A 54802-nucleotide genomic window follows, 5' to 3' on the forward strand; every position below is an offset into this window, starting at 1 on the left:
TCGCCTTGCGGGCCAGGTCCTGGTTGCCCGACTTGGCCGGCACCGCGAGGTCGGACCCACCGAGGAGCACCGGGGCGGGGCCGCCGTCGCTGCCCGGGAGGGCGAACACGCCCACCTGGTCGGCGAGCTCGGGGCAGCCGGTCTTGGGGTCGGTCAGCAGGCCCATCACCCAGCTGGGGGTCGACATCATGCCGACCTCGCCGGCGCAGAACGGCGTCTGCGGGTCGGCCTCGTTGCCGTCCTTGGGCGCGCCCGAGGCCTCCGCGAACAGCTTCTGCGCGGTCTCGAGACCGGCCACCGACTCCGGCGAGCTGAGCGCCCCGGCCCATTCGCCGCCGTCCTCGACGGCGAGCTCGCCGCCGGCGTCCCAGACGAACGCCGCGCCGTTGCGCCAGTCCTGGCCGGGGAACCAGAAGCCGGAGAAGTTCGCAGGGTCGGGGTTGGCCTGCTTGAGCTTGACCGCCGTGTCGACGAACTCGTCCAGCGTCGTGGGTACGGTGACGCCCGCCTTGTCGAAGAGGTCCTTGCGGTAGAAGACGTACTTCGCGCCGGCGTAGTAGGGCACCGCGTAGGTGCTGCCGTCGACGGTGGCGCCCTCGACGAAGCCGGGCAGCAGGTCGTCGCCGCCGAGGTCGTCGAGGTCGTCGGTGAGGTCGGAGAAGGCGCCGGCGCTGGTGAACGTCGGGGCCTGGGTGTTGCCGATCTCGACCACGTCGGGGGTCTCGGACTCGCTGCTCAGCGCGGTCGTGAGCTTCTCGACCAGCCCGTCCCACTCCTGCTGTTCGATGGTCAGCGTGGAGCCGGGGTTCTCCTCCTCGAAGGTCTCCTTCAGCCACTCGCGGGCGGCGTCGGGCGTGTCGGCGCCGTTGAGCCAGACCCGGATGTCGGCCTTGTCGGGGCCTCCGTCTGCGGACGACCCGTCGCCCTCGTCGTCGCCGCAGGCGGCCAGTGCCGTCAGGGCGAGCGCGGTCAGGGCCGCTCCCGCCAGTGTCCTCTTGATGCGCACCGCGATCTTCCTCTCGAGCGTTCCCGGTTGGGACTGGGATGGGTCCAGGTACGGCGCGGGGCCGGGGCCTGGCCGACGACGCGCCCTGTCCGCGCGTCGTACGTCGTGGTGGGGGCTCACGAGACCCCCAGCTGGCCGGTGAGGACCAGCACGGCCGCACCGACGAGGACGACGTCCTCGCCGAGGGCCGACGTGCGGACCACCAGGTCCTCGGAGCTGACCGGCATCGTGCGCTCGCGGACCACCCGGTCCGCGGCCGCGCGCAGCGGCCCGTCGAGCAGGTCGGCGGGGCCGCTGAGCACGACCTCGCGCAGGTTGAGGGTGCCGACCACCGGGGCGAGCACGGTGCCGAGCTGCTCCCCGGCGCGGGCCAGCACGTCGCCGTCCGCCGGCTCCGCGGCCAGCCGGCGGCGCAGGTGGGGCGCGGCGAGCACGGTCTCGAGGCAGCCGGTGCGGCCGCAGGCGCAGCGGTCGCCGCCGGGGTCGACCACGACGTGCCCGATCTCGCCCGCGGCGCCGCGGTGGCCGTGGAGCAGCGAGCCCTCCAGCACCAGCCCCGCACCGACACCGGTGCCGACCCGCAGCAGCATCAGGCCGCCGTCGCCGGCGGCGCCGAAGGTGTGCTCGCCGAGCACGGCGGTGTTGGCGTCGTTGGCGACCGTGACCGGGCAGCCGAGCGCCTCGGCCAGCACGGTCGAGAGCGGGGTGTCGTGCCAGCCCAGGTTGGGGGCGTCGATGACGGTGCCGTCGGCGCCGACGACGCCGGGGCTGCCGACACCGACGCCGAGCACCGGCCGGTCGGTGCGGGCGATCAGCTCCGCGGCCAGACCGCGCACCAGGTCGACGGCGTCCGCGCCCCGGGCGCCGCCGACGGCGACCTCGTGGCGGGCCTGCACCTCGCCGAGGAGGTTGAGCACCGCGCCGGTCATCCGGTCGTCGGCGGAGAGGTCGAGGCCGACCACGTGCACGGAGTCGGCGGCCAGCCCGACCAGCGTCGGCGGCTTGCCGACCCGGCTGCCGGCGGGGGCGCCGAGCTCCTCGACCAGTCCGGTGGTCACCAGCTCCCCGACCAGATCGGAGACGGTGACCCGGGTCAGCCCGGTGGTCCGGGCCAGGTCGGCCCGGCTGGCCGGCCCCTCGCGGAACAGCTGCTGGAGGAGCAGCGACCGGTGGTGGCGCCGGGTGTCCTCCTGGAGCAGCTTGCCGCGCGGGCGGAGCTGCCGGCCGACGGGGGACGTGGTGGTCACGTTTGTTAGTTCAGCGCACTTACATATTCGTCGTCAAGGGGTCGGGGACGATTCGTGTGACTCGGAGCACGTCGGGCGCGCGATAGTCCGTGACGTTCGGGCCCCCGCGGCGCGGTAGTCCGTGACGTTTCGGCCCTTGCCGGACCCAAAGGTCACGGACTACCGGACCTCAGCGGCCGTCGTGCACGATCCGCCCGTCGACGACCGTGAGCGCGACCGTGGTGCCGCGCAGGGTGGCGGCCTGCTCGGCGGTGGTGGCGCCGACCAGCGGGTCGTGGTCGAGGAGGGCGAGGTCGGCGGGGGCACCCGGTACGACGCCCGGGTGGCCGTCGACGGAGGCTGCGAGCGCCTCCTGCGGGGTGAGCGCCTGGTCGGCGTGCCACGGCTCGCGGTCGTCGGCGCTGCGGTGGACGGCGGCGGCCATCGCCAGCCACGGGTCGAGCGGCGAGACCGGAGCATCCGAGCCGAGCACCAGGTCGACGCCGTCGTCGAGCATCCAGCGGAACGCGAAGCTCCGCCCGCCCCGGTCGGGCCAGACCGCCTCGCTGAGGTCGCGGTCGTCGAGGAGGTGGGCCGGCTGCACGCTGGCCCGGACCCCCAGCCGCGCCATCGTGCGCACGTCGTCGCGCCCCACCAGCTGGGCGTGCTCGATGCTGCCGCGTGCCCCCGTGCGCTCGTACGTCGCCAGCGCCTGGGCCACCGCCGCGTCCCCGATCGCGTGCGTGCTCACCGCGAGCCCGTGCCGGGTCGCGGTCTCGAGCAGCGCGGTCAGCTCCTCGCCGCTGAGGTTGGGCAGGCCGTGGGTGGCCGGCTCGCCGGCGTAGGGCTCGCAGCACCAGGCGGTGCGGGTGTTGAGCGAGCCGTCGCTGATGATCTTCAGCGGCCCCATCGTGAGCCGGGGGTCGCCCTGCGCGAGCGGGTCCCCGGTGCGCAGCCCGGCCGAGAGCACGTGGTCGAGGGTGTTCTCGTAGGTCGCGTAGCGGACCCGCAGCACGTCGCAGCGCTGGCTCCAGCGCTCCGGCCACGCGCCCGGACCGGCGCCGAACTCGAAGTCCACCACCCCCACCACGCCCCGCGCCGCCGCCTCCTCGAGGCTGGCCCGGTAGGCGGCGGCCGAGGTGCCGTCCTCGCCGAGGGCGTCGCCCAGCCGGGGGTACGCCGCGAACCAGGCCGTCTCGCGCACCACGTCGTCGGTGGCGGGCAGCTCGAGGGCGTGCAGCGCCGGGGTGTTGAGCCACGCGTGGTGGCCGTCGCCGGCGATCAGCACCACCGGCACCGTCGTGGTGAGCGCGTCGAGGTCGCTCGTGCGCGGCTGCTCGTGCCAGCCGGCGGGCCGGTGGCCCCAGCCGACGACCGGGCGGCCGGGCTGGTCGTCGAGGCGACGTCGTACGGCGGCGGTCGCCTCGGCCACCGACGTGGTGCCGCCCAGGTCGAGGCGCTGCCGGGCCAGCGTCCACTGGCCGAGGTGGACGTGCTGGTCCCACAGGCCCGGCACCAGCCAACGGCCGCCCGCCTCGACGGTCTCGACCGGCCCTCGTCCGACCGGGCCGGCATCGACCGGCAGCCGCAGCCCGATCCGGGTCACGACGCCGTCCTCGACCAGCACGTCGACCGGCTCGGTCGGCACGCCGGAGCGGCCGTGGAGGGGCACGATGCGCACCTCGCGCAGCAGCAGCCCCGTCATGCGGAGAAGGGTAGGAGGTCAGCCCCTCCGCACCCACGGCGACCAGCGCGGCTTGGCCCGGCCGGGCGCGTGGTCGTCGTAGCCGTGCTCCTGGCCGGAGGTCAGCTTGACCCGCACCTTGCGGGGATTGCCCAGGCAGGAGCGTGGGATGGAGATCCGGTGGCCGGCCTTGCCGCCGGCCGAGCCGAGCGCCTTGCTGCGCGCGCCCTTGCACCGGATCTCGGTGATCCCGTTCATCCGGTAGAGCGTGACGTACGGCGGCAGGTCGTCGTCGTAGGCATCGACGCCGAAGAAGACCTGGAGCTCGGGCCCGGGCCGCCCGGGCCGGGTGTCGAGCCGGGCCTCGTAGAGGTCGGGTGGGTAGGTCGCGGGGTTGAGCCGGACCACGACGGAGAAGCGCTGACGGGTGTGCTCGAGCACCACCCGGGTGATGTCGCCCCAGTCCGACGAGCTGGGCGGCCCGGGCTCGTAGTCGGCGCCGCTGTAGCTGTCGCCGCGGGGGTCGGTGACGACCTCGGTCTCGGCCGAGGCTCCGGCGGGCGCCAGGAGGGCGAGGGTGGTGGCTGCGGCGAGGGCCGCTGCGGTCTTCTTCACCGGCGCAATGTAGCTGCGCAAGAACGGTCGTGCGGGACCGATGAGGAAAGAAGTTCGATCCGGTCTGTCGTACCGACGCGGTCCTGTTCGTGGAGAGGGCAGAGACCGGCCCCGATCCCAGGAGTCATCCCATGTCCGACCGCAGCCGCTGGCTGGCCCTCTACGTCCTCTGCCTGGGCGACCTGATGATCGTGCTCGACTCGAGCATCGTGAACGTCGCCCTGCCCTCGATCCAGACCGACCTCGGCTTCTCGCAGGCGGCGCTGGCGTGGGTGGTCAACGCCTACCTGCTCACCTTCGGCGGCTGCCTGCTGCTGAGCGGCCGGCTCGGCGACCTGCTGGGCAGCAAGCGGGTCTTCCTCGGCGGGGTGGTGTCGTTCACTATCGCCTCGGTGGCCTGCGGGCTCGCGCCGTCGGCCGAGCTGCTCGTCGTCGGGCGGGCCGTCCAGGGCATCGGCGGCGCCGCGGTGTCCGCGGTCGCGCTGTCGCTGATCATGGGGCTGTTCACCGACCCCGCCGAGCGGGCGAAGGCGATGGGCTTCTTCGGCTTCGTGATGTCCGGGGGTGGTGCGGTCGGCGTGCTGCTCGGCGGCGTGCTGACCGGGCTGTTCTCGTGGCACTGGATCTTCCTGGTCAACGTGCCGGTGGGCGTCGCCGTGTGGTTCGCCGCCCGTCGGGCGCTGCCCGCCGACGACGTCGTCCCGGGCTCGACCCGCCTCGACGTCCCCGGCGCGGTGCTGGTGACCGCGGCGCTGATGGTCTCGGTCTACGCGATCGTCGGCGGCAACGACGCCGGCTGGACCTCCGCGCGCACCCTCGGCCTGCTCGGCACCGGCGTCGTGCTGCTCGCCGCGTTCGTGGTGCGCGAGGCGCGGGTGGCCGAGCCGCTGGTGCCGCTGCGGCTCTTCGCGCTGCGCAACGTCTCGGTCTCGCAGGTGGTCGGCGTGCTGTGGTCGGCGGCGATGTTCGCGTGGTTCTTCCTCTCCGCGCTGCACCTCCAGCAGGTGCTGGGCTACGACGCGCTCGAGGTCGGCCTCGCGTTCGTGCCGACCAGCGTGGTGATGGCGTTCTGCTCCCTCAAGGTCTCCGACCGGCTGGTGATGCGGTTCGGCATCCGGCCGCCGATGGTCGCCGGCCTGACCCTGGCCGCGGCCGGGCTGGCGGTCTTCGCCGACGCCCCGCCCACCGGCGGCTACGTCAGCCACGTGCTGCCCTCGATGGTGCTGCTCGGCATCGGTGCCGGCATCGCGTTCAACCCCGTGCTGCTCGCCGCCATGGGTGACGTCGAGCCGCACGAGTCCGGACTCGCCTCCGGGGTGGTCAACACCTCGTTCATGATGGGCGGCGCCCTGGGCCTGGCCGTGCTGGTCGCGATCTCCGACTCGCGCACCCACGCCCTGGCCGCCTCCGGGTCGTCGGCCGTCGAGGCGCTGCACGGCGGGCTCCAGGTCGCGTTCGCCGCCGGTGCGGTGGCGGCCCTGCTCGCCGCGGCCGTCGGCGGCGCGCTGCTGCGACCCCGGCCGATGGGCGACCCCGACGCCGTGTCGTCCGGCGAGGTCGCGGCCGTGCACTGAGACCCGCATAGGGTCTCCACGTGGACCGACGGGTGGACCGACGGGTGGACCGACGCGTGGACCGACGCTGGCTGCTCGTGCTGCCGGTGGCCGCGCTGGCCGCCGGCGGCGGCTGGTGGGCGGGCTCGGCCCAGGACGGCGGCGCCGGCACCAGCCGCGCCGCCGCCCCGGTGACCGCCTCGCCGTCGTACCCCGGCGCGAGCGAGGACGTCGACCCGGCCACCGCCGACGGGCTCCCGCTCACCACGGTCTTCCCCTCGCTCGACCCCGCCGCCTGCGCCGAGCGCGGCGACATCCTGGTGGTGGGCAAGACCGAGGTGTGGGAGTGCAAGACCCCCGAGCTGCTGGTGCGCTACACGCGCTGGGAGGACGGGTTCGACCGGTTCGGCTACTACGACGAGGCCAACCGCGGCTTCGCCTCCACCGAGTGGCTGGTCGACGGCGTGCTGGCCGGCCGCACCTGGGAGTCGACCGACCGCACCGTCCCGCGCCAGGAGCAGTGGTCGGCGACCTACCGCGACTGGCCGTTCTCGGTCAGCGTGGAGGCGACCGGCGACGCCGTCCGCGACGCCGGCGTGGCCGCGGTCGAGGCCCTCGCCCCGGGCGAGCTGGCCACGCTGGCGCCGTAGGGTCGCACCGATGACCCCGTCCGTCCCGCGCCGCCGCACCGTCGTGCTGGCGGCGGTCGCGGCGGTGCTGGCCGGCGGTCTCGGCTACCTGGTCGGCTGGGTCGCCGACGCCCCCACCTCGCTCGGCGGCGTCGCCCCCGTGCCGGCCACCAGCCCCTCGGTGCCGGCCGGTCGGGTCGAGGTCTCGCCCGACCCCGCCGACCCGCCCCTGGCCCCCGGCCTCCCGCTCCGGCTCGACACCGTCGGCAGCAGCTTCCCGGTGGAGCTCCAGGTGCCGGAGCGCTGGCAGCGCACCACCAGCGACGAGGTGGAGTGGAAGTGGAAGCCGCCCGGCCTCCCCGAGAACACCTACTTCCTGCGCGTCGGCCTGGTCAGCAGCCAGCGGCTCACGCTCGCCGCCGCCGTGCAGCGCCGGCTGGACCTGCTCCGCGCCGACGTCGACGAGCTCGTGGTCGAGGAGCGCACCGGGGACTCGCTCCGGATCACCTACGTCACCGGCGGCCACCGCCGCCTCGCCCTCGAGCGGTGGCTCTCCGTCGACGGCTCCGACGCCGCGCAGGTCACGGTCGCCGTCATCGGCCGCGAGGTCGACCGGGCCGGCCTCACCGACCTGATGGCCCGGATCAGCGCCAGCACCGCCCGCGCGCGCTGACCGCTGGTTGAGGAAGTTGCGCTAGCAACTGTCTCGAAACCCCCGCCGGCCGAACGCCCTCCCGTCCCCACCGGAGGGCGCTCGGCTCACCGGGTCTCGAGACAGGACTTCGTCCTTCCTCGACCAACGGTGGCCCAACGCTGGTTGAGGAAGTTGCGCTAGCAACGGTCTCGAAACCCCGCCGGCCGAACGCCCTCCGTCCCCACCGGAGGGCTCTCGGCTCACCGGGTCTCGAGACAGGACTTCGTCCTTCCTCGACCAGCGGGGAGCGCGGGTCAGCGGAGGCCGTGGGTGTCGATGCTGTCGAGGACGTCGTTGGCGGTGGCACGGTCGGCGGAGCGGATCTGCACCCAGAGCAGGCGGCTGGCGGTGACCTGGACGACCCTCTCGACCGTCACGCCGCCGGGGCAGTCGGTGTGGACGACGGTGACGGCGTCACCCTGGCTGGTGGCGGCGTCGTCGCGGGGCTCGGCGTCGGAGCACTCGGGGTGCTGGGGGAGGTCGTCGGGCAGGCGGGTGCCGGGGAGCAGGCCGAGGAAGACGCCCTCGCCGTCGGCGGCGGTGTCGGTCCAGGAGCGGTCGGTGCCGACCGAGAGGCCGGGCAGCTCCTCGTCGTCGAGCTCCCAGCCGTCGCGGGACACGGCGCCGTCCCAGGCCCGCGGCACCGTCACCGACAGCACGCCGTCGGCGTCGGTGACGGTGACGTCGCCGCCGAGGTGGCGCTGGCCGAGGTAGCCGGCGACGCCCGCGGCGGCCACGAGCAGGAGCGCCGCCGCGCCCCGGGCCAGCGGCACCCGCCGGGGCGGCGGAGCTCCGGGCGCCGGAGAGGGCGCGGTGGGGAGCGCGGTGGGGTTGCCACCGGCCCGGGTGCGGTCGGGGTCGAGCGGCTGCAGCCCCCCGCCGCGGCTGCCCAGCCCATCGGCCAGCCCATCGGCCAGCGCATCGGCCAGCGCATCGGCGTACGCCGACACGTCGGGGAACCGGTCCTCGCGGTCGACCGCGAGCCCGCGCCGCACGACCGCGTCGACCGCGGCACCGTGGCTGGTGGTCAGCGACGGGGGCGTGCCGGGCTCGGCGGCGGCGGCCAGGTCAAGGTGCTGGTACGGCGCGCGGCCGGCCAGCAGGCGGAAGGTGAGCACGGCCAGGGAGTACTGGTCGGCGCGTGCGTCGAGCGGCTCGGCGCGCGCCTGCTCGGGAGCGACGTACGACGGGGTGCCGGCCACCATCGTCAGCCGCGACGAGACGTCGAGCGCCTTGCCGAGGCCCAGGTCGCCCAGCATCACCCGCACGCCGGCGCCGTCGTCGCCGTGGTCGATGGAGCGGAACAGCACGTTGGCAGGCTTGACGTCGCGGTGCAGGATCCCCTTGCCGTGCAGGGCCTTGAGCCCCGCAGCGACCTGGCCCACGACGTCGAGCGCCTCGTCGGCGGTGAGCCCCTCCACCTCGAGCCGGTCGGCGAGGGTGCCCTGGTCTGCGTAGGACATCACCAGGTAGGGGCGGCCGTCCTCGAGCTCGCCGGCGTCGTAGACCGAGACCACGTGGGGCGACTCGACCCGGCGCAGGTAGCGCCCCTCCTCGAGGAACCGCTGGCGGACGTGGTGGTCCTCGGTCCAGTTGTCGGCGAGCACCTTGACCGCCACGGGGGAGTCGAGGTGCTCGTCGTAGGCGAGCCACACCGTGGCGAAGGCGCCCGACCCGATGCGCCGCCGCACCGCGTAGCGACCGAGACGGTGGGGCATCGACACGCGCTCATCATGGCAAAGGACCCCGAGACCGGTCGGGTGCGGCTCAGGGTCGGCTCAGGGGTGCGGGCAGGGTCGAGGTGGGCGGCTTCCCCGATGTGCGCGGGCGGCCGCCGGCACGAGGGTGGTGCCCATGATCACCGTCGAGTCACTCACCAAGAAGTACGGCGGCTTCACGGCCGTCGACGACGTCAGCTTCACCGCGGCGTCCGGCCGGGTCACCGGCTTCCTCGGCCCCAACGGCGCCGGCAAGTCCACCAGCATGCGGATCATCGTGGGGCTGACCCCCGCGACCTCCGGCCACGCCACCGTCTGCGGCCGGCGCTACGCCGAGCTGCCCAACCCGGGCCTGGAGGTCGGCGTGCTGCTCGACGCCTCGGCCCAGCACGCCGGGCGCACCGGCCGCGAGATCCTCACCGTGGCCGCCCGCACCATGGGCCTCCCGGCCCGCCGGGTCGACGAGATGCTCGACCGGGTCAGCCTGACCCCCGACGAGGCGGCGCGCCGGGTGCGCGACTACTCCCTCGGCATGCGGCAGCGTCTCGGCATCGCCACCGCGCTGCTGGGCGACCCGGAGGTGCTGATCCTCGACGAGCCCGCCAACGGGCTCGACCCGGCCGGCATCCGCTGGATGCGCGACCTGCTGCGCGACTACGCCGACCAGGGCGCCACCGTGCTGCTCTCCTCCCACCTGCTGCACGAGATCGAGGTCGTCGCCGACGACCTGGTCGTGATCGGCAACGGGCGGATCGTCGCGCAGGGCACCAAGGCCGAGCTGCTGGCCGCCGCCGGAACCCTGGTCCGCAGCCCCGAGCTGCCGGCCCTGGCGACGGCGCTCACCGACGCCGGCCTGGCCGTCACCGCCACCGGCTCGGGCGGCGCCTCCGCGGCGCTGCGCGTCGACGCCGAGCCCGACGTCGTCGGCCGGGTCGCCCTCGCCGCCGGCGTACCCCTCACCGAGCTGCGCGCCGCCGACGGCGCCGGGCTGGAGGAGATGTTCCTCGAGCTCACCGCCGAGACCCAGCGCGAGACCGTCACCGAAGGAGCAGCGGCATGACCGCCACCGACCTGTCCCCCACCACCGCCGCCACCGCCGTACGGCGACCGGCCCGCCCGGCGCCCGCGCCGATCCCGTTCGCGCGGATCGTGGGGGTCGAGCTGCGCAAGTCGTTCGACACCCGCGCCGGCTTCTGGCTGCTCGCCAGCGTCGTCATCACCGCGACGCTGGCCACCGGCGCCACGATGCTGTGGGCGCCGGACTCGGCGCTCACCTACGAGGGCTTCGCCTCGGCGATCGGCTTCCCGATGGCGGTGATCCTGCCGATGGTCGCGGTGCTCTCGGTCACCAGCGAGTGGAGCCAGCGCACCGGCCTCACGACGTTCACGCTGGTGCCCAACCGGGCGCGCTCGATCGCGGCGAAGGCCGTCGTGGTGATCGGCATCAGCGTCGCCTCGATGGCGCTGGCGATGGTCATCGGTGCGATCGGCACCGTGCTCGGCTCGGCCGCGCTCGGCATCGACCCGGTGTGGGACTCCTCCGCCCAGGACCTCGCCCTCATCGTCCTCGCCCAGGTGCTGGGGATGCTCGTCGGCTTCATGCTCGGCGTCGTCATCCGCAGCTCGGCGGCGGCGATCGTGGCCTACTTCGTCTACTCCTTCGTGCTGACGGCCATCAGCGAGGCACTGGCCGCCTTCCAGGAGTGGTTCGCCGACGCCCGCCCGTGGATCGACTTCAACTACGCCCAGGGCAGCCTGTTCGAGGGGTCGCTCACCGGCACCCAGTGGGCCCAGCTCGGCGTCACCGGCGTCGTGTGGCTGGTGCTGCCGATGGCCTTCGGCCTGTGGCGGCTGATGCGCTCCGAGATCAAGTAGTCCAGGTCGCCGAGCAGTCGCAGGCAACCTTTCGGTCCGCCCCGTCGTACCACTCGGTACGGCGGGGCGGACCCGTCGGGAAGGACCGAGATGACGACGGCTGGCATGGTGGGGCTCATGGCGAGCACCGGACTCGACCCCGACGAGGTCGACGAGCTCGCGCGCGACGCCCAGGACGGCGACCGCGACGCGCTCGAGCGGCTGCTGGCCGAGGTGCGCCCGCGGGTGCTCAACGTCTGCCGCGGGGTGCTGCCCCACGGCCCGGACGCGGAGGACGCCTGCCAGGAGGCGCTGCTGAGCATCGCCACCAAGATCGGTCAGTGGCGGCGCACCGGCCGGTTCACGACCTGGCTGCACGTGGTCGCGGTCAACAGCGCGCGCACGACGTACCGCCGGATGAAGAACCAGGCCGTCCCCGCCGACCCCCAGGAGGTCGGCCCGCTCGACCGGCCCGACCCGCGCACCACCAGCGTGATCGCCGGCACCCGGCTGGACCTGCTGGAGGCGATGGAGGTGCTCGAGCGCGAGCACCCGCAGTACGTCGAGCCGCTGCTGCTGCGCGACGTCTACGGCATGGCGTACGCCGACATCGCCGCGCTGGTCGGGCTGCCGCTCGGCACGGTGAAGGCCCAGATCCACCACGGCCGCAAGCTGGTGCGGCCGCTGCTGCGGGTCAGCGGCGGCTGATCCCTGCTGCCCGGGGACTCCTGCCCCGGCCACTCTGCTCTGCGCGGAATCCCTTGCCCTCGCCGGCCGGTGACCGCGACGGTGGGCGCATGCGCATCCTGGTGCTCGGCGGCACGGTCTTCCTGTCCCGCGAGGTGGCTGCCGAGGCGGTGCGCCGCGGCCACGAGGTGGTGTGCGCCAGCCGGGGTCGCTCGGGGCGGGTGCCCGACGGGGCGCGACCGGTGACCTGGGACCGCGAGCAGGACGTGCCCGACGAGCTGGCCGCGATCGCCTTCGACGCGGTCGTGGACGTCGCGCGGCACCCTGGCCAGGTGGCCCGCGCGGTGGCGGCGTTCCCGACCGCGCACTGGGTGTTCGTCTCGACCGTCAACGTCTACGCCGACGACGCCACCCCCGGCGGGCGGCCCGGCACGCTGCCCCTGCGCGAGGCCCGGCGCGAGGACGTCGACCTCGCGGTCGAGCCCGAGGCCTACGGCCCGATGAAGGTCGCCTGCGAGGAGGTGGTGCGCGAGGGCGCCGCCTCGGCGATGGTGCTGCGACCCGGGCTGATCGTCGGGCCGGGCGACCCCAGCGGCCGGTTCGCGTACTGGCCGCGACGGCTCGCCGCCGGCGGCGAGGTGCTGGCCCCGGGCGACCCCGCCGACGTGGTGCAGGTCGTCGACGTCCGCGACCTGGCGGCGTGGGCGGTCACCGCGTGCGAGGAGCGGCTGGCCGGGGACTTCGACGGGGTCGGGCTCGCGATGCCGATCCGGGAGCTGCTCGAGGAGGCCGCCGCGGGCGTCCCGGCCGAGGTGGCGTGGACCTGGGTCGACCAGGAGTTCCTCGCCGAGCACGAGGTGCAGCCGTGGGCCGGCCCCGACTCGCTGCCGCTGTGGCTGCCCCGCCCGGCGTACGACGGCATGTGCGCCCACGACGCGCTGCCCTCGATCGAGGCCGGGCTGGCGCTGCGCCCGATCGCGGAGACCGCGCGCGACACCCTGGCCTGGCTCGAGGCCGACCCGGACGCGCCCGTGGGCGGGATCGGCCTCGAGCGCGAGCGGTCGCTGCTCGAGGCGTGGGGGTCGCGCGCGACCTGAGGTCTGCCGGCCCGGCCGATGCGGTAGAACACGTTCCATGTCTGATCCGGCGAACCGCACCTACGTCGTCTCCGGGGGCGCCTCCGGCATCGGCGCGGCCACGGCCGCCCTGCTCCGCGACGGCGGGGGTCGGGTGGTCACCGTCGACCTGCGCGACGCCGACGTGGTCGCCGACCTCGCGACCGAGGCCGGCCGGGCCGAGGCGGTCGCCGGGGTGGGCGCGCTGACCGACGTCGTGCACGGCCTGGTACCGGCGGCCGGCATCGCCGGGCTGAGCGGCGTCGACCCCCAGCTGGTGGCGTCGGTGAACTTCTTCGGCGCGGTGGCGCTGGTGCGCGGTCTGCGGGCGGAGCTGGTCGCGGCCGGGCGCTCGGCGGTCTGCTTCCTGGCGTCCAACTCCACGACCTGCCAGCCCGGCTGGCCGGCCACCCTGGCCGACACCCTGCTGACCGAGGACGAGTCCGCCGCGCGGGAGGCCGCCGCGGCGTACCAGGCGGTGGAGGTCTACCCCGCCTCCAAGGCCGCGCTCGCGTGGTGGGCCCGCACCCAGGGGGTCGCCGAGGAGTGGATCGGCGCCGGCGTGCGGATGAACGCCGTCGCGCCCGGCAAGATCGCCACCCCGATGACCGAGCGGCTGGCCGCCGACCCCGTCTTCGGCCCGCTGTCGGAGGGCTACCCCACCGCCCTCACCCGCGACGGCCGGCCCGAGGAGATCGCGGCCGCGATCGGGTTCCTGCTCTCCGACGCCGCCTCGCTCGTGGTCGGGTCGGTGCTGACCGTCGACGGCGGCACCGACGCGATCCTGCACCCGCGGGCTCCGCAGCCGTGGGTGCTGTGAGGGCTGGCTCGGGCGGGTCGGGCGGGGGTGGTTTCCCCGGTGAACCGGGGAAACCCGCACCTGTCGGCCAGAACTCTGGCCGGGAAGTCGAGGTTCTGGCCGAGAAGTCGGGGCGGCTCGGAATCCCCGGTCGACCGGGGATTCGCCATGTTGTCGGGCCTGGCAATGCCCGACAACACCGAGAACCACCCGACAACATCGGACCGGACGGCCGTTGGGGCGACCGGCTAGCGTGAGGCATGCCCCGAGGAGCCCTGCGCCGCCTCGGGACCGCCCTCGGGGTGCTGGCCCTGGCGGGGATCGCGACCACCGCCGGCCCGATCGCGGCGGCCGCCGACGAGGACGACGGCGAGGATCGTCGCGACGGGGTCGAGGTCGTCGAACGGCGGGTCGCGGTCGGCCCGGAGGCCGACGGCACCCCGGTCGAGCTCGACACCTCCCTCTACACCCCCGCCGGCGACGGCCCGCACCCGGCGGTGCTGCTGACCCACGGCTTCGGCGGGAGCAAGGCCGACCTCGCCCCCCAGGCCCGCGAGCTCGCGGAGTCGGGCTACGTCGCGCTCACCTACAGCGCCCGCGGCTTCGGCGACTCCGACGGGCGCGTCCACGTCGCCGACCCGGGGTACGAGGGTCGCGACGTCACGGCCCTGCTCGACCTCCTCGCCGACGACGACGCGGTGCGGCAGGACGCCGACGGCGACCCACGGGTCGCGGCCGTCGGCGGCTCCTACGGCGGTGCGCTCTCGCTCATCGGGGCCGCGCTAGACCGTCGCATCGACACCGTCGTCGCGCTGATCACTTGGCACGACCTCGCCGACGCGTTCTTCCCCCAGCACGCGGTGGCCGGGCCGCCCGCCGACGGCGACTCCCCCGCCGACCTGCCGGTCGTTCGGGACGGGGAGCCGGTGCCCGGCCCGTTCAAGCAGCTGTGGGCCTCGCGCTTCTTCGTCGGCGCGGCCGGCGGCGACCTCGGCCCGGGCACCGACCCGGTCTGCGGCCGGTTCGACCGCGAGGTGTGCCGGCTGTTCCTCGACGTCGCCGACACCGGCCGGCCGAGCCCGGCGCTGCTCCGCCTGCTCCGCGCCCACAGCCCCGCACCCCTGCTCGACGACGTGCGGGTGCCGACCTACCTGGTGCAGGGCCAGGCCGACTCGCTCTTCGGCCTCGACCAGTCCGACGCCACCGCCCGCGAGCTGGCCGCACGGGGCACGCCGGTCGCCGTCCGCTGGTTCACCGGCGGCCACGACGCCGCGGTCGACCCCACCGCGGCCGACGACGACACCCTCGCCACCTGGCTCGACCACTACCTCGGAGCCGACGACCCCGCCGCGGTCGGCCTGCCGGTGCCGGCGTTCAGCTTCGAGGAGCCCCGCGACGGCCGCGCCGACCTGCGGGTCTCGGAGGCAGACGACTACGCCGCCAGCTGGTCGGCGCCGCTGCCCCTGCGCGGCGGCGGCCAGGTCGTGCTCAACCCCCTCGGCGGGCAACCCGGCTCGCTCACCCTCGTGCCCAGCCAGGACGGCGTGACCGACGAGTTCGACGGCTTCGTCTCCACCTACCCCCTCGCGGCGCTCCCCGGCCAGTCGGCGGCGTTCGACACCGACGAGCTCGACGACGGGCGGACCGTCGTCGGCAGCCCGCGGGTCCGGCTCACCGTCACCTCGACCGCGCGCGAGGCCACGCTGTTCCTCTCGCTGTGGGAGGTCAACGGCGACCGGGTGACCCTGCCGCGCCAGCTGGTCGCGCCGGTCACGGTGCCGACCACGCCGGGCCGCGCCGCCACCGTCGACGTCGCGCTGCCGGCCGGCACCTGGCGGGTCGAGCCCGGCAGCAGCCTGCGGGTGCTGGTCACCAGCACCGACCAGACCTACGCCGGGCCGCGGCAGGCCCGCGCCGACCGGGTGCGGGTCGACGACCTGCGGCTGCCCGCCGTGGTCGCGCGCTCGGTGGCCGGCACCGGCGACGGCGGCCTCGACCGGCAGACCACGGGCGTGCTCGCGGCCCTGGGCGCGGTGCTGCTCGCTGCACTGGTGCTGGCCCTGCTCCGCCGCCGGGGCGCCCGCCACGCCGATCCCGACCCCGACCCCCACCCCGCACCCGGCCCCGGTGGCGCGCCCGGAGCCGGCGCCGACGTACCCCTCGTCGTCTCCGGTCTGGTCAAGACCTACGCCGACGGCCACCGCGCCGTCGACGACGTCTCGTGGGAGGCCCGTCGCGGCCAGGTCGTCGGCCTGCTCGGGCCCAACGGCGCCGGCAAGACCACCACGCTGCGGATGGTGCTGGGGCTGATCGCCCCCGACATCGGTGAGGCGCGGGTGCTCGGCCGGCGGGTCACCCCCGGGGCGGCCGTCCTGGCCCGGGTCGGCGCGCTGGTCGAGGGTCCGGGCTTCCTGCCCCACCTCAGCGGGCGGCAGAACCTCGAGGCGTTCTGGGCCGCCACCGGCCGCGACCCGGCCGAGGCCGGCTACGACGACGTCCTCGAGGTCGCCGCGCTCGGCGGCGCCATCGACCGCCCGGTGCGCACCTACAGCCAGGGAATGCGCCAGCGGCTCGGCATCGCCCAGGCCATGCTCGGCCGGCCCGAGGTGCTCGTGCTCGACGAGCCCACCAACGGTCTCGACCCGCCCCAGATCGCCGGGCTGCGGCCGATCCTCCAGCGGTACGCCGACACCGGCCGCACGGTGGTCGTCTCCAGCCACCTGCTCTCGGAGGTCGAGCTGACCTGCAGCCACGTGGTGGTCATGCACGCCGGCCGGGTGGTCACCACCGGACCCGTCTCGGACCTGGTCGACAGCGCCGACACCACCGTGCTCACCCTGGCCGCCGGTGCCGACCCCGAGCCGCCCGCCGCCGCGCTGCGCGCCGTCGCGGGCGTCGACGAGGTCGAGGTGGTGGCCGACCCGGCCGAGCCCCGGCTGGTCGTCACCGCCGGCCTGCCGCGCCCCGACGTCGTGCGCGCGGCCGCGGCGACCGGCGCCGACGTGGTCGGCGTGAGCAGCCGTCGCCACCTCGAGGAGGTCTTCCTCGGCGTGATCGCCGCCGCCTCCGGCGACCGCGCCGACTCCCCCGCCGACCTGAGGCAGGTGCGCGCCCGGTGACCGCGACCCGCAGACCCCTGCCCTGGCGCGCCGAGCTCGGCCGCCAGACGCGGCGCCGCCGCACGCTGTCGTCGTTCGTGCTGCTGCTCGCGCTGCCGCTCGTCGTCGTCGGCGCCTTCGCGATCGGCGGCGCGGAGGTCGACGGCGACGGCACGCTGGTCGACCTGGCCACCGGGGGTGCCGCGAACTTCGCGGTGTTCACCACCGCGGTGTCGGCGTCGTTCCTGCTGGTGGTGCTGGCTGCGCTCTTCGTCGGCGACTCGCTACCGGCCGAGGCGTCGTGGTCGACGCTGCGCTACCTGCTGGTCGCGCCGGTGCCCCGCACCCGGCTGCTGGCCAGCAAGCTCGTCGTCGGCCTGGCCACGGTCGCCGTCGCAGTCGTGCTGCTGGTGGCGTGGTCGGTGGTGGTGGGCGGCATCGCCTACGGCTGGGCCGGCTTCACCAACCCCACCGGCGGCTCGCTGGAGTGGGGCACGTTCGCCGGCCGGCTGGCCCTGGCGGCGGCGTACCTCGTGCTCACGCTGGTGCAGGTCGGCGCGATCGCGTTCTGCCTCGGCACCCGCACCGACGCCCCGCTCGCGGCCGTCGGCGGCGCGGTGATGGTCACGATCGTCACCGCGATCCTGGGCCAGATCGACGACCTCGGGTCGCTGCGCAACGCGCTGCCGATGTACTGGGCCGACACCTGGTTCGAGCTGCTGCGTCCCACCGTCGACTGGACGCCGATCGGGCACGGCGTCGCCTGGTCGCTCCTGCACACCGCGGTCTTCACCGTGCTCGGCTTCGAGCTGTTCCGCCGCAAGGACGTGCTGAGCTGAGCCGCCCGACGGGGGTAGTCACGGACGTCCGGCAGGCCGGAACCGGCCCGGGACCTGCCGATCGTCCGTGACTACCGCGCCCCGGCCGCTCGGGACAGGGCGGCTCGGCGCAGGGCGGCTCAGAAGAGCAGCGCCGAGGCGGGGTCCTCCAGGATGCCCGCGACGTCGGCGAGGAAGCGCGAGCCCTTCTCGCCGTCGATGTGCCGGTGGTCGAAGCTCAGCGCCAGCGTCGTGACGTGGCGGACCTCGATCCGGTCCTCGCCGCCCTCGGTCACCACCCACGGCTGCTTGCGGATCGCGCCGAAGCACAGGATCGCCGACTCGCCCGGGTTGATGATCGGGGTGCCGGCGTCGACGCCGAAGACGCCCACGTTCGTGATCGTGAACGTCCCACCCGCCATCTCGGCCGGCTGGGTGCGTCCCTCGCGGGCGGTCGCGGTCAGCTCCTGCAGGGCCTGCGCGAGCTCCGCGAGCCCGAGGTCCTGGGCCCCCTTGACGTTGGGCACCACCAGCCCGCGCGGGGTGGCGGCGGCGATGCCGAGGTTGACGTGGTGCTTGACCACGACCTCCTGGGCCGCCTCGTCCCACCACGAGTTGATCTCGGGCGTACGTCGGATCGCCAGCACCGCGGCCCGGGCCAGCACCAGCAGCGGCGAGACCTTGACGTCGCGCAGCTCGCGCCGGGTGCGCAGCCGCTCGACCAGCTCGACGGTGCGGGTGGCGTCGACGGTGACCCACTCGGTGACGTGGGGCGCGGTGAAGGCCGAGTCGACCATCGCGCCGGCCATCATCTTCAGCACGCCCTTGACCGGCACCCGGGTCTCGGCCTCGGCACCCCCGGCGCGGGCCGGTGCCGGCGACGGGGTGGTGGCGCTGGCGGTCGCGCCCGCCGCGGCGCGCTCGACGTCCTCGCGGGTGATCGTGTCGTGCGGGCCGGTGGGGGTGCACGACGCCAGGTCGACGCCGAGCTCGCGGGCCAGCTTGCGCACCGGCGGCTTGGCCAGCACGACCTCGGAGACGGGCTCGTCGACCACTCGGGCGGCCACGGCGGGCACGGCGGGCTCGTCCTGCTCGACCACCGGCTGCGACTGCGCGCCGCCGGGGGCGAACGCGCCCTGCACCTGCATCTGGGTCGCGGCGGCCGCCTCGGTGGGCGGCGAGGCCGAGCCGCGGCGCGGACGGCGGACGGGGCCGCGGTCGGCCTTGATCCGGCCCACCAGCGACTCCCCCTCCTGCGAGCCGCTCGCGGCGGGGTTGGACAGGTCGATCGCCAGCTCCGCTGCGTCCGCCACCGGGGCCGGCTCGGCGGCCTCGGCGGCGGCCGCGGGCTCGCCGATCGCGATGATCGGGGTGCCGACCTGCACGGTGTCGCCCTCGGCCACCAGCAGCGCGGTGACCCGGCCGGCGTACGGCGACGGCAGCTCGACCAGCGACTTGGCGGTCTCGATCTCGACGACGATCTCGTTGATCTCCACGACGTCGCCGACCTTGACCTTCCAGGCCACGATCTCGGCCTCGACCAGGCCCTCGCCGACGTCGGGCAGGAGGTACTCAGGCATCCGGTTTCCCCTTCCTCAGAACGCGATCGAGCGGTCGACGGCGTCGAGCACCCGGTCGAGGTCGGGGAGGAAGTCCTCCTCGATCCGGGCCGGCGGGTACGGCGTGTCGAAGCCGCCCACGCGCAGCACGGGCGCCTCCAGCGAGTAGAAGCACTGCTCGGTGACCCGGGCGGCGAGCTCGGCGCCCATGCCGAGGTTGACGTGCGCCTCGTGGACGACCACGGCGCGGCCGGTGCGGCGCACCGAGTCGAGCACCGGACCCATGTCGAGCGGGGAGAGGGTGCGCAGGTCGATGACCTCGAGCGAGCGGCCCTCGTTGGCCGCCGCCTCGGCCGCGCGCAGGCAGGTCTTCACGGTGGGGCCGTAGCCGAGCAGCGTGACGTCCTGCCCGGGGCGCACGATCCGTGAGGTGAACAGCGGCTCCGGCGCGACCGACTCGTCGAGCTCGGCCTTGTCGGCGTGGTACTGCCGCTTGGGCTCGAGGAAGATCACCGGGTCGGGGTGCTCGATCGCCTGCTGGATCATCCAGTAGCCGTCGACGGGGTTCGAGCAGGCGACGACCTTGAGGCCCGGGGTGTGCGCGAACTGCGCCTCCGGCGACTCGCTGTGGTGCTCGACGGCGCCGATGCCGCCGCCGAACGGGATCCGGATCACCATCGGCAGCCGGTAGCGACCCTGGCTGCGGTAGTGCATCTTCGCGACCTGGCACACGATCTGGTCGTACGCCGGGTAGACGAACCCGTCGAACTGGATCTCCACCACCGGTCGGTAGCCGCGCAGCGCCAGGCCGATCGCGGTGCCGACGATGCCCGACTCGGCCAGCGGGCTGTCGATCACCCGGTCCTCTCCGAAGTCCTTCTGCAGCCCGTCGGTGATCCGGAAGACGCCGCCGAGCTTGCCGACGTCCTCGCCCATGACGAGGACCTTGTCGTCGTCCTCCATCGCCTTGCGCAGCCCGGCGTTCAGCCCCTTGGCCAGGGTGATCCTCGACATCAGCGGGCCCCCTCGAAGGTGTCGAGGTACGCCGCGTACTCGTCGCGCTGGGTCAGCAGCTCGGGTGGCATGTCGGCGTAGACCTTCTCGAAGATCCGCATCGGGTCGGGGTCGGGCATCGCCTTGCAGCCCTCGCGCAGCCGCGCGCCGAGGTCGTCGGCCTCGGCCTCGACCTGCGCGAACCAGTCGGCGTCGGCCCAGCCGTTGCGCTTGAGGTAGACCTCCAGCCGGGCGATCGGGTCGCGCAGCTTCCAGGTCTCGACGTCGGTGGAGAGCCGGTAGCGGGTGGGGTCGTCGGTGGTGGTGTGGGCGCCCATCCGGTAGGTGTAGGCCTCCACGAACGTCGGGCCCTGGCCCTCGCGGGCGCGCTGGAGCGCCGCCTGGGTGACGGCGTACGTCGCGAGCACGTCGTTGCCGTCGACCCGGATGCCGGGGAAGCCGAAGCCGAGCGCCCGCTGGTAGAGCGGGATCCGACTCTGCCGCTCGATCGGCTCCGAGATCGCCCACTGGTTGTTCTGGCAGAAGAACACGACCGGGGCGTTGTAGGACGCGGCGAAGACGAACGACTCGTTGACGTCGCCCTGGCTGGAGGCGCCGTCGCCGAAGTGGGCGACCACGGCGGCGTCGCGACCGGCCTCGCCGGTGCCGACCACGCCGTCGCGCTGCATGCCCATCGCGTAGCCGACCGCGTGGAGGGTCTGGGCACCGATCACGATCGTGTAGAGCCCGAAGTTGAACTCGGCGGGGTCCCAGTCGCCGTGGGAGACGCCGCGGAACAGGCCGAGGAGCTTGAGCGGGTCGACGCCGCGGCACCAGGCGACGCCGTGCTCGCGGTAGGTCGGGAAGACGAAGTCCTGCGGCTCGACCGCACGGCCGATGCCGATCTGGGCGGCCTCCTGGCCGAGCAGCTGCGCCCAGATGCCGAGCTCGCCGTGGCGCTGGAGGGCCGTGGCCTCGATGTCGATCCGGCGGGTCAGCACCATGTCGCGGTGGAAGCCGCGCAGCTGCTCCTCGGAGAAGTCGATGTCGAGGTCGGGGTGGTGGACCCGCTCGCCCTCGGGGGTCAGCAGCTGGATCAGCTCCGGCCCGCCGTCACTCTGGCTGGGGCCGAAGACCTCGACGAGGTCGGGGCCGAAGTCGGCGGACCCGGGGGATGACGCAGTCACGTTGGCTCCTTGTCTCAGCGCGGCAGGGGCGGGATCTCCGCTTGCCGGTGCTGCCCCGGGGCGGACACGCCAGGGGTGCGGCGAGCCTGTGACCCGGGACACAGTCGGACGCAGGAAACCGTACCCGCGGCGTCGCCGGGCCGCGAATGTTGGACGTCCAACTCTGGTAGACCGGTCTGCTCCCGGGGCCGGTCCAGGCGCCGGGCCGGACGAGGAGCGACGCGTCAGGTCGCCATGAACAGGATCATCTCGCGGTCGTAGGTGCGGCCCTCGTGCTCCGCGGTCAGGTGGGCGTTGGCCTTCTCGACCAGGTCGTCCTCGTCCTGACCCTTGATCACCTCGCCGCAGGGGCAGGTCAGTCGGGTCTTCATGGGGGGAGTCTAGGCTCGCCGGAGTGGGTCGACTACGGGCGATGGTCGCGGACACCCGACCGCTCCGCGACCCCCACTTCCGCCGGCTCTGGACCGCCAACGTCGTCACGGTCGTGGGCGCCCAGCTCACCGTGGTCGCCGTGCCGGCGCAGATCTACGCCGACACCGGGTCCTCGGCGTACGTCGGGCTCACCGGCGTGTTCGGCCTGGTGCCGCTGGTGGTCTTCGGCCTCTACGGCGGCGCGTTGGCCGACGTCTTCGACCGGCGCACCATCCTCGTCTGCACCACGGTCGGGCTGATCGCGACCAGCGCGCTGTTCTGGCTCCAGGCGCTCGCCGGCAGCACCGACGTCTGGCTGCTGCTGTCGTTGTTCGCGGTGCAGCAGGCGTTCTTCGCGGTCAACCAGCCCACCCGCAGCGCGGTGCTGCCCAAGCTGCTCCCGAGCGACCTGCTGCCCGCCGCGAACTCGCTGAACATGACGGTGATGCAGGCTGGCGCGATCGCGGGCCCGCTGGTGGCCGGCGTGCTGATCCCGGTGCTGGGCTTCGAGTGGCTCTACCTGCTCGACACGCTGAGCCTGTTCGCGACGCTCTCGGCGGTCGTGCGGCTGCCCGCGCTGCCGGTGGTCGACGGTGTCGTCGGCGCACCCGGCCTCGGCGCGGTGATCGACGGGTTCACCTACCTCCGGGGCCAGCCGGTGCTGCTGATGTCGTTCGTGGTCGACATCGTCGCGATGGTCTTCGGCATGCCTCGGGCGCTGTTCCCCGAGATCGCGCACGTCGACTTCCGCGGCCCCGACGAGGGTGGGCTGGTGTTCGCCCTGCTGTTCGCCGCGATCCCGGCCGGGGCGGTGATCGGCGGCATCTTCTCCGGCTGGGTCTCGCGGGTCGAGGCGCAGGGCCGGGCAGTGCTCGTCTGCATCGTCGTGTGGGGCCTGGCGATGGCGGGCTTCGGCGTCGCGGTGGGGCTGGCCGACCACTGGCGCACCGCGATGCTCGTCGTCGCCCTGCTGATGCTGGTGGTGGGTGGCGCCGCCGACATGGCCTCGGCGGCGTTCCGCACCTCGATGCTGCAGTCGGCGGCCGACGACGCGGTGCGCGGCCGGCTCCAGGGTGTCTTCATCGTCGTGGTCGCCGGCGGCCCCCGGGTCGCCGACACCCTCCACGGCGCCACCGCCGCCGCCGTCGGCACCGCCGCTGCCGCCGCGGGCGGCGGCGTCCTGGTGGTGGTCGGCATCGTGGCCTGCGCGCTGCTGGTGCCGTCGTTCGTGCGCTACCGGGTGACCCTCGCGCGGTAGTCCGTGACGTTTGGGCCCCTCCGCGGCCCGGACCGGGTGCGAAACGTCACGGACTACCGCGCCCCTGCGCCCACCTAAGGCCCACCTACGATGAGGCGGTGATCGACCCCGACGACCTGGCCGCGACGCTGCGGGTGCTGGGCCGGCTGCACGAGGTGCCCGAGGACCACCCCGACCACGTCACGGTCAAGCGGGCGGCCTCGCACATGTACAAGACGCTCAAGCGCGAACGGCGGGCGGCCAAGCGGGCCGCCGAGCTGGCGGCCGACCGGGCGGTGACGGAGCGGACGGCGACCGGGTCGGCGCTGCGCATCGACGACGAGACCCTCGGGATCCCGCTGGTCTCCACCGCCGAGGGCGCCTTCGCCGGCGAGCTGATCAACCCGCGCGGCTGCTACATCTGCAAGAACGACTACACGCTCGTCGACGCGTTCTACCACTGGCTGTGCCCCACCTGCGCCGCGATGTCGCACGCCAAGCGCGACCAGCGCACCGACCTCACCGGGCGCCGCGCGCTGCTCACCGGCGGCCGCGCCAAGATCGGCATGTACATCGCGCTGCGCCTGCTGCGCGACGGCGCCCACCTCACGATCACCACCCGGTTCCCCCACGACGCCGTACGCCGGTTCGCCGCGCTCCCCGACGCCGCGGAGTGGACCTCCCGGCTCAAGGTGGTCGGCATCGACCTGCGCGACCCCACCCAGGTGCTCTCGCTCGCCGACGACGTCGCAGCGGTCGGCCCCCTCGACGTGCTCGTCAACAACGCCTGCCAGACCGTGCGCCGCAGCCCCGGCGCCTACGCCCCGCTCGTGGAGGCCGAGCGCGAGCCGTTGCCCGAGGGTGTGCCGCTGCCCGAGCTCGTGTCGTTCGACGGCATCAGCGAGGCCCACCCCGCCGCGATCACCGGTGCCCTGGAGTCGGTGCCGGTGGCCCACCACGACGGGGAGTGGCCGGCCGCCGCGGCCGCCGCCCACTCCGCGGCGTCGATCACCGCGCTGGCGCTGCGCGCCGGCAGCGCCTCCCTCGACGCCCACCTCGCCGGCACCGCCGTCGACGCGGGGGGGCTGCTGCCGGACCTGCAGCCGGAGAACTCCTGGACCCAGACCGTCGGCGAGGTCGACCCGCTGGAGCTGCTCGAGGTCCAGCTCTGCAACGCGGTCGCGCCGTTCCTGCTGGTCTCGCGGCTGCGGCCGGCGCTGGCGGCGGGCGCCCGGCGGGCGGCGTCGGGACGGGCCCACGTCGTCAACGTCTCGGCGATGGAGGGCCAGTTCTCCCGCCGCTACAAGGGTCCCGGTCATCCGCACACCAACATGGCCAAGGCCGCGCTGAACATGATGACCCGCACCTCGGCCGGCGAGATGTGGGAGACCGACCGGATCCTGATGAACGCCGTCGACACCGGCTGGATCACCGACGAGCGCCCCCACCAGGACAAGCTGCGGATCGCGGCCGAGGGCTGGCACGCGCCGCTCGACCTGGTCGACGGCGCCGCCCGCGTCTACGACCCGGTGGTGCGCGGCGAGGCGGGCGAGGACCTGCACGGGCACTTCCTCAAGGACTACGAGCCCAGCCCCTGGTAGGTGGCGGGACGGGCCTTGACCTCAATCTCGGTTGAGGTCCTACGTTCGCCGGCATGACGACGAACACCATCTCCACCTCGGCGACCTCCACCCCGACGACCACAGCCCCCGCGGCCGTCACCGTCCTGGGTCTCGGCGCGATGGGGTCCGCCATCGCCCGCACCCTCCTCGGCGCCGGGCACCGTGTGACCGTCTGGAACCGCACCGCGAGCCGGGGCGAGCCGCTGCGCGCCGCGGGCGCCGCCGCCGCCCCGACGGCGCGGGAGGCGGTGGGCGCCAGTCCGCTCGTGGTGGTGTGCCTGCTCGACACGCCGGCGGTCGACGCGGTGCTCGCCGGCGTCGGGGACGCGGTCGCGGGCCGGGCGCTGGTGAACTTCACCAGCGGCTCCCCCGACCAGGCCCGGCGGCTCGAGCGGTGGGCGGCCGAGCACGGCGCGGCGTACCTCGACGGCGGGGTCATGGCCGACCCCCCGGACCTCGGCACCGAGCACGCCCACCTCTCCCTCAGCGGCTCCCGGACGGTGTTCGAGGGGCACGAGCCCACGCTGCGTGCGCTGGGCGCCACCACCTACTACGGCGAGGACGCCGGGCTGGCCTCGCTCGAGCTGATGGCCCAGGTGGGGGTCGCCTACGAGCTGCTGATCGGGCTGCTGCACACGCTCCGGCTGGTGCGCGACGAGGGCGCCGACGTGGCGCGGTTCGCGGACCGGGTCGCGGACGCGCTCTCCGCGAGCTATCCGCCGCTGATCCGTGCGATCGGCACCGCGGTGCGCGACGGGGTGTACCCGCCGGACCTGGGCCCGTTGTCGGTGCAGGCCGCGCTCATGGACGACCTGGTCGAGCACCGCCGGTCGCTGGGGGTCGACACGACCCGGATGGCGGAGGTGAAGCGGCGGATGGACGAGCGGATCGCCGCCGGCCACGGCGACCAGGGCTTCTCGAGCCTGTTCGCCACGATCGCCCGGGCGACGGGCTAGGACGGGCTAGGACGGGCTAGGACGGGCTAGGACGGGCTAGGACGGGCTAGGAGACGGCTCGGGCCGTCGCCGTGCGGCGCGAGCGCACGGCGAGCCGCAGCAGCCAGGTCACCACCACCAGGAAGCCGACGACCAGGGTCTCCCAGATCGGGCCGAGCCAGATCAGGCCCCACAGCGGGTCGTCCCAGCGGTGGGCGAAGCGGTGGTCGAGCACCGCGGTCTGCGCCCAGGCCGTGGCCGCCAGCCCCGCGGCGGCCAGCAGGCCGGCCGGGACCCAGCGCCAGGTCGCCAGCACCAGGGGCACGAGCGCGAGGAGGTCGAGCTGGCCCCAGAGCGGGTCGAGCAGCTCGGCGTCCTCGGGCAGCAGCCCGTCGCCTGGCGGCACGTCGGCGAGTGCCAGCGCAAGCACGGCGCAGCCGGCCGAGACGACGACGGCCAGCAGGGCCAGGAGGAGGGCGGTACGACGGGCGGGGGCGGGGCGGGTGGCGTCCATGCCGGCCAGCGTGGGCCCGGGGCGCCGTCGTGCGACACCGCCGTCGTACTCAGGTCCGGGCGAGGGGTCGCTCAGCGCACGACCAGCCCGCGCACGTACGCCGCCTGGCCGAGGTGCTGGGTCGCGTCGTTGACCACGCTGACCAGCCGGACGCCCAGGGTCACCGGCGGGTCCCAGCGCTCGTCGACCACCCGGTCGAGGTCGTCGGGGCCGGTCGTGGCCAGCCACGCGACGGTGCGGTCGTGGGTGGCGCGGGCGTAGGCCAGGAGGTCGTCGGCGCTCGCGCGGACGTGGGCCATCTCCTCGGCGCTGTGGCCGTAGCCGGTGTCGTCGGCGTCGAAGGGCAGGCCGAACCGGTCGGCGTACCCGTCGGCGGTCCACACCTGCTCGTGCCCGGCGACGTCGGCGACGTGGTCGTCCTGCACCCGGGTCAGGTGCCAGACCAGCCAGGCCATCGAGTTGCCGCGCCCGTCGGGGCGGACGGCCAGCTGGTCGGTCGTGAGCCCCTCGACGGCGTCGGCGACGCCGTCGCGGACCCGTTCGAGGGCGTCGGTCAGCAGCTCCGCGGGGGTCATGCGCCGACGGTATCCGTCGCCACCTCGCTCAGCCGGTGACCCGCACCAGCACCGAGCGGCGGGTGGTGTTGCCGGCGGCGTCGGTGAGGACGACGGTGACGGTGCGGGCGCCGCGCTGGCGCCAGGCCTTGCGCACGGTGGCGCCGGCGGCCGACGTGCCGTCGCCGAACTGCCAACGCACCCGCACCGCCGAGACCCGGTCGCGCACCCCGAGCACCGCGAGGGTGCCGCGGACCCCGCGCCGCAGCCGGCGTGGCGCGCGCACGCCGGTCAGGGTCGGCGCGACCACGTCGTAGCCCAGCTCGCGCAGGGTCGAGCGGGCCGACGGGCACGTCGTGCAGCCCGCGGTGAGCCAGGCGATGTAGGCGTTGCCCTGGTCGTCGAGGGCACCGACGGCGTTCGTGCCCGAGGTGGTGCCCGGCGCGGTGGACCGCATGGTCACGCCGAACGACGCCGCCCCGCTGCGGCGCACCGCGGCGTTGCCGGAGTAGGCGTCGCGGGTGCGGCTGGCGAAGGCGACCACGACCGCGCCGGTGGGCGAGAGGCTCAGGCTCGGGGTGCCGCCGCGGCCGTCGTTCCACGCCGAGACCCGCTGGTGACCGGCGAACGCCGAGCCGGGTGCGGCCAGGGCGGCGGTGACGACGTCGCCGGCCGCGGTGGTGTAGGCCGCCACCGCGGAGCGCGGGCCGGTGAGCACCGCGGCGTAGCTGCGGTCGAGGGTCGCCTCCCCCTCCCGGGAGACCAGGCCGACCGCCGACCAGCCTCCCGAGCCGAACCCGCCCGCGACGTCGCGGGCGGCGTAGCGCACCTGGGGACCGGTGTCGGCCGCGTCGTGGGCCAGCACGACGACCGCCGGGCCCGCCGGCGCCATCGCCAGCACCGGGTTGCGGGCCGCCCGCCCCGCGCCGCCCGCCACCACCGCGACCGGCCCGGGCGCCGCGTCGGCCGGCCAGGCGCGGCTCTCGACCAGGTGGTCGTCGCCGACCTCGCTCTCCCACACGAAGAGCGCGTCGCCGGAGTCGCTCAGCTCGACCTGGGGCGACCACGACCCCCGCGCCCCCGACCGCAGCACCCGCGCCGGGCCCAGCCCGGCGACGGTGCCGACCGCCCCCAGCGGTCGGTGGCCGGTGAAGTCGGTCACCGCGATCGCGGCCCGGCCGGCCGGGGTGACGTCGAGGTCGAGGTCGGTCAGCCGGTTGCGGCTGCACGCGAGCGCGGTGCGCTGGGCGCCGGCGGTGCCGTTGGCGGCGTAGGTGCGGTAGCGCACCCGCGACCGCTCGCCGTGGTGCTCCACCCACGCCGCCATCACCCGGCCGTCGCGCGCGACCTCGACCTGCGAGGACTCGGTGGCCGCGCTCGCGTCGGAGACCAGCCGGGCGGCGCCCCAGCCGCGCCCCGGTGCCCGGGTGGAGAGGTAGGTCGGGGCGCTGGTCGAGTCGGGCGAGACCTGGGTCCAGGTCATCGCCGCGACGCCGGCGGCGTTGACCGCCACGTCGACGTCGCGCGCGGTGCCCGGCAGGGAGGTGGGGGTCGGGGGCGCGCCGAGGGACGGCGGGACCGTGGTCCCGAGAACTGCCAGCAGGCCCGCCGCGAGCACGCCGCGGTGAAGGAGGCGACGTGCCCGGGATCTGTCATCCCTGACACGCACGCGGTTCCAACGGCGCCGGCGCGCCGAAGTTACCGGCAGGTACGGACCCGGGCCGAGCGGTCCGGACCAGTGCCGGCGCCGGCAGGACGCGGTGACGGGTCTGGGCCCCGGCCCCGGGGTAACGAGTGGGCATGGTGAACCTGGGCTACACGTTGATGACCGAGCAGAGCGGGCCGCGCGAGCTCGTCGGCTACGCCGTGCGGGCCGAGGAGGTCGGGTTCGACTTCGCGGTCTCCAGCGACCACCACTCCCCCTGGCTGACCGAGCAGGGCCACGCGCCGTACGCCTGGTCGGTGCTGGGTGCGGTCGCGCAGGCGACCGAGCGGATCGGGCTGATGACCTACGTGACCTGCCCGACGATGCGCTACCACCCGGCGGTGGTCGCCCAGAAGGCCGCGACCCTGGCCCTGCTCTCCGAGGGCCGGTTCAGCCTGGGGCTCGGCAGCGGCGAGAACCTCAACGAGCACGTCGTCGGCCGCGGCTGGCCGGCGCTGGAGACCCGCCACGAGATGCTCGCCGAGGCGGTCGAGGTGATCCGGCGCCTACTCGCCGGCGACCTGGTGACCTACCGGGGCACGCACTTCCAGGTCGACTCCGCCCGGGTCTGGGACCTGCCCGACGAGCCGGTGCGGCTGGGGCTGGCCGTGGCCGGCGACCGGGCGGTGGAGCGGTTCGCGCCGCTGGCCGACGACCTGATCGGGGTGGAGCCGGACCCCGGCCTGGTGGAGCGCTGGAACGCCGTCGACGGGGCCCCGCGGATCGGCTCCGGGGCCCGGGCGATCGGGCAGCTGCCGATCTGCTGGGACCCGGACGAGGACGCCGCGGTCGCTCGCGCGCACGAGCAGTTCCGTTGGTTCGCCGGTGGCTGGGACGTCAACGCCGACCTGCCCACCACGGCCGGCTTCTCGTCGGCCACCCAGTTCGTGCGTCCGGAGGACGTCGCCGACAACATCCCCTGTGGCCCCGACCTCGACAGGATCGTCGAGGCGGTGGGCGCGTTCTGGGACGCCGGCTTCACCGACGTCGCGCTCGTGCAGGTGGGCGACGAGGGCCAGGACCGGTTCCTCCACGAGGCGGCCGGGCCCCTGCTGGAGAAGCTGCGCGCCGCCGCCCCGGGCGGCTGAGGTCCGGCGTCAGCCCTGGTCGCGCGAGCGCAGGCGCGTCCGCAGCTTCTCGAGGCGGGCGTTCTTGAGCCGCAGCCGCTCCTCGAGCCGGCGCACCCGGAAGCGGGTCCGGGCCAGCTCCGCACGCGCCTCGGCGTACCCGTCGTTGGCGATCTGGAGCTCGACGGCCCGCCGCGTCGTCCGCGCGAGCTCGCCCAGCGCGGCCGGCAGCACCAGGGCGTCGATCCGGGCCTGCGCGTCGGGGCCGGTCACCACCGCGTGCCAGCGCTCGAGCTCGGCCAGCCGCTGCTCGGGGCTCCACCCGACCCGGCCGTTGGCGCTGGTGGGCAGCTGCAGCGCGGTCATCCGGTGTGACGTGGCCCCCCGGAAGTCGGGGTGACGCATCAGCTTGCGCCACTGGTGGTGGTCGGGCCACTCGCCGGCCGGGGTGGTGTCCCACCGCTCGCCCACCCGGTCGTAGAAGGCGCGGGAGTGGGCGGTGCCGGTGATGCTGACGGCGTTGTGACGGATCCGGTCGTCGAGCATCAGCCGGACGTGACCGGGGTCGGCGAGGTCGGCGGGGTAGAACCCGACCCGGCCGTCGGGCCGGAGGAAGCCGTTGTAGGACTGCACGAGGCCGGCGTCCTGGAGCAGCGCCAGCAGGTCGGCGACGTGGTCGGGGAGCAGCAGGTCGTCGTCGCAGAGGTAGAAGATCGCGTCGCTGCGAGCGGCGCGCACCGCGTCGTGGCGGTAGCGCTCGCCGTGGTGGGGGCCCTTGGGGAAGTCGAGGAACCGCACCCGCTCGTCGCGCGCGACCAGGTCGTCGACCACCGAGCGCACGGCGTCGGTGACGCCGTCGCCCACGACGATCACCTCGAGGTCGCCCACGCTCTGCCGGAGCACGGTGTCGACGGTCAGCGGCAGCGTGGTGGGCTTGTCGTGCACCGGGATGACGACCGAGGCGCGGGTCACCCGAAGTCCTCCGGCCGGTAGGGCGCCGCGGCCAGCACCAGCACGCTGGCGTGGTCGTCACCGAGCCGGTAGACCACCCGCTCCCCCGGCTCGAGGTGGACGGCCTGACCGCGCTCGGTGAGGTGGAGGACGTCGTCGCCGACCCGGACCTCGACGGTGCCGCGCAGCAGCACCAGCAGCTCGCGGCACGGCACCCCGTGGTCACCGCGCCACACCGGCTCGGCCGGCCCGGTGGCGACGAAGACCCGCACCACGTCGAAGCCGACGTCGGGGAGCTCCAGGGCCAGCAGGTCGCCCCGGTCGTCGGGGTGGAGCGGGAAGGTCCGCACCTCGCGAGTCACCGGACGACCTCCTCGAGGGCGGCCACGACCGCGTCGACCTCGGCGTCGGTGATGCCGGGGAAGCAGGGCAGCGAGAGCTTACGGTCGCGTCGCCCCGAGGCGGCCGGCGCGCTGCCGGTCGCGGCCAGACCCGGCATCTCGGTGACCAGCCACGGGTAGTGCATCGCGGTCGCGACGCCGCGCTCGGCGAGCGCGGTCGCGACCCGGTCGCGGCCGTCTACGAGGGCGACCGCGTGGTGGGCGACGGTGGTGGCGGGGTCGCCGTGCAGCCCGACGACGGCGCGGTAGCGGGCGGAGACGGCTCGACGCCGTGCGTTGGCGTCGTCGAGGAAGGGCAGCCGGGCGGTGAGGACCGCTGCCTGCACCGGGTCGAGGCGGCTGTTGCGGCCGCCCGGGAGCACCACCCGGTGCCGCTCGCCCCAGCCGTGCTCGCGCAGCCGTCGCGCCCGCTCGGCCGACGGGCCCGGCAGCACCACCGCGCCGGCGTCGCCCACCGCGCCGAGGTTCTTGGTGGGGTAGAAGCTGAACGTCGCGGCGTCGCCCACCAGGCCGACGTGGGACCCGTCGACGCGCAGCCCGTGGGCCTGGGCGCAGTCCTCGACCAGCGCCAGGCCACGGGCCCGCCGCCACTCGTCGAGCCCGCCGGGGCCGCTGAGCGGGACGGCGTCGCCGTGGAGGTGGGTCACCACGACGGCTGCGACGTCGGGCGCGTCGGCGGCCGCGGCGGTGGCGGCGGTCGGCACGCCGGTGTCCGGGTCGACGTCCATCACCCGGACGGCGAGGCCGAGCTGGCGCGCGGCCCCGGCGGCGTACCCGCCGTCGTCGGGCGCCACGATCACCGCCGCGCCCGCCGGCAGGTGGAGGGTGCCGAGGGCCAGGGCGAGCGCGTCGCTGCCGTTGCCGCAGCCGACGACCTCCCGGTCGGTGCCGAGGTAGGAGGCGAACGCCGCCTCGAATCCCGCCACCTCCGCGCCACCGACCCAGGTGTCGCTCCCCACCACCCGGGCCACGGCCGCGCGGACGGCGTCGGCCTCCGCCGCGCCGAGGCGCGACGGTGCGGCCACCGGGACCGTCATCCCGAGCGCAGCCGCGCCCGCAGCTCGTCGGGTGCCATCACGCGACGGTCGTGGACCGCCAGCAGCGCGTGGACCCGCTCGACGAGCGCGGGGTTGGTGGCCAGGGTGGTGCGGGCGCGGTCGAGGAAGATGCCGTCCTCGAGGCCGACCCGCACGCCGCCGCCGGCGGCGACCGCCAGGGCCTGGGCCGTGAGCTGGTAGTCGCCGAGGCCCGCTCCCGACCAGAGCGCGTCCTCGGGGAGCCGCTCGACCGCGAGCCCGACCTCGGGGAGCGTCGCCTGCATGCCGGCGACGTTGCCGAAGAACATGTTCGCCACGACCGGTCCCGGGAGCAGGCCCTCCTTCTTCAGCACGTGGGCGAAGTTGACCATGCCGAAGTCGAAGATCTCGAGCTCGGGCACGATGCCGCGCTCCTTCATGATCCGGGCCAGGCCGCGGATCGTCTCGGGTGCGTTCACCGAGGCGCCGTTGAGGAAGTTCAGCGACGAGAGCGTCAGCGAGGCGAGGTCGGGCTTGAGGTCGCCGTCGAGCGCCAGGCAGTCAGCGCGCTTCTCCAGCTCCGACCAGGTGCGGCCGCTGGTGCTGACGTTGATGACGACGTCGGGCGCGGCCTCGCGGACCGCGCCGACGATGCGGGCGTAGACCTCGCGCTCCCAGGTGGGGGCGCCCTCGGCGTCGCGCGCGTGCAGGTGGACCGAGGTGATGCCGATCGCGGCGGCGGCCCGGACGTCGGCCGCGATCTCCTCGGGCGTCAGCGGCACGTGGGGCGTCATCGCGCGGGTGGGCACCATGCCCGTGGGCGCGAGCACGATGGGGACGGGCTGGTCGAGCGCGCTCAGCAGTGCGGGCACGCGTCCTCCTCTGCACTGGTGGGGTCGTCGAGGGTGCGGACCACCCGGGCGGGGTTGCCGGCCACGACCGCGAGGGCGGGGACGTCCTTGGTCACGACCGCCCCCGCGCCGACGATCGCCCGGGGGCCGACCTCGATCCCGGGCAGCACGGTCGCGCCGGCACCCACGAAGGCCCCGGCCCCGATCCGGACCTCGCCGGTCGTGACCGCGGCGGGACCCAGCGAGGCGGCGTGGTCGAGCACGTTGTCGTGGCCCACCGAGGCCGACCGGTTGAGGTTCACGTGGCAGCCGAGCCGGGTGTGCGAGGCCACGACGACCGCCGCGTTGACGTAGGTGCCGTGCCCGACGGTGGCGGTGCTGGCGACCACCGCGGTGGGGTCGACGACGGTGTCGGGCTCGACCAGCCCGGCCGCGGCGGCGGCCCGGGCACCGGCGAGGCGGTGCACGCCGGACGACAGGCCGAGGACGAACGGCCCGGCGGGCGGGGAGTCGTCGTCCAGCCCCGGCAGCCGCGGGTCCGCGCCGCCGTGGTTGTCGACGCAGCGGGGCTCGCGACCCAGCCGCAGCGCGGTCTCCACGACGTCCCACGCGTACGGCGTCGCCACGCCGAACAGGATCAGGGGTGCGGGCACCCGCACACCCTAGTGGGACGCGGGCGTGCGACTGGGGCGCTGGTCGAGGTGCGAAGGCCGCTGGGCCCGAGCCTGGAGACCCGCACGACGCAAGCCCTGCCGTCCCGACCGGAGGGCTTCCGGGTGCAGGGGTTTCGAGACAGTCGCTAGCGCGACTTCCTCAACCAGCGGTACTGGAGGGCGCCCAGGGGTGGGGTCTCGACGACGCTCCTCGCTGGGGCTCGCCGCTGCTCGACCACCGGTCGGCGCTCGGACTTCTCGGCCAGAACCTCGGCTTCTCGGCCAGAGTTCCGGCCGACCAGTCAGGGTTTCCCCGGTTCACCGGGGGAACCCGCACCCCCCAACCGCGCCAACCGCGCGCGGAGCCCGTCGACGCGGTGGGAGTTGCCGAGGAGGCCGACGTAGCGCTCGCCGTACGCCGCGAGCAGGGCGTCGTCGAGGCGGCGGACGGCGCCGGGCGGGTACCTGTAGCCCATCGCCGCGGAGATCGCGGCCTCGTCGACGCCGCGCAGCACCTCGCCCAGCTCCTCCAGGCCGGTGACGCCGAGCTCGAGGAGCAGCCCGGAGATCCAGGAGTAGTGGTCGGTGCGCGACCAGCCGGCCTCGGCGTACTGGCCGGCGAGGAACGCCGCCAGCTCGCGCGGGGCGATCCTGGGGTCGTCGTCCTCGTCGGCGCGGGCGACCGGCCCGCGCAGCCGCTCGCGGATGATCGAGAACTCCCGGTCGGCCAGCTCGAGCAGCCCGGCGGCGAGCGTGAACCGGCGGTCGAACTCGCTGGCGTGCTCGTCGGGGACGGTGCCCTTGTAGCGGATGTCGTGCTCGAACTCCGCCCACGCGTGCTGGAGCACCGTGCGCACCTGCACCTGCGCGACCCGGCCGGCCAGCGCCGGGTGGGCGGCCTCCCGGGCGGGGTCGACCGCGATCAGCAGGTGCCGGCTGGCGTAGCCGAACCGGCCCTCGCTCGCGGTCTCGCGGCCCATGTCGCGGTCGTCGCGGACGTCGACCTGGTCGCCGAGCAGCTCGGCGACCGCCTCCACGTCGCTCTGCACGTAGGTGATCACCCGGACGCCGAGCTGGTCGGTGATCTGACGCAGCGGGTCGTCGTAGAGCAGCTCGCCGTCGCGGGTGCGGGTGGCCTTCTCGGCGAACGACGCCACCGACTTGGTGCGGCCGGTGACCGAGAGGTAGTTGATGCCGGCGTCATCGAGGATGCCGGTGACCAGCGCGACCGCCTCGCGCCCCGCCCGCTCCAGCTCGGCGTGCTCGGCGTGGTAGCGCTGCACCGCCGCCCGCACCGGGTCCTCGGGCGGGTGCGGCCGCTCGCGCGGGGTGGGCGCGAGGTCGGGCGGCAGCGTGGGGGTGACGATGTAGCCGGTGCGCAGGTCGCCGTAGGTCGTGAGCGCTCCGGGGTCGGTGTCGGCGAGCCGGGCCACGGCGGCGCAGACGACCGCGTCGACCTGGTCCTCGACCCGGCGCAGCTCGCTCTTGCGGCCGGCGTCGCGCACCAGCCCGCGCAGCGACTCCCAGGTCTCGCCGGTGTCGACCAGGCCGGCGACGTGTCCCATCAGCGCGAGCAGCTCGGCGCGCAGCAGCTCGAGGTCGCGGCCGGTCTTTTGCTTGTACTTCAGGGTGCGGCCGAGCCGGAACAGCGCGACCGTCGCCGGGTGGGGGTAGACCTCGATGGCCCGCCGGGCGCGGCCCGAGCGCGGGTCCATGTCGAGGCCGAGCAGCTTGCAGACGCGCGCACCGCGGGTGCCGTCGGCGAACTCCCTCTTGCCGGTGTTGGACGGGTGGGCGCCGGCGTCGAAGCGGGCGAAGTCCTTGTTGAGCGCGGCCTCCGCGGGGCGGTTGCCGGTGGCGTTGGTGACGACCAGCGGTGCGTCGATCCCGACCACGCACGGGCCCTCGACGTACGGCGCGAGGTGGTCGCGGATCTCCTCGTCGGTCCGCACCGAGGCGAGGTGGACCAGCCGGCCGCCGGGGGCGAGCACGGCCAGACCGGTGGGCCGGTTGTCGCCCCAGGCGAGGTCGATCCCCACGTGGTGGGCGGCTCCGGTCATGGACGACAGCCAAGCAGGTCGGGGCGTGCCCGGGCGACACCCCGCGCCCCGCCCGGGGACGGCGGGTCAGGCCAGCGCGGCGTACTCGCGTGCCAGCCCGGCCCCGACCCGGGCGTTGTCCCGCACCAGCGCGATGTTGGCGGTGAGGCTGGCGCCGTCGGTGAGCTCGACGATCCGGCCCAGGAGGTACGGCGTCGCGGCGCTGCCGGTGATCCGTCGCTCGTCGAGGTCGCGCAGCGCCTGCTCGATGACCGCGCCGATCTCGTCGGCGGGGATCTCGTCCTCGGCCGGGATCGGGTTGGCGACCACGACGCCGCTGGTCAGGCCGAGCCCCCAGTGCGCGCGCAGCGCGGCGGCGATCTCGGGCAGCGTGTCGAGGCGGTGGTGGGCGCGGAAGCCGCTCCCGCGGGAGTAGAACGACGGGAACTCGTCGCTGCCGTGCACCACCACCGGCACCCCCTCGGTCTCGAGCACCTCGAGGGTGAGCCCGATGTCGAGGATGCTCTTGACCCCGGCGCTGACCACGCACACCGGCGTGCGGCCGAGCTCGGTGAGGTCGGCGGAGACGTCGAAGGAGAGCTCGGCGCCGCGGTGGACGCCGCCGAGGCCCCCGGTGACGAAGACCCGGATGCCGGCCAGCGCGGCCAGCCGCATGGTGCTCGCCACCGTGGTCGCCCCGTGGCGACCGGTGCCGACGACCACCCCGAGATCGCGGACGCTGACCTTGCTCACCGACGGGTCGCTGCCGAGCAGCTCGAGGTCGTCGGCCGACAGGCCGATCCGCGGCCGGCCGCCGAGCACCGCGACGGTCGCCGGCACGGCGCCGTGCTCGCGGACGATCTGCTCGACCTCGCGTGCCATCTCGACGTTGCGCGGGTAGGGCATGCCGTGGCTGATGATCGTGCTCTCCAGCGCCACCACGGGCGCCCCCTCGGTCAGCGCGGTGCGGACCTCCTCGGTCACCACCAGCACGTCGGACTCACCAGCACTCACAGCAGGCTCCTCACCAGCTCGTCGGTCAGGTCGGGGCGCACGCTGTGGGGGCTGGCCACCGTGAGCGCCGCGGCGACCTGACCGTACGCCGCCGCCTCGGCCTCGCTCGCACCAGCCAGCACCGCGTGGCACCAGGCGGCGAGCATGGCGTCGCCGCCGCCGGTCACGTCGACGACCTCGCCCACGACCTCGGGTGGGGGCGGCGTCGTGCGAGTGGTGCCGCCGGGGCCGCTCAGCTCGGAGCCGGCGCCACCGCGACGCACCCACACCCAGGTCGCGCCCCCGGCGTGCAGCGCCTCGAGCCCGCCCAGCACGGCGAGCTCGTCGGCGTTGGGCGTGACCAGGTGGACCGGGTGGTCGAGCACCAGCGCCCGCGCCTTGGGCACGCTCACCGGGTCGACGACCGCGCGGGTACCGACCGCGGCGGCGACCTCGAGACCGCGGGCCAGGGTGGCCGGGGCGAGGTTGCCGTCGAGCACGACCAGCTCGGCGGCCGCCAGCCGGTCGCGCTCGGCGGTCACGACCTCCGGGGTCACGGCCCGGGTGGCGGCCATGTCGGCGACCCCGGCCACCAGGTCGCCGGTGTGGTCGAGGACGGCGGTGTAGGTGCCGGTCGCCGCGGCCACCCGTCGTACGCCGGCCACGTCGACGCCGGTCGCGGCGCTCGCCGCGACCACCTGGTCGCCGGCGACGTCCGTCCCCACGGCGGCGACCAGGGCGACCGGGGTGCCGAGCCGGGCGAGGTTCTCGGCGATGTTGCGGCCCACCCCGCCGGCGGTGAGCACGGTGGTGCCCGGGTTGCTGGTGGCCGCGACCAGCGGGTCGGTGGTGCGGGCCAGCACGTCGAGGTTGGCGCCCCCGACGACGACCACCCGAGCGTTCATCCGGCCACCTCGGCCGTCGGGTCGGGGGCCGCCGGGCGCGGGCCGGGCACGGTGAGGGTGGCGATCAGCGTGGTCAGCGGGACCGCCAGCACCAGCCCGATGCTGCTGGTGAGCGAGCGGACGATCTCGGTGGCGATCTCCTCGGTGCCGAGCAGGTCGAGCGGCGAGCGGTCGTAGAGGGAGATGACGAGCAGCACGGTGAGCGCCGCGCCGGCGTAGGCGAAGACGATCGTGTAGATCGTGGAGGCGATGTGGTCGCGGCCGATCCGCATGCCGCTGGCGAACAGCGCGGTGCGGCCCATCTCCGGGGAGGCCTCGCGCAGCTCCCAGACCGCCGAGGACTGGGTGATCGTGACGTCGTTGAGCACGCCGAGCCCGGCGACCACGATCGCGGCGAGGAGCAGGCCCTGGAAGTCGAGGTCGCCGGTGTGGAGCATCAGGAAGCCGCCGCCCTCGTCGGTGATCCCGCCGAGCCGCGAGGCACCCACCGCCCACGAGCCGATCGCGGCGGTGACCGCGAGGCCGGCGAGGGTGCCGGCCAGGGCCGCGCTGGTGCGCAGGCTGACGCCGTGGGTGGAGTAGAGGACGACGTACATGATCACGGTCGAGGCGACGATCGCGGCGAGCACCGGCGACTCGCCGGTGAGCAGCGCGGGGAGCAGGAAGAACGCGAAGACCGCCGCGCTGATCGCCAGGCCGACCAGGGCCATCAGGCCGCGCAGCCGCGCGACCGCGAGCACCACGACGACGAACGCGATGGTGAGGATCCACAGCGGCCGGTCGCGGACCGTGCCGAACCACTGGAAGGTGCCGTCCTCGGTGCGGATCAGCTCCACCCGGTCGCCGGGCTCGAGCCCGGAGTCGAGCACCTCCGGCGGGATGCCGACCGTGGCCTCGGACCCGCGGCCCGGCCCCTCGGCGACCGTGACGTCGAGCTCGCCGCCGGGCTGCTCGGTGGAGGCGCGCACCGCGTCGACCACGCCCTCGGGGAAGGTGACGCCCTCCCCGGCGAAGCTCACCGAGCCCACGACGTCCTCGTCGCCGTCGGGCCAGAGCACCCCGAGGCCGACGACCGCCGCGATGCCGCAGACGACCAGGACGGTCACCAGCACCTGCCGGGGCAGTCCGCGCACCTCCAGCCCGCCGTCGGCGCGGTGGCTGCGCGCGTGACCGTGCCCATGCCCGTGCCCGTGACCGTGCCCCATGCACGACATTGTCGCGGGCGCCCGCGAACGGCGTTCCCACGGTCGCTGGTCCATACCCCATGGGGTATTTACCGAGGAGTTCGGCGATTCTGGTTGCGAGCCCCTCGCGGCCTGTCCACGATGCTGGTGGAAGGTCGTGCATGGGGCGCGACCGTGTCAGCCGAGGACACGTGTCAATGGAGCTTTCCGGGGCCCACGTGAGGGTCGTCGTGCTCGCCAGCCTGGCGGCTGTCGGCCTGTTCGCCGGTGGTCTGATCGGCGGGGATGCCGGGTCTCCCCTGCGCTGGGTCGTCGTGGGGGGCCTGCTGGTGCTCGCGCTGGTCAGCGTCGTCCGCGGTCGCCAGCCCGGCACCGGCGCCCGCCGTACGTCGCAGCGCCGGGTCCTGCAGCGACGCGCCTCCCACCGCGGCGCGCTGCCGCCCGTGCCGGTGCGCTCGGTGCAGGAGCGCAGCCGCGCTGCCTGACCGCCCCGATGACCTGCGGGGGCGGGACCCCGGTCAGGGCCGCTCGACCAGCGCCGCCAGCTTCTTGGGGGCGCGCAGGCAGTAGCTGTCGGTGACGACCTCGGCGACCTCGTCCCAGTCGGTCCCGGTGCCGAGCACCAGCCCGACCACCGTCGCCGACCACGGCGGCTTGAACCACGGCGGCCCGAGGTGCTCGAAGGTCACCACCTCGTCGAGGTCGGCGTGGAAGACCAGCACCGCGTGGGGGCCGGCGCCGCCGAGCGCCGCCCGGGCGTGCGCGGCGGGCCAGCCGTCGCGCACGGGGGCGACGTGGGCGAAGGTGCGCGTGCGGATCCGCCAGCGCACGCCGATCCAGGCGTCCTGCTCGAGGGTCTCGGGCAGCCGGGTCGCGACCTCGCCGACGCGGGCGATCGCCGCGGCGAGGAAGGCGTCGTCGTCCACGCAGCCCACGCTAGGCCCGCGCCCCGACATAGGCTGCCGGTCGTGGAGCCGATCCGGGTCAGCGCGCTCGTCGTCCGCGACCCGGCGGGGCGGGTGCTGACCGTGCGCAAGCGCGGCACCGAGCGGTTCATGCTGGTGGGCGGCAAGCCCGAGCCGGGCGAGACCCCGGCCGAGACCGCCGCCCGCGAGTGCGCCGAGGAGGTCGGCCTGCGGGTGGACGCCGGGGTCCTGGTGGCCCTGGGTCGCCACGACGCCGCCGCGGCCAACGAGCCCGGGCAGCGGGTCGAGGCCCACGTGTTCGCCCATCCCGACCCGGTCACCGCCGTCGCCCCGGCCGGCGAGATCGCCGAGCTCCGGTGGCTCGACCCGGGCGCGCCGCTGCCGGACGACCTGGCGCCGCTGCTCGAGCACCACGTGCTGCCGCTGCTCGGCTGACCCTCCGGTCGGCGGGTGGGGTCGGCCCAGACGGGCGCGGCCGTGGTCGAATGTCGGGCGTGGACGTGAGCGTGGTGATCCCCTGCCGCAACGCCGTCCGCACGATCGGCGCGCAGCTCGACGCGCTGGCCGCCCAGGTCACCGGCGCGACGTTCGAGGTGGTGGTGGCCGACAACGGCTCCACCGACGGCACCCGCGAGCTGCTGGCCGCCCGCGACGACGTGGTGGTCGTCGACGCCGGCGCCCGGCCCGGCATCAACCGGGCGCGCAACGCCGGCATCGCCGCCGCCCGGGGCGACCTGCTGCTGCTCACCGACGCCGACGACGTGGTCGACCCGGGGTGGATCGAGGCCTACTGGCAGGCGGCCCGTGCCGGCGCGACGCTGATGGGCGGGCCGCTGCGACGGGTGCTGCCCGACGGCACCACGGTGCGCTGGCAGCGCCGGTTCACCGACTCCCTCGGCTTCCTTCCCTGGCCCACCGGCGCCAACTGCGCCCTGGCCCGCGAGGTGGTGGACGCCTGCGGGCCGTTCGACGAGGAGCTCCTCGGCGGCGGCGACGAGACCGACCTGTTCTGGCGGGCCCAGCTCGCCGGGCACGTGCTGGTCTACGTGCCGGGCGCGGTCGTGAGCTACACCCAGCGGGCGACGCTGGGCACCCTGTTCCGCCAGTGCCGCGGCTACGGTCGCTCCCACGTGCGGCTGTTCGTCCGCTACCGCCCGCACGGCATGCCCCGGCGCCGGGGTCGGGCCACCCTGCGCCTGCTGGGCCGGCGGCTCCGCGAGGTCGCCGGCCGCGACGGTCGCCGGGTGGCGCTGCGCGCGCTCACCCAGGAGCTCGGGCTCGCGGCCGGCCGGCTCGAGGAGTCGCTGCGCAGCCGGACCCTGTACCTCTGAGGTTCCCCCGCCTGACCGGCCCGCTCGGGGTAGTCACGGGCGAACGGCACCCGAGCCGGGCGGAATCACCTGCCGAACGTCCGTGACTACCGCACCGCTCCCCCGCGACCCCGGGCGTCAGACCTTGGTCGGGATGGCGGTCACGGTGCCGCCGTCCATCACGAACTCCGAGCCGGTGGTGAACGACGACTCGTCGCTGGCCAGGAACACCACGAAGGTCGCGACCTCCTCGACCCGGCCGGGCCGGCCCAGCGGGATCGGGATCAGGTCCTCGGGCATCTGGTCGGTCGCTGGCGTGCTGATCCGGCCGGGGTGGAGGGAGTTGACCCGGATGCCGTGGGGGGCGAGCTCCATCGCGGCCGACTTGGTGAGGCCGCGCAGGCCCCACTTCGAGGCGACGTAGCCGTGCGCCCACGGCGTGCCGCGCAGACCCTCGATCGAGGAGGTGTTGATGATCGAGCCGCCGCCGGCCGCGATCAGGGCGTCGGCCGCGGCCTTCATCCCCAGGAACGCGCCGGTGAGGTTGACGTCGAGCATCTCCTGCCACTGCTCGCGCCGGTAGCGCTGGAGCTGGCCACCGTTGAAGATGCCGGCGTTGTTGAACAGCACGTCGAGCCGGCCGAACTCGGCCACCGCGTGGTCGACCGCCGCAACCCAGTCGTCCTCGGAGGTGACGTCGAGGTGCACGTAGCGGGCGGCGTCGCCCAGCTCGGCGGCCAGCGCGGCGCCCTCGTCGTCGAGCAGGTCGCCGATCACCACCCGGGCACCCTCGGCCGCCAGCATCCGGGCACTGGCACCGCCGATGTTGCGGGCCCCGCCGCTGATCAGCACGACCTTGCCCTCGACACGTCCCATGCGCGGGACAGTAACACCGTAACTAGAACACGTTCTATAGTCCGGGCATGACGATCAGGGTCGCCCAGGTCGCGACCGGCAACGCCGGTCGGCTCACGCTGCGCCAGCTCATCGACGACGACCGGTTCGAGCTCGTCGCGGTCGGCGTCTCCGACCCCGACAAGGTCGGGCGCGACGCCGGGGAGCTCGCCGGCCTCGACGTCACCACCGGCGTCACCGCGGTCGCCGACCTCGACGCGGTGATCGCCGCCCGGCCGGAGTGCGCGGTCTACTGCGCGATGGGCGACACCCGGCCGGTCGAGGCCACCCACGACGTACGACGGCTGCTCGAGGCGGGCATCGACGTGGTCGGGTCGGCGCCCGGGACGCTGCAGTTCCCGTGGGGGACGATGCCGCAGAAGGTGATCGACAAGGTCGAGGCCTCCGCCCGGGCCGGCGGGGCGAGCGTCTACGTCACCGGCGTCGACCCCGGCTTCGCCAGCGACCTGGTGCCGCTGGCGCTGGCGAGCACCTGCCAACGGGTCGAGCAGGTGCGCTGCTACGAGCTGGCCGACTACGCGACGTACGACGGCGCCGAGGTGATGTTCGACCTGATGGGCTTCGGCAAGCCGATGGATGAGACCCCGCTGCTGTTCCTGCCCGGCGTGCTGGCCCTGGCGTGGGGCACCGCGATCCGGATGATCGCCGCGGGCCTCGGCATCGCCGTCGACGAGATCGTGGAGCACTGGGAGGCCGAGCCGGCACCGGAGTCCTACGACATCGCCGCCGGCCGGATCGAGCAGGGCACGATCGCGGCGCTGAAGTTCTCGATCACCGGCCTGGTCGACGGCCACCCCGCGATCGTGGTGGAGCACGTGACCCGCACCCGCGACGACCTGCGCCCCGACTGGGCCCGGCCGGCCGCCGGCGGCGGCTCGTACCGCGTCGAGATCACCGGCGAGCCCAGCTACGTCGTCGACGTCGTGCCGACCAGCCGGCACGGCGACCACAACCACGCCGCGATCGTGGCCGCGTGCGGCCGGATCGTGAACGCGATCCCCGACGTCGTCGCCGCCCCGCCCGGCATCCGCACCACGCTCGACCTGCCGCTGCCGACCGGCCGCGGCACCTACGTCGGACCGGGTGGCGCGGGCCGGCTGCCTACCACTTGGAGTTCTTGATCCCCACCTCCGGCCAGCCGGGGCACGTGTTGAGCGAGCGACGCTGCACGCTCGAGGTCTTGTCGTTGAAGCCCACCTTGTTCAGGTCGGGGTAGTGGCTGCGTGGCCGCAGGCAGATCCCCCGGTCGCGGTAGCCGGTGTCGTCGTAGAGCACCCACCAGCGGCCGGTCTTGTTGACGAAGCTCGAGGTCTTGTCGTTGAAGTCGTTGTTGTGCAGCGTGCTGTCGGACTGGTTGTTGCGGTAGGAGCGGTCGCGGTAGGTGTTGTCGTCCCACAGCGTGAGGTAGCCGGCGGTGCCAGGCGGCGCGGAGGCCTTGGCGGCGGCCGGTGCGACGGCCCGGGGGGCCTCCGGCGCGGCGGCGGTGGCCACCGGCGCGGCGCCGGCGACGCCCAGCAGGCCCACCACGGAGCAGACGGTGATCAGGGTGCGCTTCATGTCGGTTCCTCTCAGTCGAACTTGATGCCGATGACGGCCCACGAGCCGCAGCTCGTCGCCTTGCGCTTGGTCATCCGCTGGGCGCTGGACATCTTGTCGTTGAAGCCCGCCACCTTGAGCGAGTAGAAGGACTTCGGTCGCACGCAGACGGCGCGGTCGCGGTAGCCGGTGTCGTCGTAGAGCAACCAGAAGTAGGCGCTCTTGTTGACCACGGCCGACGCCTCGTCGTTGAAGATGTCGTTCTTGAAGTTGGTGTCGTAGGACGTCCGCGACTCCATCTGACCGGTGCCGCGGAAGCTGTCGTGCTCGAGGAAGGTGATCTTCCCGTTCGGGCCGGGGGCGTCGTTGATGTCGACCGCGCTGGCCGGCGGCAGCCCGACGACCGACACGGCCGCGGCGGTGGCCACGACGGCCAACGGCTTGAGGATCCTCATGGTGACTCCCGAGGTAGGGGACAGGTCGACGCCCTCCTGCCCCGCGCGCCGACGGTCAAACGCCCCGCCCCGGCGGACTCGTCACCGACTCGTCACGGACGCGGCTCGGCACCCTGCGCCAGGCCGGTGCCCTCGAGCACCGGCGCCAGGAACGCCCGGGCCTCGGGGTCGGTCTCGACCCGCTGCACCAGCGCCTCGGCCCGGCGCAGCACCAGGCGGCGGGAGCGGCGCACCATCCGCTCGACGTCCAGGCTCCGGTGGAAGGCCCGGCGCCGCCAGCGGTAGTGCAGCAGCCGCGCGCGCGGCGGCCGGAAGGTCACGACCGGACCGGCCGCGGGCAGGTAGCCCTTGCGGTTGGTCTTGAACTCGTAGTCGTGCCCGGACTGGCGGTAGCCCTTGATGATCGTGGCGAGGTACTCGCGCTCGGAGCGGTTGATCGCGTGGTAGACGAAGGCCTCGGGCAGCCGGTCCCACCACGTCGCGAGCTGCTGGCGCAGCAGCCGGCTGCCGTCGACCTGGGCCACCGGGTCGACCAGCGGGAACGGGTCGCGCACCAGCAGGCGGCGTCCCTCGTCGATCGCGAAGGTGTGGGTCATCGCCGTGGCGATGCTGTTGTCGAAGCGCCCCACCGACTTGACGTTCTCCTGCAGCTGGACGTCGACCGGGCCGGTGAACGGCGTCGGGAACGGCTCGCGGCCGCGGTCGGGGACATCGAGGGCCCACGGGAAGGAGACCACCTTGACCTCGGGGTCGGCCGGCAGGAACGCCTTGATCGAGCTGCGGAAGTCGCGCGGCGTCCAGAACTCGTCGAGGTCGAGGAACGCCACGTGGGTGAACCCCTCGGCCTCCGCGCGCTTGGCCAGCCGGTTGTAGGCCCGCTGCTGGAAGTGCCGCCGCTGGGTCAGGCACTCCTCGAGCAGCGCGTCGGCGTTGCGGGCGCGCACCTGGGGGTGCTGGGCGGCGATCCGGCGCAGGATCCGCATCGAGGCGTCCTCGGTGCCGTTGACCCAGACCTCGATGGCGTCGAACCCGAAGTGCAGGTGGTGGAAGACCCAGTCGGCGAGGTAGGGGCCCTCGTTCTTGGCGATGGCGCAGAGCTTCACGCGCGCGGTCACGCCGGTGAGGCTACCCGCGCCCGGCGGCCGCGGTCGATCGGACGCCGCTCAGACGTCCGCCGCCTCCCGGCCGAACCTGACGCCGTAGCCGACCAGCGCGACGACCAGCAGCAGGTTGCCCAGCCACGCGACCATGCAGCCGAACCAGTAGCAGAGGTCGTCGCGCTCGACGACGTGGCCGTTCTCGCAGACGCGGGTGCTCATCAGCGGTCGACCCAGCGGGTGAAGTCGCTGGAGTACTCGCCCTGGCCCTGGGTGCCGGGGACGGTCTCGGTCACGTTCCCGCCGAGGTTGTGCACCAGGTAGGAGAACCGCACGTCGTTGCCGCCGCCCCTCGCGAGGTACGGCCGGGAGGGTTTCGGCACCCGCAGGCACCGGGTGGGCACCGTGACGACGAGCCGCGCCGGGTCGGCGTCGTGTCGCAGCCCCAGGCCGCGGCACCTGACCCGGACGGGGAGCTCCTGGCCGGGGGACTGCCGCTCCAGCCGGAGCCCGGACCCCACCCGCCAGACCGCGTGGTAGGCCGTCGCGTACCTCGGCAGCTGCCCCTTCCGCAGCCGGCCCACCAGCAGCTCGACCCTGACGACGTCGACGGTGTCCCAACGCAGGGCGCTGTGGTCGGCGCGGACGACGACCTTCCTCGCGCCGTTGGTGAACGTCGCGGACCGCGCGCCGAGGAAGTAGGACTCGTAGGGGTCCGGGTCGGTGACCCGCACCGAGTCAGCCAGGGCCGGGCAGGCGAGCCCGGTGACCAGCCCCGTGACGAGCAGCGCCACGGCCGTGGCGGCACGCGCGAGGAGGCGCGGGCTGGGGAGCATGGCGGCCAATCTAGGGCAGTCGACGGCCGCCGCGACCGGGTTCGGACGATCGGGCCGGCGCGAGGCTCTAGCCTCGTCCCGTGCCCGTGTCACTGAAGTACGCGTTGTCGAGAGGGAACGTCGCTACCTCTTGGCGACGCTCCCCGCAGGCGTCACCAGCAGCAGAGAGATTCTCGATCGGTACATCGAGGGCACGCGGCTGCGCTTGCGCGAGGTCCGAGAAAGCGACGGCACCGTGGTCCGCAAGCTCGGGCACAAGGTGCGTCTCGCTGAAGGGCCGGCCGAGGTGGCCTGCACGAACTTCTACCTGAACGACGCGGAGTGGACCGCGCTTCAGGCGTTGCCCGCTCGGCTGCTGCGCAAGAAGCGCCACCTGGTCCATCGGGATGGATTGCTCGTAGCGATCGACGAGCACGAGGACGGGACACTTGTCGCCGAGATCGATGACCGTGACTCATCATCAGCCCCTGTGCCTGAGTGGCTCGATGTCCTGCGCGACGTGAGCCACGACGAAGACTGGACCGGCGCTCGGCTCGCGCGTCCGAGCTAGGGCGGCGTCAACGCGCTTCTCGCACGAGGGCTGAGCGGGCACCGCGGACCATCGACCACCGGCGCGCACGCGGCCGGCGACGCGCCTACCGAACGACCGGCTGCAATCGCCCTTCCTGTGCGTAGCCATCTGTCGAGATGCAGCGAAGACTGACGGGCTCCATGCGGGAAACCTTGCCGAGCCGCAGTTGATCAGCCGGATCGGTCAAAGTTGCCGAAAGGTCGTACAGGTCGGCCTTCGCGGCGTCCTGGTTCATGGGACAGCACCCTGCCAGCCGTCATGCATGAATCCGCTCCGGCAGGTCGACGCGTCATTCCGCAGATCGGCGCCGAAGACAAGCGCCAAGCCGCCGTTCTTGTGGACCTCGCGTTCGAACTCCAGGCCGATCTTCCTCGCCACGCCCCGGGAGGCGACGTTGTGCGGTCGGATGATCGCGATCAGGTGCTCGATGCCGGCTTCACGGGCAGCGTCGCGAACGGCAGTGGCCGCTTCCGTGGCGTACCCCTGACGCTGAGCATCGGATCGCACGTGCCATCCGACCTCGACGAACCACTCGCCTCCGACTTCCTGCAGGGTCAGTCCGCAGTCACCAACAAAGTCGCCGGAGTGCTTCTCGATCAACCAGAGGCCGAACCCGTGCTCCGTGTAGTTGCGCCGGTTCCACTCGATCCATCCTGCCGGGCCCCGGGAGCCGCCGACCTCGAGCGTGGCGATGCTCGCCAGATCGGCCTCCGTCATTTCACGGAACCTGAGCCTGGGTGTATCGGTGGGCAGCACTTCGACAAGGTAGCGCGCGCCGTTTGTTGCTGAGGCTGCGCAGGTAGGAACGGACCGCGTCAGCCGGTCGCGACACCACGGTAAACCGCCTGCTCTTGCGCCGACCCGACCGACCGTGAACGCCGATCAGATCGTTAGATCCTGACCGTGACTCTGAGTTGCCAAGATTCGCTGCATCTCGACAACGCAGCTGTCGGTCAGTGCGCCATGTCGACGAAGCGGGAGTAGTGGCCCTGGAAGGCCACGGTGATGTCGCGGGTGGGGCCGTTGCGGTGCTTGGCGACGATCAGGTCGGCCTCGCCAGGGCGGGTCGACTCCTTCTCGTAGACGTCCTCGCGGTGGAGCAGCACCACCATGTCGGCGTCCTGCTCGATCGAGCCGGACTCGCGGAGGTCGGCCATCATCGGGCGTTTGTCGCCGCGCTGCTCGGGGCCACGGTTGAGCTGGGAGAGCGCGATGATCGGGATCTCGAGCTCCTTGGCCAGCAGCTTGATCTGGCGGGAGAACTCCGAGACCTCGAGCTGGCGGCTCTCGACCTTCTTGCCCGAGGTCATCAGCTGGAGGTAGTCGATGATCATGATCCGCAGGTCGTGGCGCTGCTTGAGCCGCCGCGCCTTGGCCCGGATCTCCATCATCGTCATGTTGGGGCTGTCGTCGATGAACATCGGGGCGCTGGAGACCTCGCCCATCTTGCGGGCCAGCCGGTTCCAGTCGTCGTCGCTCATGTTGCCGTTGCGGATGTGGTTGAGCGGCACCTTGGCCTCGGCCGAGAGCAGCCGCATGGTGATCTCGGAGCGCGTCATCTCGAGGCTGAAGAAGGCGCTGGTGAGGTTGTTGTGGATCGAGGCGGCGCGGCAGAAGTCGAGGGCCAGGGTGGACTTGCCCATGGCCGGACGCGCCGCGACGATGATCATCTGCCCGGCGTGCAGGCCGTTGGTGAGCTCGTCGAGGTCGGCGAAGCCGGTGGGCACGCCGTAGAGGCCCGCCTCGCGGTTGCCGATCGCCTCGATCTCGTCGAGGACGCCGACCATGATGTCGCTCAGCGGCGCGTAGTCCTCGGAGCTGCGGCGGTCGGTGATCTTGTAGACCTCGGCCTGGGCGGTGTCGACGATGTCGTCGACCTGCCCCTCGCCGGCGTAGCCGATCTGGACGATCTTGGTGCCGGCGTCGACCAGGCGTCGCAGGATCGACTTCTCGCGCACGATCTCGGCGTAGTAGCCGGCGTTGGCGGCGATCGGGACGTTGGCCGACAGGGTGTGGAGGTACGGCGCGCCGCCGATCCGGGCCAGCTCGCCGCGCCGCTGGAGCTCGGCCGCGACCGTCACCATGTCGACCGGCTCGCCGCGGCCGTAGAGGTCGATGATGGCGTCGTGGATGGTCTCGTGGGCCGGCCGGTAGAAGTCGACGCCGCGCAGCGACTCGGCTACGTCGGCGATCGCGTCCTTGGAGATCAGCATCGCGCCGAGCACGCTCTGCTCGGCCGCCATGTCCTGCGGCGGGGTGCGGTCCCCGGGCCGCGACGGCCGCTCCCCGGGGGCGTAGGGCGCGGGCCCGTCGCCCCAGGCCCCGGCGTCGTCGAACGGCGGCTCGGGCAGCCCGGGCGCGTCGGACTCGGTGACGCTCACGGGGGACCTCCGAGGGGTGGCGTGGATGGTCGGGGCGGTCGGGCGGTGCGGCACCGGGAGCCGGGTCCGCGTCGCCGACGCTAGGGGAGGGCGCCGACAGTTCCGCGACCGTACGGGAGTCGGAGGGCTCGGTGGAAGCACGTTGTCCACAGGGGCTGGGGATAACTCCGGACAGCCCGTGGACGACACGCGAGCCGCTGTGCACAGGATGGGGAGCAGCCTGTGGAGGGGCCCGGCCCATTCGCTGCTGCACCCCGGCTGACCTGCGCAGATACCCCTCAATGAGTGTGGACACAAACTTCTCGGCGACTTTCTGCGACCCGCCCGGCCGGGCCCGGGGGCTTTGTCGACAAAGCCGTCGCCGGCCCCCACGCATCCGGTTCTCCACGGGTTTTCCACCGCCCCGTGGGACTAGTCGTGTACGGCGCACGGGCCGTGGCAGGGTCTTACCGTGACCACGACGCGACGGCTGCGGGAGGGCGACCGCGAGATCCTCCGGCTGGCGGTTCCGGCGTTCCTGGCCCTGGTCGCGGAGCCGCTGTTCCTGCTCGCCGACGCCGCCGTCGTCGGTCGCCTCGGCACCACCCCGCTGGCCGGCCTCGGCATCGCCGCCGTGGTGCTGCAGACCGCGATTGGGCTCTGCGTCTTCCTGGCCTACGGCACCACGGTCGGCGTGGCCCGGGCGCTCGGCGCGGGCGACCGACGGGCCGCGCTGGCGCAGGGCGCCGACGGGCTCTGGCTGGCGGTGCTGATCGGCGCGGTCGCGACCGTCGTCGGGGTGGCGGCCACCGGCCCGCTGGTCGGCCTGTTTGGGGCCTCGGCCGAGGTGGCGGCGCCGGCCGAGACCTACCTGCGGCTGGCCTTCCTCGGCACCGTCCCGCTGCTGCTGATGCTGGCCGCGACCGGCGTGCTGCGCGGCCTCCAGGACACCCGCACCCCGCTCGTGGTGGCGGTCGCCGGCAACGCGGTCAACGTCGTGCTCAACGTCGTGCTCGTCCACGGTGTCGCGGGTTGGTCGGGGCTAGGCATCGCCGGTTCGGCGATCGGGTCGGTGCTCGCCCAGGTCGCGAGCGCGGCCGCACTGGTCTGGGTGGTGGTGCGCGGGGCCCGCCGCGAGGGCGCGTCGCTGCGACCCGACCTGCCCGGCATCCGCGGGGCGGCCCGCGCCGCCGTGCCGCTGCTGGTGCGGACGCTGACGCTGCGGGCGGCGTTCCTGGTCACGACGTACGCCGTGGTGCTGGGCGCCGCCCCGGGCGACGACGCCGTCGGCCTCGCCGCGCACCAGCTGGCGATCACCCTGTGGGGCTTCCTGGCGTTCGCGCTCGACGCGCTGGCGATCGCCGCGCAGGCGATCACCGGCCGCCAGCTCGGGGCCGGCCTGGTCGAGGAGGCGCGGGCGTCGACGGCCCGGATGGTGCGCTGGGGGCTGGGGTCGGGCGTGGTGACCGGCGTCGGGCTCGCGGCGCTCAGCCCGGTGCTGGGCGGGCTGTTCGTCGACGACCCCGCGGTGCACGCCGCGCTGGTGCCGGTGCTGCTCGTCGCCGCCCTGGGGCAGCCCCTGGCGGGCGTGGTCTTCGTGCTCGACGGGGTGCTGATCGGGGCCGGGGACGGTCGCTACCTGGCCTGGGGCAGCAGCCTGACGCTGGCGGCGTACGCGCCGGTGGTGCTGCTGGTGGCCGACGCGGGGCTGGTGGCGGTGTGGGTGAGCCTGGCGCTGGTGTTCATGGGGCTGCGCGGGGTGGTGCTGGGCCACCGGGCCCGGGGCCGCGCCTGGCTGGTCACCGGGGCCCGCACCGGACGCCTATCCTGAGCGCGTGAAGCCCCTGGCCTGGATCGCGATGGGGCTGGTGGTCATCGTGCTGGTCGCCCCGGCCGGGGGCTACGACCTGCTGGCCAACCCGGTCGGCTGGGTGCTGGTGCTGCTCGGCACCTCCCACGCCCCGCTCGCCGACCACCACCGCGGGCCGCTGCGCTGGGTGGGCGGCCTGGCCCTGGTCTCGTCGGCTGTCGTGTGGTTCCCCGCCGTCGCCGACGCCCTCACCGACACCGACGACTCGCTGGCCTGGGCGGCGGAGCTGCCGCAGGTCGCCTTCGCGGCGCTGCTGTGCCGGGCGCTCGCCGACCTGGCGGCCGGTGCCGGCGACACCCGGTCGGCCGGCTGGCTGCGCACCGCGGGGGTGCTCGCCGTGGTCGCCGGCGTGCTGCCGGTGGTGGTGCTCGGCGGCGGCGTGACCTCGCTGGCCGACGTGGCCGCGCTGGTCGCCCGGCTCGCCCCGCTGCTGCTGGTGGTGCTGCTGCTCTCCCGCGCCGGTCGGCCGTGGGCCGTCGTGCCTTTGCCCGAACGGCTCACGCGGCCGCCCGCGGCTCCGTAGCCTGACCCTGCCCGCCGCCGCCCCCGAAGGACCTCCCGTGACCACCACCCTGCGCTCGCGCGCGGCCCTGCTCACCTTCGCTCTCACCGCGACGCTGGCCCCGGCGGTGGGCCTCGCGCCGCCGGCGGCGGCCGCGCCGGTGGGCTGCCAGGACGAGACCCACACGGTCGTGCTGCTCAGCCGCACCGGCTGCGACGACACCACCCCGCCCGACACCCGGATCACCTCGATCACCCCGACCCGCAACGCCGCCGGCTGGGTCGGGGCCTCGACGGTGACGATCGGGTTCGCCGCCGACCTGGGCAACACCGGCGACGCGGGCGCGATCGGCTTCCAGTGCCGCTCGACCCGGCAGGCGACGTACCAGGACTGCGCCAGCCCGGTGGTGGTCGAGGCGATCCCGGAGCACACCGGCGGCACGCCGTTCTTCTTCGAGGTGCGCGCGGTCGACACCGCCGACGCCGCGATCCAGGCGTGCGATGCCACGCCGGCGCTGGCCTGCGGTAGCAAGCCCGACGCTCCCGACTGGGACGGCTCGCCGGCCCGCACCGACCTCAAGGTCGACACCGAGGCACCCAACACGTTCGTCGGCGGCGTGCCGTTCGAGGAGCTGCGCCCGGACTGGCCGGTCGCGCTCACCGACAGGCCGCGACTCGTGCTCGACACCAACGACGCCGCCGCCGGCTTCCGGTGCACGCTCAACGGCGCTCCCCGGCCCTGCGGGCGCGGCGCGCTCACGCTCGCCCGCCTGCGGGCCGGCGACCAGCGGCTCACCGTCGTGGCCGTCGACCCGGCCGGCAACGCCGACCCGAGCCCGGAGTCGGTGCGGTTCTTCGTCCCCCGCGACCTCACCCTGGACCGGGCGGCCCGCCTGTCGGGCTTTCGGGCCGTCCGCCGGGCGGGGCACTTCGGGGCCGGCTACCTCCAGGCCCGCCGGACCGGCGCGGAGCTGCGGCTGCGCACCGCGCCGGTGCGCGAGGTCCGGCTGGTCGGCCCCAGCGGACCCCGGCTGGGACGCATCCAGGTGAAGATCGCCGACAGCCGGTGGTACACCGTCGACCTGCGCGGCCCCGCCGCCAAGGCCCGCACCTACGTCGTTCGCGACCAGTACTCGCCGCTGCGCGGCGGGCTGGTGCGGATCCGGGTGGTCGGCGTGCCCCGCGGCGGCTCGGTACGGCTCGACGCGGTCGTGCTGCGGAAGTAGCTGGCTGGCGCCGGAACGGCGCACAGGCGCGGTTCGTGCGCTCGGCCTGGACCCCCCAACGACCGGAACAGCTCGATCGAGGAGTTCCGGTCGAATCGCCCACCCCCCAACGACCGGAACAGCTCGATCGAGGAGTTCCGGTCGAATCACCCACCCCCCAACGACCGGAACAGCTCGATCGAGGAGTTCCGGTCGATGCGGAGTCCCCTCACACGCCAGCAGGGGCCGCCCTCGGGAGGAGGACGGCCCCTGCGGGGGTGCTGCTGGGTGGCTGCGTCAGGCGGGGATGACGTTCAGGGCCACGGTGGCCGAGACGTCCTCGTGCAGCTTGACGGCGACCGAGTGCGAGCCGAGCGCCTTGATCGGGTTGTCGACCACGATCGTGCGCTTGTCGACCTGCTCGCCGGAGACCTCGGCCAGGGCCGAGGCGATCTCGGCGGTGGTGACGGCGCCGAACAGGCGACCGCCCTCCCCGGCACGGACCTTCACGCTGACCGGCTGGGCCTCGAGCTTGGTCTTGATCTCGCCGGCGTGGTCGAGGTCGCGGACCGCGCGGCTGGCGCGGGCGGACTTGATCGACTCGACGGTCTTCTCGCCGCCCCGGGTCCAGCGGATGCCGAGGCCCCGCGGGACGAGGTAGTTGCGGCCGTAGCCGTCCTTGACCTCCACGACGTCGCCGGGGGCGCCGAGACCGGTCACTTCCTGGGTGAGGATGAGCTTCATGTCGTCGGCTCCTCTCAGCGACCGGTGGACGTGTAGGGCAGCAGGGCGACCTCGCGGGCGTTCTTGACCGCGATGGCCACGTCGCGCTGGTGCTGGACGCAGTTGCCGGTCACGCGACGCGCACGGATCTTGCCGCGGTCGGAGATGAACTTGCGGAGCAGCGTGGTGTCCTTGTAGTCGACACCGGACGCCTTCTCCTTGCAGAACTGGCAAACCTTCTTCTTCGGCTTGCGGATCACTGCCTTGGCCATTGTGGTGCTCTCCTTCCAAGAGCCCGACGTGAGTCGGAATGGTTGAGGTTGTTGACTGGGCGGGGCCCAGATCCGGTCAGAACGGCGGCTCGTCGGAGCCCACGCCGGGCGCGCCCCACGGGTCGGACGCCGGAGCGCCACCACCCTGGGAGCCGCCGCCCGCCGGAGCGCCCTGGCCACCCTGCTGGGGTGCCGGGGTGGCCCACGGGTCGTCGGCCGGCGCGGCGGACTGGCCGCCGCCACCACCGCCGGAGTAGCCGCCGCCACCACCCGAGCGCGAGGCGCGGGTGACCTTCGCCGTGGCGTACTTCAGCGACGGGCCCACCTCCTCGACCTCGAGCTCGATGACGGTGCGCTTCTCGCCCTCCCGGGTCTCGTACTGCCGCTGCTTGAGGCGGCCCTGGACGACGACCCGCATGCCGCGCTGGAGCGACTCCGCGACGTTCTCGGCCGCCTGGCGCCACACCGAGCAGGACAGGAACAGCGCGTCGCCGTCCTTCCACTCGTTGGTCTGGCGGTCGAAGGTGCGCGGCGTCGACGCGATCCGGAAGTTCGCCACGGCCGCCCCCGAAGGGGTGAAGCGCAGCTCCGGGTCGTCGACGAGGTTGCCGACGACGGTGATGACGGTCTCGCCTGCCATGCGGATCTCCTGGAGGTCTGTGGATCTGGGGTGCTCCCCCATCGTCGCCGGTGGCACCGACAGGGGGAAGGGCTCGTCCACAGGGGACGAGGCCCGGACTGCTGGGCCGGGGCTCAGCGACCGTCCGGGCGGATCACCTTCGTGCGGAGGATCTGCTCGTTGAGCGTCAGCTGGCGGTCGAGCTCCTTGACGGTGGCCGGCTCGGCGTTCAGGTTGATGACGGCGTAGATGCCCTCGGCGTTCTTCTTGACCTCGTAGGCCAGCCGACGGCGACCCCAGACGTCGACGGACTCGACGGTCCCGCCGTCCTTCGTCACGACGTTCAGGTACTTCTCGAGCTGGGGAGCGATCGTGCGCTCCTCGAGGCTCGGGTCGAGGATGACCATGACTTCGTATGCACGCAAAGCGGTCTCCACCTCCTCTGGACTCGGCGGCCACGGTCTCTCCGTGGCAGGAGGGCTTGTGCGTCCCGCCCGCGTCGTGGGTACGACGCCCGCGGGGTGCCGCCCGGCCCGGCCGCTCGGTGGGCCGGTCCTGACGGACAGGACAGGTTAACAGCGGGCGCCGACCCGCTCCCAATCGTGCCTGTGGACGAACGACGCCGCCGGGCGCCCGACCCGCCTAGCGTCCCGGGCGTGCGTCGCAGACGGGCCCCGCCGGTCGCCGGTCGCTACCTGCTCCTCGAGGAGATCGGGCGGGGAGCCGCCGGCGTGGTCCACCGCGCCCGCGACCTGCGCACCCGCCGGGTCGTCGCCGCCAAGGTGCTGGGCCCGGGTGCGCGGCCCGAACCCGCGCTGACCCTCGACCACCCCCACGTGCTGGTCCCGCACGACCGGGTCGTCGGCGTCGGCGTGGTGGTGCTCGCCTCCGACCTGGTGCGCGGCGGCAGCCTGGCCGCCCTCGCCCGCGAGCACGGCGCGCTCGCCCCCGGCTGGGTCGCCGCGGTGCTGGCCCAGCTGCTCGACGCGCTCGCCGCCGTCCACGCCGCCGGCCTGGTGCACGGCGACGTCAAGCCCGCCAACCTGCTGCTCGAGCCCACCGGCACCGGGCGGCCGCACCTGCGGCTCTCCGACTTCGGGGTCGCCGCGCCGGTCGGCCACCGGCGCGCCGGGCCCGTCGGCACCCTCGGCTACGCCGCCCCGGAGTGCCGGGTCGCCGGCCCGGCCGACCCCGCCTCCGACGTGCACGCCGCTGCGGTGACCGCGCGGGTGCTGCTCGACGACGCCGGGGCCCTCACGACGCTGCTCGACTCGATGCGGCGCGAGCCGCCCGAGCGGAGGCCGAGCGCCGTCGAGGCCGCCGCCCGGCTGCG

General features: G+C 74.3%; 58 protein-coding genes (2 of these 58 only partly in view). 23 read left to right on the plus strand and 35 right to left on the minus strand.

Annotated elements, in window-relative coordinates:
* From JT721_RS09650 to JT721_RS09665, 4 genes are all read right to left on the minus strand, one after another.
* Nucleotides 1–1006 carry the 5' portion of an extracellular solute-binding protein gene (locus tag JT721_RS09650; protein WP_205472857.1) on the minus strand. The gene continues 281 nt to the left of window position 1, outside the view, so 1006 of the gene's 1287 nt are visible here — the first part of the coding sequence; its start codon is at nucleotides 1004–1006; the stop codon falls past the left edge of the window.
* A 116-nt stretch (nucleotides 1007–1122) separates the two neighbouring features.
* Nucleotides 1123–2253 carry an ROK family transcriptional regulator gene (locus JT721_RS09655; protein ID WP_205472858.1) on the minus strand — a complete coding sequence of 377 codons (1131 nt, stop codon included), beginning with the start codon at nucleotides 2251–2253 and terminating at the stop codon, nucleotides 1123–1125.
* Between the two features lie 169 nt (nucleotides 2254–2422).
* Nucleotides 2423–3937 (minus strand): amidohydrolase, encoded by a 1515-nt coding sequence (locus JT721_RS09660; protein WP_205472859.1) that lies wholly within the window; start codon nucleotides 3935–3937, stop codon nucleotides 2423–2425.
* An 18-nt stretch (nucleotides 3938–3955) separates the two neighbouring features.
* Complete coding sequence (locus tag JT721_RS09665) at nucleotides 3956–4531, minus strand: hypothetical protein (RefSeq protein ID WP_205472860.1); 576 nt, start codon at nucleotides 4529–4531, stop codon at nucleotides 3956–3958.
* Between the two features lie 131 nt (nucleotides 4532–4662).
* Here JT721_RS09665 and JT721_RS09670 point away from each other — a divergent pair, with 131 nt between their 5' ends.
* The 3 genes from JT721_RS09670 to JT721_RS09680 are packed head-to-tail and all read left to right on the plus strand — an operon-like array spanning nucleotide 4663 to nucleotide 7386.
* The gene (locus tag JT721_RS09670; protein WP_205472861.1) at nucleotides 4663–6105 is read left to right on the plus strand and encodes a DHA2 family efflux MFS transporter permease subunit; all 1443 of its coding nucleotides are present in this window, start codon (nucleotides 4663–4665) and stop codon (nucleotides 6103–6105) included.
* A gap of 56 nt (nucleotides 6106–6161) precedes the next feature.
* On the plus strand, nucleotides 6162–6734 hold the full coding sequence (locus JT721_RS09675; RefSeq protein WP_205472863.1) for a hypothetical protein: 573 nt from the start codon (nucleotides 6162–6164) through the stop codon (nucleotides 6732–6734).
* 10 nt (nucleotides 6735–6744) lie between these two features.
* Nucleotides 6745–7386 (plus strand): hypothetical protein, encoded by a 642-nt coding sequence (locus JT721_RS09680; RefSeq protein ID WP_205472864.1) that lies wholly within the window; start codon nucleotides 6745–6747, stop codon nucleotides 7384–7386.
* 275 nt (nucleotides 7387–7661) lie between these two features.
* Here the strand turns inward: JT721_RS09680 and JT721_RS09685 are convergent, their stop codons facing one another.
* Complete coding sequence (locus JT721_RS09685; protein ID WP_240340485.1) at nucleotides 7662–9125, minus strand: serine/threonine-protein kinase; 1464 nt, start codon at nucleotides 9123–9125, stop codon at nucleotides 7662–7664.
* A 136-nt stretch (nucleotides 9126–9261) separates the two neighbouring features.
* On the opposite strand from JT721_RS09685, the gene JT721_RS09690 reads away from it, so the two are divergent.
* The 7 genes from JT721_RS09690 (at nucleotide 9262) to JT721_RS09720 (ending at nucleotide 17517) form a co-directional block, all read left to right on the plus strand.
* Nucleotides 9262–10185, plus strand: a complete 924-nt coding sequence (locus tag JT721_RS09690; protein ID WP_205472868.1) for an ABC transporter ATP-binding protein — start codon at nucleotides 9262–9264, stop codon at nucleotides 10183–10185.
* Nucleotides 10182–11000: an ABC transporter permease gene (locus JT721_RS09695; RefSeq protein ID WP_205472871.1), complete on the plus strand. Its 819-nt coding sequence runs from the start codon at nucleotides 10182–10184 to the stop codon at nucleotides 10998–11000. The genes JT721_RS09690 and JT721_RS09695 overlap by 4 nt, the downstream gene beginning before the upstream one ends.
* Before the next feature lie 117 nt (nucleotides 11001–11117).
* Complete coding sequence (locus JT721_RS09700; protein WP_205472874.1) at nucleotides 11118–11687, plus strand: RNA polymerase sigma factor; 570 nt, start codon at nucleotides 11118–11120, stop codon at nucleotides 11685–11687.
* Nucleotides 11688–11776: 89 nt separating this feature from the next.
* Nucleotides 11777–12763, plus strand: coding sequence for an NAD-dependent epimerase/dehydratase family protein (locus JT721_RS09705; RefSeq protein WP_205472877.1), 987 nt, complete (start codon nucleotides 11777–11779; stop codon nucleotides 12761–12763).
* Between the two features lie 37 nt (nucleotides 12764–12800).
* Nucleotides 12801–13601 (plus strand): SDR family oxidoreductase, encoded by an 801-nt coding sequence (locus JT721_RS09710; protein WP_205472879.1) that lies wholly within the window; start codon nucleotides 12801–12803, stop codon nucleotides 13599–13601.
* Between the two features lie 239 nt (nucleotides 13602–13840).
* A complete protein-coding gene (locus tag JT721_RS09715) occupies nucleotides 13841–16699 on the plus strand; it encodes an alpha/beta fold hydrolase (protein ID WP_205472881.1) in 2859 nt (952 codons plus the stop codon).
* Nucleotides 16696–17517 carry an ABC transporter permease subunit gene (locus JT721_RS09720; protein ID WP_205472882.1) on the plus strand — a complete coding sequence of 274 codons (822 nt, stop codon included), beginning with the start codon at nucleotides 16696–16698 and terminating at the stop codon, nucleotides 17515–17517. Before JT721_RS09715 ends, JT721_RS09720 begins: the two co-directional genes overlap by 4 nt.
* 119 nt (nucleotides 17518–17636) lie before the next feature.
* Here the strand turns inward: JT721_RS09720 and JT721_RS09725 are convergent, their stop codons facing one another.
* From JT721_RS09725 to JT721_RS09740, 4 genes are all read right to left on the minus strand, one after another.
* Entirely contained in the window at nucleotides 17637–19076 is a 1440-nt protein-coding gene (locus JT721_RS09725; protein WP_205472883.1) for a dihydrolipoamide acetyltransferase family protein, read from the minus strand.
* A 15-nt stretch (nucleotides 19077–19091) separates the two neighbouring features.
* Nucleotides 19092–20069: an alpha-ketoacid dehydrogenase subunit beta gene (locus tag JT721_RS09730; RefSeq protein ID WP_205472884.1), complete on the minus strand. Its 978-nt coding sequence runs from the start codon at nucleotides 20067–20069 to the stop codon at nucleotides 19092–19094.
* The gene (gene pdhA, locus JT721_RS09735) at nucleotides 20069–21235 is read right to left on the minus strand and encodes a pyruvate dehydrogenase (acetyl-transferring) E1 component subunit alpha (protein ID WP_205472885.1); all 1167 of its coding nucleotides are present in this window, start codon (nucleotides 21233–21235) and stop codon (nucleotides 20069–20071) included. Before pdhA ends, JT721_RS09730 begins: the two co-directional genes overlap by 1 nt.
* A 224-nt stretch (nucleotides 21236–21459) precedes the next feature.
* The gene (locus tag JT721_RS09740; protein ID WP_205472886.1) at nucleotides 21460–21606 is read right to left on the minus strand and encodes a DUF1059 domain-containing protein; all 147 of its coding nucleotides are present in this window, start codon (nucleotides 21604–21606) and stop codon (nucleotides 21460–21462) included.
* Nucleotides 21607–21647: 41 nt separating this feature from the next.
* Between JT721_RS09740 and JT721_RS09745 the strand changes: the two genes are divergently transcribed.
* From JT721_RS09745 to JT721_RS09755, 3 genes are all read left to right on the plus strand, one after another.
* Nucleotides 21648–22904 (plus strand): MFS transporter, encoded by a 1257-nt coding sequence (locus JT721_RS09745; protein ID WP_240340420.1) that lies wholly within the window; start codon nucleotides 21648–21650, stop codon nucleotides 22902–22904.
* A gap of 98 nt (nucleotides 22905–23002) precedes the next feature.
* On the plus strand, nucleotides 23003–24484 hold the full coding sequence (locus tag JT721_RS09750) for an SDR family NAD(P)-dependent oxidoreductase (protein ID WP_205472889.1): 1482 nt from the start codon (nucleotides 23003–23005) through the stop codon (nucleotides 24482–24484).
* Nucleotides 24485–24537: 53 nt separating this feature from the next.
* Entirely contained in the window at nucleotides 24538–25461 is a 924-nt protein-coding gene (locus JT721_RS09755; protein WP_205472892.1) for an NAD(P)-dependent oxidoreductase, read from the plus strand.
* Between the two features lie 46 nt (nucleotides 25462–25507).
* Here JT721_RS09755 and JT721_RS09760 read toward each other — a convergent pair whose 3' ends face one another.
* The 3 genes from JT721_RS09760 to JT721_RS21715 all read right to left on the minus strand — a co-directional run bounded on the left by JT721_RS09760 (nucleotide 25508) and on the right by JT721_RS21715 (nucleotide 28126).
* On the minus strand, nucleotides 25508–25954 hold the full coding sequence (locus JT721_RS09760; protein ID WP_205472893.1) for a hypothetical protein: 447 nt from the start codon (nucleotides 25952–25954) through the stop codon (nucleotides 25508–25510).
* Nucleotides 25955–26025: 71 nt separating this feature from the next.
* Nucleotides 26026–26529 carry a DinB family protein gene (locus JT721_RS09765; RefSeq protein WP_205472894.1) on the minus strand — a complete coding sequence of 168 codons (504 nt, stop codon included), beginning with the start codon at nucleotides 26527–26529 and terminating at the stop codon, nucleotides 26026–26028.
* 28 nt (nucleotides 26530–26557) lie between these two features.
* Complete coding sequence (locus JT721_RS21715) at nucleotides 26558–28126, minus strand: PKD domain-containing protein (RefSeq protein WP_205472895.1); 1569 nt, start codon at nucleotides 28124–28126, stop codon at nucleotides 26558–26560.
* Nucleotides 28127–28308: 182 nt separating this feature from the next.
* Between JT721_RS21715 and JT721_RS09775 the strand changes: the two genes are divergently transcribed.
* Nucleotides 28309–29301 (plus strand): LLM class F420-dependent oxidoreductase, encoded by a 993-nt coding sequence (locus JT721_RS09775; RefSeq protein WP_205472896.1) that lies wholly within the window; start codon nucleotides 28309–28311, stop codon nucleotides 29299–29301.
* 9 nt (nucleotides 29302–29310) lie between these two features.
* Here JT721_RS09775 and JT721_RS09780 read toward each other — a convergent pair whose 3' ends face one another.
* The 9 genes from JT721_RS09780 to JT721_RS09820 all read right to left on the minus strand — a co-directional run bounded on the left by JT721_RS09780 (nucleotide 29311) and on the right by JT721_RS09820 (nucleotide 38294).
* Nucleotides 29311–30252: a glycosyltransferase family 2 protein gene (locus JT721_RS09780; protein ID WP_205472897.1), complete on the minus strand. Its 942-nt coding sequence runs from the start codon at nucleotides 30250–30252 to the stop codon at nucleotides 29311–29313.
* On the minus strand, nucleotides 30249–30593 hold the full coding sequence (locus JT721_RS09785; protein WP_205472899.1) for a WxcM-like domain-containing protein: 345 nt from the start codon (nucleotides 30591–30593) through the stop codon (nucleotides 30249–30251). Before JT721_RS09785 ends, JT721_RS09780 begins: the two co-directional genes overlap by 4 nt.
* The gene (locus JT721_RS09790) at nucleotides 30590–31657 is read right to left on the minus strand and encodes a DegT/DnrJ/EryC1/StrS aminotransferase family protein (RefSeq protein ID WP_205472902.1); all 1068 of its coding nucleotides are present in this window, start codon (nucleotides 31655–31657) and stop codon (nucleotides 30590–30592) included. The genes JT721_RS09785 and JT721_RS09790 overlap by 4 nt, the downstream gene beginning before the upstream one ends.
* Nucleotides 31658–31665: 8 nt before the next feature.
* Nucleotides 31666–32520: a 3-keto-5-aminohexanoate cleavage protein gene (locus tag JT721_RS09795; protein WP_205472903.1), complete on the minus strand. Its 855-nt coding sequence runs from the start codon at nucleotides 32518–32520 to the stop codon at nucleotides 31666–31668.
* On the minus strand, nucleotides 32505–33152 hold the full coding sequence (locus tag JT721_RS09800; protein ID WP_307827975.1) for a DapH/DapD/GlmU-related protein: 648 nt from the start codon (nucleotides 33150–33152) through the stop codon (nucleotides 32505–32507). Before JT721_RS09800 ends, JT721_RS09795 begins: the two co-directional genes overlap by 16 nt.
* A 302-nt stretch (nucleotides 33153–33454) precedes the next feature.
* Nucleotides 33455–35212 carry a DUF429 domain-containing protein gene (locus tag JT721_RS09805; protein ID WP_205472904.1) on the minus strand — a complete coding sequence of 586 codons (1758 nt, stop codon included), beginning with the start codon at nucleotides 35210–35212 and terminating at the stop codon, nucleotides 33455–33457.
* A 66-nt stretch (nucleotides 35213–35278) separates the two neighbouring features.
* The gene (locus JT721_RS09810) at nucleotides 35279–36205 is read right to left on the minus strand and encodes a pseudouridine-5'-phosphate glycosidase (protein WP_205472905.1); all 927 of its coding nucleotides are present in this window, start codon (nucleotides 36203–36205) and stop codon (nucleotides 35279–35281) included.
* Complete coding sequence (locus tag JT721_RS09815) at nucleotides 36202–37089, minus strand: carbohydrate kinase family protein (RefSeq protein ID WP_205472906.1); 888 nt, start codon at nucleotides 37087–37089, stop codon at nucleotides 36202–36204. Before JT721_RS09815 ends, JT721_RS09810 begins: the two co-directional genes overlap by 4 nt.
* Nucleotides 37086–38294 (minus strand): YibE/F family protein, encoded by a 1209-nt coding sequence (locus JT721_RS09820; RefSeq protein ID WP_205472907.1) that lies wholly within the window; start codon nucleotides 38292–38294, stop codon nucleotides 37086–37088. The genes JT721_RS09815 and JT721_RS09820 overlap by 4 nt, the downstream gene beginning before the upstream one ends.
* A gap of 176 nt (nucleotides 38295–38470) precedes the next feature.
* Between JT721_RS09820 and JT721_RS09825 the strand changes: the two genes are divergently transcribed.
* A complete protein-coding gene (locus JT721_RS09825) occupies nucleotides 38471–38758 on the plus strand; it encodes a hypothetical protein (RefSeq protein WP_205472908.1) in 288 nt (95 codons plus the stop codon).
* Between the two features lie 33 nt (nucleotides 38759–38791).
* On the opposite strand, the gene JT721_RS09830 is transcribed toward JT721_RS09825, so the two are convergent.
* Entirely contained in the window at nucleotides 38792–39199 is a 408-nt protein-coding gene (locus JT721_RS09830) for an MmcQ/YjbR family DNA-binding protein (protein WP_307827976.1), read from the minus strand.
* Nucleotides 39200–39241: 42 nt separating this feature from the next.
* On the opposite strand from JT721_RS09830, the gene JT721_RS09835 reads away from it, so the two are divergent.
* Both JT721_RS09835 and JT721_RS09840 read left to right on the plus strand, forming a co-directional pair.
* On the plus strand, nucleotides 39242–39634 hold the full coding sequence (locus tag JT721_RS09835; protein WP_307827977.1) for an NUDIX domain-containing protein: 393 nt from the start codon (nucleotides 39242–39244) through the stop codon (nucleotides 39632–39634).
* Nucleotides 39635–39693: 59 nt separating this feature from the next.
* Nucleotides 39694–40530 carry a glycosyltransferase family 2 protein gene (locus tag JT721_RS09840; RefSeq protein ID WP_205472911.1) on the plus strand — a complete coding sequence of 279 codons (837 nt, stop codon included), beginning with the start codon at nucleotides 39694–39696 and terminating at the stop codon, nucleotides 40528–40530.
* Nucleotides 40531–40647: 117 nt separating this feature from the next.
* Here JT721_RS09840 and JT721_RS09845 read toward each other — a convergent pair whose 3' ends face one another.
* Nucleotides 40648–41385 carry an SDR family oxidoreductase gene (locus JT721_RS09845; RefSeq protein ID WP_205472912.1) on the minus strand — a complete coding sequence of 246 codons (738 nt, stop codon included), beginning with the start codon at nucleotides 41383–41385 and terminating at the stop codon, nucleotides 40648–40650.
* A gap of 47 nt (nucleotides 41386–41432) precedes the next feature.
* On the opposite strand from JT721_RS09845, the gene JT721_RS09850 reads away from it, so the two are divergent.
* Nucleotides 41433–42545, plus strand: coding sequence for a diacylglycerol kinase (locus JT721_RS09850; protein ID WP_205472913.1), 1113 nt, complete (start codon nucleotides 41433–41435; stop codon nucleotides 42543–42545).
* Here JT721_RS09850 and JT721_RS09855 read toward each other — a convergent pair.
* The 5 genes from JT721_RS09855 to JT721_RS09875 all read right to left on the minus strand — a co-directional run bounded on the left by JT721_RS09855 (nucleotide 42526) and on the right by JT721_RS09875 (nucleotide 45348).
* Nucleotides 42526–42981, minus strand: a complete 456-nt coding sequence (locus tag JT721_RS09855; protein ID WP_205472914.1) for a peptidase inhibitor family I36 protein — start codon at nucleotides 42979–42981, stop codon at nucleotides 42526–42528. The genes JT721_RS09850 and JT721_RS09855 overlap by 20 nt on opposite strands.
* A gap of 11 nt (nucleotides 42982–42992) precedes the next feature.
* Nucleotides 42993–43415, minus strand: a complete 423-nt coding sequence (locus JT721_RS09860) for a peptidase inhibitor family I36 protein (RefSeq protein WP_205472915.1) — start codon at nucleotides 43413–43415, stop codon at nucleotides 42993–42995.
* Nucleotides 43416–43507: 92 nt separating this feature from the next.
* A complete protein-coding gene (locus JT721_RS09865) occupies nucleotides 43508–44530 on the minus strand; it encodes a glycosyltransferase family 2 protein (RefSeq protein WP_205472917.1) in 1023 nt (340 codons plus the stop codon).
* A gap of 48 nt (nucleotides 44531–44578) precedes the next feature.
* The gene (locus tag JT721_RS09870) at nucleotides 44579–44734 is read right to left on the minus strand and encodes a hypothetical protein (RefSeq protein WP_205472919.1); all 156 of its coding nucleotides are present in this window, start codon (nucleotides 44732–44734) and stop codon (nucleotides 44579–44581) included.
* Nucleotides 44734–45348 carry a hypothetical protein gene (locus JT721_RS09875; protein WP_205472921.1) on the minus strand — a complete coding sequence of 205 codons (615 nt, stop codon included), beginning with the start codon at nucleotides 45346–45348 and terminating at the stop codon, nucleotides 44734–44736. Before JT721_RS09875 ends, JT721_RS09870 begins: the two co-directional genes overlap by 1 nt.
* Nucleotides 45349–45478: 130 nt before the next feature.
* On the opposite strand from JT721_RS09875, the gene JT721_RS09880 reads away from it, so the two are divergent.
* Nucleotides 45479–45898, plus strand: a complete 420-nt coding sequence (locus tag JT721_RS09880; protein WP_205472923.1) for a hypothetical protein — start codon at nucleotides 45479–45481, stop codon at nucleotides 45896–45898.
* An 85-nt stretch (nucleotides 45899–45983) separates the two neighbouring features.
* On the opposite strand, the gene JT721_RS09885 is transcribed toward JT721_RS09880, so the two are convergent.
* The 3 genes from JT721_RS09885 to dnaB form a co-directional block, all read right to left on the minus strand.
* On the minus strand, nucleotides 45984–46154 hold the full coding sequence (locus JT721_RS09885; RefSeq protein WP_205472925.1) for a hypothetical protein: 171 nt from the start codon (nucleotides 46152–46154) through the stop codon (nucleotides 45984–45986).
* On the minus strand, nucleotides 46151–46675 hold the full coding sequence (locus JT721_RS09890) for a GNAT family N-acetyltransferase (protein WP_205472927.1): 525 nt from the start codon (nucleotides 46673–46675) through the stop codon (nucleotides 46151–46153). Before JT721_RS09890 ends, JT721_RS09885 begins: the two co-directional genes overlap by 4 nt.
* A gap of 197 nt (nucleotides 46676–46872) precedes the next feature.
* Entirely contained in the window at nucleotides 46873–48300 is a 1428-nt protein-coding gene (gene dnaB, locus JT721_RS09895; RefSeq protein ID WP_307827978.1) for a replicative DNA helicase, read from the minus strand.
* 451 nt (nucleotides 48301–48751) lie between these two features.
* Here dnaB and JT721_RS09900 point away from each other — a divergent pair, with 451 nt between their 5' ends.
* The 3 genes from JT721_RS09900 to JT721_RS09910 are packed head-to-tail and all read left to right on the plus strand — an operon-like array spanning nucleotide 48752 to nucleotide 51876.
* Complete coding sequence (locus tag JT721_RS09900) at nucleotides 48752–50110, plus strand: MATE family efflux transporter (protein ID WP_307827979.1); 1359 nt, start codon at nucleotides 48752–48754, stop codon at nucleotides 50108–50110.
* Nucleotides 50111–50114: 4 nt separating this feature from the next.
* Nucleotides 50115–50672, plus strand: coding sequence for a hypothetical protein (locus JT721_RS09905; RefSeq protein WP_205472928.1), 558 nt, complete (start codon nucleotides 50115–50117; stop codon nucleotides 50670–50672).
* A 37-nt stretch (nucleotides 50673–50709) separates the two neighbouring features.
* Nucleotides 50710–51876, plus strand: coding sequence for a hypothetical protein (locus JT721_RS09910; RefSeq protein ID WP_205472930.1), 1167 nt, complete (start codon nucleotides 50710–50712; stop codon nucleotides 51874–51876).
* A gap of 276 nt (nucleotides 51877–52152) precedes the next feature.
* Here JT721_RS09910 and rplI read toward each other — a convergent pair whose 3' ends face one another.
* The 4 genes from rplI to rpsF form a co-directional block, all read right to left on the minus strand.
* Nucleotides 52153–52599 carry a 50S ribosomal protein L9 gene (gene rplI / locus JT721_RS09915; RefSeq protein ID WP_205472931.1) on the minus strand — a complete coding sequence of 149 codons (447 nt, stop codon included), beginning with the start codon at nucleotides 52597–52599 and terminating at the stop codon, nucleotides 52153–52155.
* 14 nt (nucleotides 52600–52613) lie between these two features.
* Nucleotides 52614–52850, minus strand: coding sequence for a 30S ribosomal protein S18 (rpsR, locus tag JT721_RS09920; protein ID WP_205472932.1), 237 nt, complete (start codon nucleotides 52848–52850; stop codon nucleotides 52614–52616).
* Nucleotides 52851–52926: 76 nt separating this feature from the next.
* Nucleotides 52927–53490 (minus strand): single-stranded DNA-binding protein, encoded by a 564-nt coding sequence (locus JT721_RS09925; protein WP_205472933.1) that lies wholly within the window; start codon nucleotides 53488–53490, stop codon nucleotides 52927–52929.
* 113 nt (nucleotides 53491–53603) lie between these two features.
* A complete protein-coding gene (gene rpsF / locus JT721_RS09930; RefSeq protein ID WP_205472934.1) occupies nucleotides 53604–53894 on the minus strand; it encodes a 30S ribosomal protein S6 in 291 nt (96 codons plus the stop codon).
* A 231-nt stretch (nucleotides 53895–54125) separates the two neighbouring features.
* Between rpsF and JT721_RS09935 the strand changes: the two genes are divergently transcribed.
* Nucleotides 54126–54802, plus strand: the 5' portion of a protein-coding gene (locus JT721_RS09935; protein WP_205472936.1) for a protein kinase. 58 nt of this gene lie beyond the right edge of the window; 677 of the gene's 735 nt are visible here — the first part of the coding sequence; its start codon is at nucleotides 54126–54128; its stop codon lies beyond the right edge, outside the window.

The organism is Nocardioides sp. SYSU D00038, from assembly GCF_016924665.1.
Classification (GTDB): Bacteria; Actinomycetota; Actinomycetes; order Propionibacteriales; family Nocardioidaceae; genus Nocardioides.

Excerpts from the sequence above, each read along its gene's own strand:
- JT721_RS09660 (WP_205472859.1), bottom strand. The coding sequence starts at position 3,937 with ATGACGGGGCTGCTGCTGCGCGAGGTGCGCATCGTGCCCCTCCACGGC.
- JT721_RS09670 (WP_205472861.1), top strand. The coding sequence starts at position 4,663 with ATGTCCGACCGCAGCCGCTGGCTGGCCCTCTACGTCCTCTGCCTGGGC.
- JT721_RS09680 (WP_205472864.1), top strand. The coding sequence starts at position 6,745 with ATGACCCCGTCCGTCCCGCGCCGCCGCACCGTCGTGCTGGCGGCGGTC.
- JT721_RS09685 (WP_240340485.1), bottom strand. The coding sequence starts at position 9,125 with ATGCCCCACCGTCTCGGTCGCTACGCGGTGCGGCGGCGCATCGGGTCG.
- JT721_RS09690 (WP_205472868.1), top strand. The coding sequence starts at position 9,262 with ATGATCACCGTCGAGTCACTCACCAAGAAGTACGGCGGCTTCACGGCC.
- JT721_RS09695 (WP_205472871.1), top strand. The coding sequence starts at position 10,182 with ATGACCGCCACCGACCTGTCCCCCACCACCGCCGCCACCGCCGTACGG.
- JT721_RS09700 (WP_205472874.1), top strand. The coding sequence starts at position 11,118 with ATGGCGAGCACCGGACTCGACCCCGACGAGGTCGACGAGCTCGCGCGC.
- JT721_RS09705 (WP_205472877.1), top strand. The coding sequence starts at position 11,777 with ATGCGCATCCTGGTGCTCGGCGGCACGGTCTTCCTGTCCCGCGAGGTG.
- JT721_RS09710 (WP_205472879.1), top strand. The coding sequence starts at position 12,801 with ATGTCTGATCCGGCGAACCGCACCTACGTCGTCTCCGGGGGCGCCTCC.
- JT721_RS09715 (WP_205472881.1), top strand. The coding sequence starts at position 13,841 with ATGCCCCGAGGAGCCCTGCGCCGCCTCGGGACCGCCCTCGGGGTGCTG.
- JT721_RS09725 (WP_205472883.1), bottom strand. The coding sequence starts at position 19,076 with ATGCCTGAGTACCTCCTGCCCGACGTCGGCGAGGGCCTGGTCGAGGCC.
- JT721_RS09730 (WP_205472884.1), bottom strand. The coding sequence starts at position 20,069 with ATGTCGAGGATCACCCTGGCCAAGGGGCTGAACGCCGGGCTGCGCAAG.
- JT721_RS09740 (WP_205472886.1), bottom strand. The coding sequence starts at position 21,606 with ATGAAGACCCGACTGACCTGCCCCTGCGGCGAGGTGATCAAGGGTCAG.
- JT721_RS09745 (WP_240340420.1), top strand. The coding sequence starts at position 21,648 with ATGGTCGCGGACACCCGACCGCTCCGCGACCCCCACTTCCGCCGGCTC.
- JT721_RS09755 (WP_205472892.1), top strand. The coding sequence starts at position 24,538 with ATGACGACGAACACCATCTCCACCTCGGCGACCTCCACCCCGACGACC.
- JT721_RS09760 (WP_205472893.1), bottom strand. The coding sequence starts at position 25,954 with ATGGACGCCACCCGCCCCGCCCCCGCCCGTCGTACCGCCCTCCTCCTG.
- JT721_RS09765 (WP_205472894.1), bottom strand. The coding sequence starts at position 26,529 with ATGACCCCCGCGGAGCTGCTGACCGACGCCCTCGAACGGGTCCGCGAC.
- JT721_RS09775 (WP_205472896.1), top strand. The coding sequence starts at position 28,309 with ATGGTGAACCTGGGCTACACGTTGATGACCGAGCAGAGCGGGCCGCGC.
- JT721_RS09805 (WP_205472904.1), bottom strand. The coding sequence starts at position 35,212 with ATGACCGGAGCCGCCCACCACGTGGGGATCGACCTCGCCTGGGGCGAC.
- JT721_RS09815 (WP_205472906.1), bottom strand. The coding sequence starts at position 37,089 with ATGAACGCTCGGGTGGTCGTCGTCGGGGGCGCCAACCTCGACGTGCTG.
- JT721_RS09820 (WP_205472907.1), bottom strand. The coding sequence starts at position 38,294 with ATGGGGCACGGTCACGGGCACGGGCATGGGCACGGTCACGCGCGCAGC.
- JT721_RS09825 (WP_205472908.1), top strand. The coding sequence starts at position 38,471 with ATGGAGCTTTCCGGGGCCCACGTGAGGGTCGTCGTGCTCGCCAGCCTG.
- JT721_RS09845 (WP_205472912.1), bottom strand. The coding sequence starts at position 41,385 with ATGGGACGTGTCGAGGGCAAGGTCGTGCTGATCAGCGGCGGGGCCCGC.
- JT721_RS09850 (WP_205472913.1), top strand. The coding sequence starts at position 41,433 with ATGACGATCAGGGTCGCCCAGGTCGCGACCGGCAACGCCGGTCGGCTC.
- JT721_RS09855 (WP_205472914.1), bottom strand. The coding sequence starts at position 42,981 with ATGAAGCGCACCCTGATCACCGTCTGCTCCGTGGTGGGCCTGCTGGGC.
- JT721_RS09860 (WP_205472915.1), bottom strand. The coding sequence starts at position 43,415 with ATGAGGATCCTCAAGCCGTTGGCCGTCGTGGCCACCGCCGCGGCCGTG.
- JT721_RS09870 (WP_205472919.1), bottom strand. The coding sequence starts at position 44,734 with ATGAGCACCCGCGTCTGCGAGAACGGCCACGTCGTCGAGCGCGACGAC.
- JT721_RS09875 (WP_205472921.1), bottom strand. The coding sequence starts at position 45,348 with ATGCTCCCCAGCCCGCGCCTCCTCGCGCGTGCCGCCACGGCCGTGGCG.
- JT721_RS09885 (WP_205472925.1), bottom strand. The coding sequence starts at position 46,154 with ATGAACCAGGACGCCGCGAAGGCCGACCTGTACGACCTTTCGGCAACT.
- rplI (WP_205472931.1), bottom strand. The coding sequence starts at position 52,599 with ATGAAGCTCATCCTCACCCAGGAAGTGACCGGTCTCGGCGCCCCCGGC.
- rpsR (WP_205472932.1), bottom strand. The coding sequence starts at position 52,850 with ATGGCCAAGGCAGTGATCCGCAAGCCGAAGAAGAAGGTTTGCCAGTTC.
- JT721_RS09925 (WP_205472933.1), bottom strand. The coding sequence starts at position 53,490 with ATGGCAGGCGAGACCGTCATCACCGTCGTCGGCAACCTCGTCGACGAC.